51 protein-coding genes and 1 pseudogene (1 of these 52 running past the window's edge) are annotated in these 57,095 nt (G+C 62.0%); 32 read left to right on the top strand and 20 right to left on the bottom strand.

Translation table 11 applies throughout. From position 1 onward, the window contains the following. Positions 1–162, top strand: partial view of an XVIPCD domain-containing protein gene (locus G4G00_RS00260; RefSeq protein WP_164270595.1) — the final stretch only. 246 nt of this gene lie to the left of the window's left edge; 162 of the gene's 408 nt are visible here — the last part of the coding sequence; its start codon lies beyond the left edge, outside the window; it ends in the stop codon at positions 160–162. Between the two features lie 98 nt (positions 163–260). Here G4G00_RS00260 and G4G00_RS00255 read toward each other — a convergent pair whose 3' ends face one another. The 6 genes from G4G00_RS00255 to G4G00_RS00230 form a co-directional block, all read right to left on the bottom strand. Continuing rightward, entirely contained in the window at positions 261–1,274 is a 1,014-nt protein-coding gene (locus G4G00_RS00255) for an XVIPCD domain-containing protein (RefSeq protein WP_164270593.1), read from the bottom strand. Next, positions 1,274–1,912 carry a hypothetical protein gene (locus G4G00_RS00250; protein ID WP_164270591.1) on the bottom strand — a complete coding sequence of 213 codons (639 nt, stop codon included), beginning with the start codon at positions 1,910–1,912 and terminating at the stop codon, positions 1,274–1,276. Before G4G00_RS00250 ends, G4G00_RS00255 begins: the two co-directional genes overlap by 1 nt. 219 nt (positions 1,913–2,131) lie before the next feature. After that, positions 2,132–3,274 carry a YncE family protein gene (locus G4G00_RS00245; RefSeq protein WP_164270589.1) on the bottom strand — a complete coding sequence of 381 codons (1,143 nt, stop codon included), beginning with the start codon at positions 3,272–3,274 and terminating at the stop codon, positions 2,132–2,134. A gap of 161 nt (positions 3,275–3,435) precedes the next feature. Further along, complete coding sequence (locus G4G00_RS00240; protein WP_164270587.1) at positions 3,436–4,452, bottom strand: XVIPCD domain-containing protein; 1,017 nt, start codon at positions 4,450–4,452, stop codon at positions 3,436–3,438. Positions 4,453–4,454: 2 nt separating this feature from the next. Continuing rightward, on the bottom strand, positions 4,455–5,081 hold the full coding sequence (locus tag G4G00_RS00235) for a hypothetical protein (protein WP_164270586.1): 627 nt from the start codon (positions 5,079–5,081) through the stop codon (positions 4,455–4,457). Beyond that, positions 5,081–6,007 (bottom strand): XVIPCD domain-containing protein, encoded by a 927-nt coding sequence (locus tag G4G00_RS00230; RefSeq protein ID WP_108751999.1) that lies wholly within the window; start codon positions 6,005–6,007, stop codon positions 5,081–5,083. Before G4G00_RS00230 ends, G4G00_RS00235 begins: the two co-directional genes overlap by 1 nt. A 433-nt stretch (positions 6,008–6,440) precedes the next feature. On the opposite strand from G4G00_RS00230, the gene G4G00_RS00225 reads away from it, so the two are divergent. The 3 genes from G4G00_RS00225 to G4G00_RS00215 all read left to right on the top strand — a co-directional run bounded on the left by G4G00_RS00225 (position 6,441) and on the right by G4G00_RS00215 (position 9,528). After that, positions 6,441–7,193: a hypothetical protein gene (locus G4G00_RS00225; RefSeq protein WP_234414622.1), complete on the top strand. Its 753-nt coding sequence runs from the start codon at positions 6,441–6,443 to the stop codon at positions 7,191–7,193. Positions 7,194–7,360: 167 nt separating this feature from the next. Next, positions 7,361–9,025 carry a hypothetical protein gene (locus G4G00_RS00220; protein ID WP_164270584.1) on the top strand — a complete coding sequence of 555 codons (1,665 nt, stop codon included), beginning with the start codon at positions 7,361–7,363 and terminating at the stop codon, positions 9,023–9,025. 95 nt (positions 9,026–9,120) lie between these two features. Continuing rightward, on the top strand, positions 9,121–9,528 hold the full coding sequence (locus G4G00_RS00215; RefSeq protein ID WP_164270582.1) for a TonB family protein: 408 nt from the start codon (positions 9,121–9,123) through the stop codon (positions 9,526–9,528). A gap of 47 nt (positions 9,529–9,575) precedes the next feature. On the opposite strand, the gene G4G00_RS00210 is transcribed toward G4G00_RS00215, so the two are convergent. Together G4G00_RS00210 and G4G00_RS00205 are read right to left on the bottom strand one after the other, a co-directional pair. After that, positions 9,576–13,034, bottom strand: a complete 3,459-nt coding sequence (locus G4G00_RS00210) for an XVIPCD domain-containing protein (protein ID WP_164270580.1) — start codon at positions 13,032–13,034, stop codon at positions 9,576–9,578. A gap of 51 nt (positions 13,035–13,085) precedes the next feature. Beyond that, the gene (locus G4G00_RS00205; RefSeq protein ID WP_234412722.1) at positions 13,086–13,718 is read right to left on the bottom strand and encodes a DUF1629 domain-containing protein; all 633 of its coding nucleotides are present in this window, start codon (positions 13,716–13,718) and stop codon (positions 13,086–13,088) included. Between the two features lie 467 nt (positions 13,719–14,185). Here G4G00_RS00205 and G4G00_RS00200 point away from each other — a divergent pair. Continuing rightward, positions 14,186–14,401 (top strand): annotated as a pseudogene (locus tag G4G00_RS00200) (transposase); the annotation flags it as partial. Here G4G00_RS00200 and G4G00_RS00195 read toward each other — a convergent pair. From G4G00_RS00195 to G4G00_RS00165, 7 genes are all read right to left on the bottom strand, one after another. After that, positions 14,352–14,549 carry a hypothetical protein gene (locus tag G4G00_RS00195; protein ID WP_164270530.1) on the bottom strand — a complete coding sequence of 66 codons (198 nt, stop codon included), beginning with the start codon at positions 14,547–14,549 and terminating at the stop codon, positions 14,352–14,354. The pseudogene G4G00_RS00200 and the gene G4G00_RS00195 overlap by 50 nt on opposite strands. Positions 14,550–14,596: 47 nt before the next feature. Next, positions 14,597–15,226: a DUF1629 domain-containing protein gene (locus G4G00_RS00190; protein WP_164270578.1), complete on the bottom strand. Its 630-nt coding sequence runs from the start codon at positions 15,224–15,226 to the stop codon at positions 14,597–14,599. A gap of 260 nt (positions 15,227–15,486) precedes the next feature. Next, the gene (locus G4G00_RS00185; RefSeq protein ID WP_164270576.1) at positions 15,487–16,116 is read right to left on the bottom strand and encodes a DUF1629 domain-containing protein; all 630 of its coding nucleotides are present in this window, start codon (positions 16,114–16,116) and stop codon (positions 15,487–15,489) included. A 202-nt stretch (positions 16,117–16,318) separates the two neighbouring features. After that, entirely contained in the window at positions 16,319–16,951 is a 633-nt protein-coding gene (locus G4G00_RS00180; RefSeq protein ID WP_164270574.1) for a DUF1629 domain-containing protein, read from the bottom strand. Between the two features lie 249 nt (positions 16,952–17,200). Next, positions 17,201–17,842 carry a DUF1629 domain-containing protein gene (locus G4G00_RS00175; protein ID WP_164270572.1) on the bottom strand — a complete coding sequence of 214 codons (642 nt, stop codon included), beginning with the start codon at positions 17,840–17,842 and terminating at the stop codon, positions 17,201–17,203. 95 nt (positions 17,843–17,937) lie between these two features. Then, on the bottom strand, positions 17,938–18,132 hold the full coding sequence (locus tag G4G00_RS00170) for a hypothetical protein (RefSeq protein WP_164270570.1): 195 nt from the start codon (positions 18,130–18,132) through the stop codon (positions 17,938–17,940). A gap of 276 nt (positions 18,133–18,408) precedes the next feature. Further along, complete coding sequence (locus G4G00_RS00165) at positions 18,409–19,062, bottom strand: DUF1629 domain-containing protein (RefSeq protein ID WP_164270828.1); 654 nt, start codon at positions 19,060–19,062, stop codon at positions 18,409–18,411. A 196-nt stretch (positions 19,063–19,258) separates the two neighbouring features. Between G4G00_RS00165 and G4G00_RS00160 the strand changes: the two genes are divergently transcribed. After that, positions 19,259–19,864, top strand: a complete 606-nt coding sequence (locus G4G00_RS00160; RefSeq protein WP_164270568.1) for a hypothetical protein — start codon at positions 19,259–19,261, stop codon at positions 19,862–19,864. Between the two features lie 56 nt (positions 19,865–19,920). Here the strand turns inward: G4G00_RS00160 and G4G00_RS00155 are convergent, their stop codons facing one another. Together G4G00_RS00155 and G4G00_RS00150 are read right to left on the bottom strand one after the other, a co-directional pair. Beyond that, positions 19,921–20,898: a lytic enzyme gene (locus G4G00_RS00155; RefSeq protein WP_240336056.1), complete on the bottom strand. Its 978-nt coding sequence runs from the start codon at positions 20,896–20,898 to the stop codon at positions 19,921–19,923. A 15-nt stretch (positions 20,899–20,913) separates the two neighbouring features. Continuing rightward, complete coding sequence (locus tag G4G00_RS00150) at positions 20,914–21,531, bottom strand: hypothetical protein (protein ID WP_240336055.1); 618 nt, start codon at positions 21,529–21,531, stop codon at positions 20,914–20,916. Positions 21,532–21,895: 364 nt separating this feature from the next. On the opposite strand from G4G00_RS00150, the gene G4G00_RS00145 reads away from it, so the two are divergent. From G4G00_RS00145 to G4G00_RS00050, 20 genes are all read left to right on the top strand, one after another. Next, a complete protein-coding gene (locus tag G4G00_RS00145) occupies positions 21,896–22,450 on the top strand; it encodes a hypothetical protein (protein ID WP_164270567.1) in 555 nt (184 codons plus the stop codon). A gap of 198 nt (positions 22,451–22,648) precedes the next feature. Further along, on the top strand, positions 22,649–23,410 hold the full coding sequence (locus G4G00_RS00140) for a hypothetical protein (RefSeq protein ID WP_164270566.1): 762 nt from the start codon (positions 22,649–22,651) through the stop codon (positions 23,408–23,410). 50 nt (positions 23,411–23,460) lie between these two features. Continuing rightward, the gene (locus tag G4G00_RS00135; RefSeq protein ID WP_164270565.1) at positions 23,461–24,846 is read left to right on the top strand and encodes an NAD-dependent succinate-semialdehyde dehydrogenase; all 1,386 of its coding nucleotides are present in this window, start codon (positions 23,461–23,463) and stop codon (positions 24,844–24,846) included. 318 nt (positions 24,847–25,164) lie between these two features. Further along, entirely contained in the window at positions 25,165–25,662 is a 498-nt protein-coding gene (locus tag G4G00_RS00130) for a hypothetical protein (RefSeq protein ID WP_164270564.1), read from the top strand. 163 nt (positions 25,663–25,825) lie between these two features. Further along, positions 25,826–26,335, top strand: a complete 510-nt coding sequence (locus G4G00_RS00125; protein ID WP_164270563.1) for a hypothetical protein — start codon at positions 25,826–25,828, stop codon at positions 26,333–26,335. Positions 26,336–26,548: 213 nt separating this feature from the next. Further along, the gene (locus G4G00_RS00120) at positions 26,549–27,049 is read left to right on the top strand and encodes a hypothetical protein (RefSeq protein ID WP_164270562.1); all 501 of its coding nucleotides are present in this window, start codon (positions 26,549–26,551) and stop codon (positions 27,047–27,049) included. A 465-nt stretch (positions 27,050–27,514) separates the two neighbouring features. Beyond that, positions 27,515–28,015: a hypothetical protein gene (locus tag G4G00_RS00115; RefSeq protein WP_164270560.1), complete on the top strand. Its 501-nt coding sequence runs from the start codon at positions 27,515–27,517 to the stop codon at positions 28,013–28,015. A gap of 11 nt (positions 28,016–28,026) precedes the next feature. Continuing rightward, positions 28,027–31,011: an XVIPCD domain-containing protein gene (locus G4G00_RS00110; RefSeq protein ID WP_164270558.1), complete on the top strand. Its 2,985-nt coding sequence runs from the start codon at positions 28,027–28,029 to the stop codon at positions 31,009–31,011. A 36-nt stretch (positions 31,012–31,047) separates the two neighbouring features. Continuing rightward, on the top strand, positions 31,048–31,233 hold the full coding sequence (locus G4G00_RS00105) for a hypothetical protein (protein ID WP_164270557.1): 186 nt from the start codon (positions 31,048–31,050) through the stop codon (positions 31,231–31,233). A 16-nt stretch (positions 31,234–31,249) separates the two neighbouring features. Continuing rightward, positions 31,250–32,116 (top strand): hypothetical protein, encoded by an 867-nt coding sequence (locus G4G00_RS00100; protein WP_240336054.1) that lies wholly within the window; start codon positions 31,250–31,252, stop codon positions 32,114–32,116. 154 nt (positions 32,117–32,270) lie between these two features. Beyond that, positions 32,271–33,506 carry an XVIPCD domain-containing protein gene (locus G4G00_RS00095; RefSeq protein WP_343161365.1) on the top strand — a complete coding sequence of 412 codons (1,236 nt, stop codon included), beginning with the start codon at positions 32,271–32,273 and terminating at the stop codon, positions 33,504–33,506. Between the two features lie 191 nt (positions 33,507–33,697). Continuing rightward, entirely contained in the window at positions 33,698–35,377 is a 1,680-nt protein-coding gene (locus tag G4G00_RS00090) for a hypothetical protein (RefSeq protein ID WP_164270555.1), read from the top strand. Next, entirely contained in the window at positions 35,374–36,891 is a 1,518-nt protein-coding gene (locus tag G4G00_RS00085; protein WP_164270552.1) for a hypothetical protein, read from the top strand. The genes G4G00_RS00090 and G4G00_RS00085 overlap by 4 nt, the downstream gene beginning before the upstream one ends. 54 nt (positions 36,892–36,945) lie before the next feature. Beyond that, positions 36,946–39,219 (top strand): hypothetical protein, encoded by a 2,274-nt coding sequence (locus tag G4G00_RS00080; RefSeq protein WP_205515505.1) that lies wholly within the window; start codon positions 36,946–36,948, stop codon positions 39,217–39,219. 4 nt (positions 39,220–39,223) lie between these two features. After that, complete coding sequence (locus G4G00_RS00075) at positions 39,224–40,771, top strand: DUF2357 domain-containing protein (RefSeq protein WP_164270550.1); 1,548 nt, start codon at positions 39,224–39,226, stop codon at positions 40,769–40,771. Between the two features lie 630 nt (positions 40,772–41,401). Beyond that, on the top strand, positions 41,402–41,770 hold the full coding sequence (locus G4G00_RS00070) for a hypothetical protein (protein WP_164270548.1): 369 nt from the start codon (positions 41,402–41,404) through the stop codon (positions 41,768–41,770). 51 nt (positions 41,771–41,821) lie between these two features. Next, positions 41,822–42,202 carry a hypothetical protein gene (locus G4G00_RS00065; RefSeq protein WP_164270546.1) on the top strand — a complete coding sequence of 127 codons (381 nt, stop codon included), beginning with the start codon at positions 41,822–41,824 and terminating at the stop codon, positions 42,200–42,202. A 634-nt stretch (positions 42,203–42,836) separates the two neighbouring features. Beyond that, positions 42,837–44,090, top strand: coding sequence for a DNA cytosine methyltransferase (locus G4G00_RS00060; RefSeq protein WP_205515503.1), 1,254 nt, complete (start codon positions 42,837–42,839; stop codon positions 44,088–44,090). Continuing rightward, positions 44,087–46,450, top strand: coding sequence for a sensor histidine kinase (locus G4G00_RS00055; RefSeq protein WP_164270542.1), 2,364 nt, complete (start codon positions 44,087–44,089; stop codon positions 46,448–46,450). The genes G4G00_RS00060 and G4G00_RS00055 overlap by 4 nt, the downstream gene beginning before the upstream one ends. Beyond that, on the top strand, positions 46,447–47,394 hold the full coding sequence (locus tag G4G00_RS00050; RefSeq protein WP_164270540.1) for a response regulator: 948 nt from the start codon (positions 46,447–46,449) through the stop codon (positions 47,392–47,394). Before G4G00_RS00055 ends, G4G00_RS00050 begins: the two co-directional genes overlap by 4 nt. A gap of 242 nt (positions 47,395–47,636) precedes the next feature. Here the strand turns inward: G4G00_RS00050 and aceE are convergent, their stop codons facing one another. Then, positions 47,637–50,324 (bottom strand): pyruvate dehydrogenase (acetyl-transferring), homodimeric type, encoded by a 2,688-nt coding sequence (gene aceE / locus G4G00_RS00045; protein WP_108755228.1) that lies wholly within the window; start codon positions 50,322–50,324, stop codon positions 47,637–47,639. Between the two features lie 577 nt (positions 50,325–50,901). On the opposite strand from aceE, the gene G4G00_RS00040 reads away from it, so the two are divergent. The 3 genes from G4G00_RS00040 (at position 50,902) to G4G00_RS00030 (ending at position 52,859) form a co-directional block, all read left to right on the top strand. Next, the gene (locus G4G00_RS00040; RefSeq protein WP_108751974.1) at positions 50,902–51,465 is read left to right on the top strand and encodes a PadR family transcriptional regulator; all 564 of its coding nucleotides are present in this window, start codon (positions 50,902–50,904) and stop codon (positions 51,463–51,465) included. Positions 51,466–51,528: 63 nt separating this feature from the next. Further along, the gene (locus tag G4G00_RS00035; protein WP_108748281.1) at positions 51,529–52,326 is read left to right on the top strand and encodes a siderophore-interacting protein; all 798 of its coding nucleotides are present in this window, start codon (positions 51,529–51,531) and stop codon (positions 52,324–52,326) included. A gap of 131 nt (positions 52,327–52,457) precedes the next feature. Next, positions 52,458–52,859, top strand: coding sequence for a hypothetical protein (locus tag G4G00_RS00030; protein WP_164270538.1), 402 nt, complete (start codon positions 52,458–52,460; stop codon positions 52,857–52,859). Positions 52,860–53,205: 346 nt separating this feature from the next. Here G4G00_RS00030 and G4G00_RS00025 read toward each other — a convergent pair whose 3' ends face one another. Both G4G00_RS00025 and G4G00_RS00020 read right to left on the bottom strand, forming a co-directional pair. Beyond that, the gene (locus G4G00_RS00025; RefSeq protein WP_164270536.1) at positions 53,206–53,913 is read right to left on the bottom strand and encodes a YceI family protein; all 708 of its coding nucleotides are present in this window, start codon (positions 53,911–53,913) and stop codon (positions 53,206–53,208) included. An 83-nt stretch (positions 53,914–53,996) separates the two neighbouring features. After that, positions 53,997–54,587, bottom strand: a complete 591-nt coding sequence (locus tag G4G00_RS00020; protein WP_108751971.1) for a malonic semialdehyde reductase — start codon at positions 54,585–54,587, stop codon at positions 53,997–53,999. Positions 54,588–54,717: 130 nt separating this feature from the next. Here G4G00_RS00020 and G4G00_RS00015 point away from each other — a divergent pair, with 130 nt between their 5' ends. The 3 genes from G4G00_RS00015 (at position 54,718) to G4G00_RS00005 (ending at position 56,960) form a co-directional block, all read left to right on the top strand. Beyond that, entirely contained in the window at positions 54,718–55,677 is a 960-nt protein-coding gene (locus G4G00_RS00015) for a mitochondrial fission ELM1 family protein (RefSeq protein ID WP_164270534.1), read from the top strand. Between the two features lie 104 nt (positions 55,678–55,781). Further along, on the top strand, positions 55,782–56,282 hold the full coding sequence (locus G4G00_RS00010; protein ID WP_164270532.1) for a hypothetical protein: 501 nt from the start codon (positions 55,782–55,784) through the stop codon (positions 56,280–56,282). 114 nt (positions 56,283–56,396) lie between these two features. Next, entirely contained in the window at positions 56,397–56,960 is a 564-nt protein-coding gene (locus G4G00_RS00005) for a queuosine precursor transporter (RefSeq protein WP_108748275.1), read from the top strand. Positions 56,961–57,095 lie beyond the last annotated feature (135 nt).

Genomic DNA, 57,095 nt, shown 5'->3' with positions numbered 1-57,095 from the left:
CTGCGCGCCATGCTGCCCACCGCCGAAGCGGCCCAGGTGCCAGCCGAGCAATCGCTGCAGAAGCTGGGCATTGCCCCGCAGCAGCCGGCCGTGGGGCTGCAGCCGGAACAACAGGCGCGCGAGCAGGAGCAGCAGCAGAACCCGGGGCAGCGATTGGGCTGAGGCGTTGTTTACCCGGTGGCCGGAACGAGTTCCAGATTTTCGAACACCATCGGGCTACCTGGCATGGGCGAACCAGGGGCAGTTGCGCCCACGCTGCGCTACACCATGCGCGGCCCGGCCTGTTCCTGCACCTGGCGCTGCTGCAGCTCGTCCTGCGAGCGTGTCTGCGCGGCTTGCGACAGCTCCTGGGCTCGCTCGAACGACGTTTCCGCGGGCGTCTGCGCGGCTACCGCGGTTGCCATGCTCGCGCGCAGATGCGCGGGGTCACCCGGTTCGCCTTGGACGATGAAGATGTTCTGCGCGGCATCGGCTTGCGCCGTGCGGTTGCTCAACAGCACATGATCGACGTGGGTCAGGCCATTGGCCTTGGCCAGGGCGTACAAGCTGGCGCTGATGTTCTCGCTCGTGGCGTCGAACGTGCGGCCGTTCTGTGCGTCCAGCGCGGCTACGCCTTGATTGATCTGCGCCAGCATAGGATCGTTGCGATGGCTGACATCCGCGCCTGCAGCTGCCAGCGCGCGCTCGGGTGACAGCGTTGGCGCGTCGTTCTCAGAAAAGATCTTCTCGCGCCAGTTCTGCGTGGGCATCTCGTTGAAATGCTCCTTGTTCAGATCGCTGTCCGGGAACGGCGGTTTGATCATCTGGATGGGTTTGACGTTGTAAATCGGCTTGATGTCACCTTCGAAATCAATAACGCCAAGAACCTTGGAATCATGGATTCCCGCGTGCTTCAGAGAGGCCCAGACGAAGTCGGTGCAGCTGTTGGTGAACGTTTCGTACTTCATGGAGAATCCGTACTTCTCCGGGTTCTTCGCAAACTCCTGGATCCGGTCGAACTGATCTTTGCTGATCTCCATGGTCCTGGAGTAGTAGGGATCCTTGTAGTTGACAACGTCGCTATTGACGATGGTCCCTGGCACCGTTACGTCGTACCACGGGCGCTCGTAGCCCTCGGGTGCGCCGCCTGGCTGAAATCCATGGCTAAATCGCTTCAAGCCCGCGCCTACCTCCAGGTACACGTGCCCAGAAAGCGAAGGATGCTTACTGTTCTCCAGCGGTGTTCCCGGGGCTGCTACGTAGAGGGTCAATGTGTGCCGATCGTCCTTGTCCATTACTTTGATCTCCCCATGTAGGCAACATACAGTTCAGCGTTCAAGTCTTTCAGCTCTGGCCGGTCTTCGAGCAAATCAATCGAAAGTCTGTACTGGCCCGGCGTTGCGTCGGGAACGAATGCAAGACCCAGCGATGCGTAATGTAGAGCCGGGGAAACAAGCCCAGCGTCCTGCAAAGGCCAGGGCGCGGGACTGAGCACAATGGTTTGAGGCACCAGCCCCTCTGGGTCCAACTGCACGACCCGACGCGCGCTAACGTCATAGCGCTTCAACGGCACTCTGACGTCCGTCGCGCTCCCCTTTCGGAACAGCTGTACTTTCGCCATCAAATCGTAGCCGTTGAGCAACCAACGCGCCTTTTCGGCAGACTCCTCATCTCCAGCAACCCGCAGACCGATCAGTACCGCCGGAGCCAGATCTGCTCCAGCAGGCGGCAGCTCAAACTCCAGATCCACAATCTGCCCCGCCTTGTCCAACGCAATCGCGCGGGTCAGCGGAACCACCGTGCGCGCAGCGGCTTCCTCTGCGGTCAGAACTTTCGGCGGGGGCGGTGGTGGCTGGGCAGCGCAGCCAAGCAGCATGAGCAGGGCTATGGCCAGTGCGACGGTGCGCAGGGGCGGCACGGGGGCGATGTGCATCACGGCGTCCATGGGTCAGGTCGGCATTCCATCGGGGCCGTGCCAGCGTGTGGCCAGGCCGATGGCCGAATCTTCGCACAGGCTTGTGAACACGCCTGTAGGGCAAATCTGAAAGGTGACCGGGGCCACGGTTTACCGGTGGTCCGGAAAGGAAAAAGGCAGGGTCTGCACCCTGCCTTTTCTGCGGAAAGCCGCCAGGCATGGCCTGGCGCTACTGTGCTACAGCTGGATGCGGGCGACGCTTTCTTCGCTGCCCTTGGCATCCTTTTCGCCATTCTTGATGCTGACGTACAGCACGTTGTTCTTCGCATCCAGCGCCAGGCTGTTCGGGTGCGTGGGCACGTCGTACGTGGCGACCTTCTGGTAGCTGTTGCTGTCGAAGGCGGTGACCGTGCCGCCATCGCGGTTGGTCACGTACAGGCGCTTGCGCGGTGCATCCAGCAGGATGCCCAGCGGGCCGGCATCGGTGGGGATGCTGGCCAGTTCCTTGCCGGTGCTGCGGTCAAGCACCAGCACGCGCTGGCCCGGGTGCTTGCTGGTGAAGCCCTCGCTGCTCTTGGTCATGTAGTTGCGGATCATCTCCGAACCCTGGTCGGTCACGAACAGGCGCTTGCCGTCCGGGTCCACCGCGATGTTCATCGGCTGCTCGGCGGCGATCTTGTGCTCGGCCACCACCTTCTTCGAATCGGTGCCCACCACCACCAGATCGGCCAGCAGGTTGCTGGTGTACACGCGCTTGTTGGCTGCATCCAGCGCCAGGCCCGGGGCCTTGGCCTTGCCCAGGCCCGGAATGGTGTCGATCAGCTTCAGCGTGGTGGTGTCCACCACGAACAGCACGCTGCCTTCGCCGGAATGACCGGTGACGTACAGGCGGTTGGCCGCGCTGTCGACCACCAGCTCACGCAGGTCGTGGGTGTAGCCGGCCTTGCCGTCCTTGCCCACCTTCTTTTCCATCAGCTGCACGGTGCCGATGGCCTTGTTCTGCGCGGTGTCGACCACGGTCACCGAGGTATCCACGGTGTTGCCCACGTACAGGCGGTTGTGGGCGTCATCCAGCACCACACCGAAGGCCTTGCGCTCCAGCGGAATGCGGGTCTGCACGGCCAGCGTGGTCGGGTCCAGGCGCAGCACCTGCGACGGGCCGGCGTTATCGCCGAAGCCACCGGACGAAGCCACGAACACGGCCTTCTGGCTGGGGCTGTAGGCCAGCTCGTACAGGCCCTGGGCAACGGCCTGGCGCTGCACGGCGGTGGTGGTGCGGGTGGCGGCGGCGGCGTTATCGGCGAAGGCCGACGGCGCGCCCACGCTGAGCGAGATGGCCACGGCCAGTGCGGCCGAGCGGAAAAGCGACAAACGGTTCATGCGAGCATCCTTGAAAGGGCACGGGAGGGTGTCCTGGCTCGCTGGGCCGTACTGCGACGGCCCGCCCCGCATCTGTCTGCGCAGGGTGGGCTGGCTGGGTTAGCAGGCCAATGGTAGCAGGTGGGGCCGGGGCATGGGCCGCGCGCGGCGGGGCGGCGGCCTCAGGCCATGCGCGGGCCTTGCGACTGCTGCAGCTGCGGGTCCTCCTGCAAGCGCTGTGCGTCGCGCTGCGGCTGGGCCTGGGCAAGCTGTTCGACGCGCTCGAACGAAGCCGCCACCGGGGTCTGCGCCGCCACATCCGCCGGCAGGCTGGCACGCAGGTGCGCCGGATCGGCGCGATCGCCCTGCACGATGAACAGGTTGGGCGCTGCATCGCCGCGGCGCTCGCCGAGCAGCACGTCGTCCACGTGGGCGAACTGCTGCTCCTTGGAAAGTGCAAGAAGGCTGGCGCTGACGTTGGCGCTGTCGGCGCCGAAGGCATTCATCGCAACGACACGCTCGTGGATCTGATTCAGGCGAGGGTTGTCGGCGTGGCTGGGATCTGCGGGCGTACCGGTCCACGCCAAGGCACCCGCACGGGCGGGATCATTGGCATCGGTGGACCACCGCTGTATCGCGTTGGTCTGCTCGGGCATCGGCTTCCATTCTTCCCGGTCCAGCTCACTGCCTTTCACCTGCGGCCGGATGCTCTGCACCGGCCCGATGTTGTCCAACACCTTCAACGTACCTTCGTACGTCTTGAATTCCCCGAAGATGGTGTTGCCGTGAATTCCCGCGTGGTTCAAGGCACCCCAGGCGAAATCCACGCAGGAGTTGGACGCGAGGTTGTAGTTCTTTACGTCGAAGCCATGCTTGGCGGGATCCTTCGCGAACTCGACGATCTTCTCGTACTGCGCCTGCGTAATCTCGATCGTGCGTTGATAGCGAGGGTTCTCATACGCACGAAGGTCGTAATCGACAACCTTCCCGAGATCACTGTTACCGGGAATCGGCGTTCGGGTATACCCGAAGCTCTGCTGCGGCTCGTCGGAGCCAACGCGATCAATCGACAGGAACATGTGCCCGACATCGGAGGCGCCAACCTGCTTCCGCTCATTGTTCTCCAACGCCACCAAGGGCGTACCCGGTGCGGCCAGGTGAACGGTCAGGGTGATTCGTTCAGAAGAGTCGTTCTTCATGTTTACTTCCCACGTTGTTGGTAGCCAACCATCACATCAATCTGGAGTCCTTCCAGATCAGGACGATCCTCAAGCAGATCAATCCGCAGGCGATATCGGCCTCGCTCTCCTAGCCCCGCGCTGGCCCACTGCAGTTCGCCATAGCTCAGCTGCTGGGAGTACAGCCCCGCTTCGGCCAAGGTGCTCACTGCAACATCCGCGCCCCATAGCCGCTCACCCACAATGTCCGTTGCCAGCTGCACCTCGCTGCGACCGTCATCGGAAACTCTCCACAACGGAACGGGCTTGGGCGAAGGAATATCCAGCCGTTCCAGTGCTACGCGCGCCTTGAGCCCGTCGCGCTGGATGGCGGCGGTTACTGCGTGCGCCTCTGCCGGCTCCTTACCCTCGCTTCTGAGTCCGATGATCAACGTTGGGGTGGCGGACCGATCGGGCTCCGCTGCATCGAACGTCACATCCACGATCCGCCCTGCTTTATCCAACCGCACGCCGCGGGTGAACGGCACCACGGTGCGGGCGTCGGCCTCGGCGCGGGTGAGCAGCTTCGGCGCTTCCGGTGACGAACCACCGCCGCAGCCCACCAGCAAGGCAAGCGCCGCAGACGCAACAACTGCACGCACCGCCCGCATCACTGCTCCTTCAACCGCAGCGAATCAGCCACGTCGGTCTGCGCCGCCACTTCGGTGGCAATGCTGGCGCGGCGGTGCCCAGGGTCGTTGCGGTCGCCCTGCACGATGAAGATGCTGCCGGCGGCGGGGCTGTCCTGGGTGGGGCGACTGAGCAGCACGTGGTCCACGCGTGACAGGTTGTTCTGCTTGGCCAGCACCAGCAGGCTGGCGCTGATGCGCTGGCTGGTGTCATCGAAGGTGCGCCCGTGCGCGGCATCCAGCTCGGCCACTTTCTGGATCAGCTGTGCGAACAACCGATGGTCCGGGTGCGAGGGGTCCAGCAGCGTGCCGGCCACTTCAATGGGCGTGGGCGGCGGCTGATCGTCGGGCCGTACCCCCTGGCGGTGCAGTTCGGCCTCGCGCTCGGGCATCGGGTGGTGATGCTCGGCGTTCAGATCGCTGTCCGGGAACGGTGCGGCAATGCACTGGATTTCCGGCAGGTTGAACAGCACGGCGAATTCGCCCAGGTCGCTGCCACCATCCAGCGGCGCGGGCAGCGGGTGCAGGCGCGCGTAGTTCAGCGCGGCCCAGACGAAATCGCTGCAGCGGTTGATGGTGGCGGGCCGGTCCACGTCGAATTCGAACTCGGCCGGTTCCTCGGCAAAATCGCGCAGGCAGCCGTAATGCTCCTCGGTGATTTCCAGCGTGCGGCTGTAGTACGGGTCCACGTGCTCGTCGGCATCGTCGTGGCGCACCTGTGCGTACTGCACGCCGCTGGCGGTCTCGCCCGGTGGCAGGCGCGGTGGCGCGAAGCCGTAGCTGTGGGCCTCGTCACCGGCGGCCACCTGCAGGAACATCTGCCCGCGCGGCGAGCTGCCGCCGCTCTTCAGCGGGGTGCCCGGCGCGGCCAGGAATACGGTGACGGTATAGCGTGTTGCCTGCTCCATGCCTGCTTTGCCTTGTTGGGTACTGCGGTCCTGGCCGGATGATCGCACAGGTGGGTGGAGCGGCAGGTGGAGGTGGGGGTGGTGACGCGATTGGCTTGCTGAATGTGTGAACCAGCGAACACTGAGGCACGAGAAACACGTCCAGACCATCGTGCGCCAAGCGCCAGCAACTACCAGCGGCCTTGCCCTGGGCAGTGGAAAAGGATGCCGCCACCGAGCAGCTGCGTCCCTCATCCTTCCAAAACCGCTTGGAGCGTGACAGGCGTCGTGGCGCACGCTGCAGACGCTGCCATATAGTGCTGCGTACACCGCAAGGAACGGCTGCATGAACCTGCCACCGCCGGGCCGCTGGTTGGCCCTGGCCATCGCCTTGGCAAGCAGCACAGCCTGCAGCAAGGCTCCCTCCAAGGAACCGGAGCACCGGGAGACCCCCATGACCAGTACCGCACAGTCCCACACCGTGGACGGCTACACCTACACCACCGCCCCCGTGGAAGCCGCGCTGGGCCCGCACCGCTACGCCTTCCCCGCCAACCTGTACGACGACCAGATAGGTCCGGCGGTGGGCGGCGGCGTCGGCCTCACCCTGCTGTGGCCCGACCTGCAGGCGGCACCGCCGGGCACGCGCGCCTCGCGCAGCATGTCCGACCACCACCGCGCCGTCAGCCTGTCGCTGGACTACATCGACGCAGTGCCCATCACCGAGCTGCTGCCACGCAAAACCAGCACCGAAGCGACCACCGAGGACGGCTCGATCAACCGTGACGACCCGCGCCGTCGGCTTGACCTGCGCACCGCCGGCACGCCGCATTTCGGGCTCACCCCGTACGCCATCGATGAAACCCGCATGGCGCAGTTTTCCCAGGCCTATGCCGCACAGCGCGGCGCGCCGCCAGTGCGCTCGCCCGAAACCGACCAGGAGTGGTACATCGCCCGCGACGCACAGGGCGCGCTGGCAACCTTCATCACCTGCAACCCGCCGCAGGATGGGAACGAGGGCCTGACCGTGCAGGGCACCACGCTGGTGGATGACCCCGATGTGCCGGTGGCCACCTGCCTGCATACCTTCATCGACCCGCAGGATGGGTTGTCGGTGCGCGCGATCTATCCGCGCGTGCTGCTCAAGGACTGGAAGGCCGTCGAAGACGCCACGCGCGCCCTGCTGGCCCGCTACAAGCTGCGGTAACCGACCACGGTTCAGGAGGAACGGCAGCCATCCGTGGGGCGGCGAGGGCAGCGCATGCGCCCTGCACGGCCGACCCGATCAGTCCGGCAGCAGTTCGATCCGCCACTGCTCAAGCAACGTCTGGCTATCCTCGCCTGCATCTCAAGAATCTCCCGAACCCGCCGCTAATGCCGTTCAAGCGCCCGTTCGAGAACCCGATGAGCACCGAATACAGCACGCCGCCGTCCCAGGCCGCCACCGTCAACCCGATGCGTCTGCCCAACACCCTGCACCTCACCCTGGGCGCATTCGCCATGGTGATGGGCCTGGTGCTGCTGCTGGGCGTCAGTAACGCCGAACAGGTACGCGCCATGGGCCTGGGCTCGGTCGGCCGTGCCGTGACCGGCCTGACCCTGCTGCTGTTGGGCGGTGTGCATGTGGGCGTGGCCATGCGCTACTTCCGCTTCACCGTGCTGCCGGGCGAGGCCGGGCAGATTGCGGTGCCGTCGGGCACCGGCTCGGTCAGCAACCACCTGGTGGGGCTCATCAACGACGGCATCACCGTGCGCCCGCGCCCGGATGATCCGCTGCTATCCATGCTGTATGGCCTGGTGCCGCACCTGATCAACGCGCCGTCGGCCATCCGCTGGCATGCGGAAACCCAGCTGCGCCGCGCCGTGTATCTGGCCGGTGTGCTGGTCAGCTTCGCGCTGGCGTGGGTGTTCGCCCAGCCTGCGGCCTTTGCCTGGATGGCCGGCCTGTACTTCGCGCTGGCCGTGCTGCTGCTGAAGCCCTTCGCCACCCTGGCGGCCATCCGCCGCGGCGCCATGGAAGCGGCCCCCGACACCGTGCCCGCACCACGCTGGGGTGCGATGGTGGCGCTGCTGCTGGTATCCATTGCCGGCCCGCTGGCCATCACCCTGTCGCCGGTGCAGGTGCCGACGCCGCCCTTTGCCGTGGCCACCGTCGTGCTGCCCACCATCGCGGTGCTGGGCAGTGCGCTGATCGCCAGCGCGTTGTTCACCGTTTCGCTGATCGCCCAGACCGGCGGCTACAGCGCCTCGGCCGCGCGCCATCTGGTGCGCGAGGATCTGCAGATGCCCGATCTGACCAGTGGCCTGCTGGAGCGCCTGAAGACGCGCATGCCCTACTCCAGCCAGTACTACGCGCAGGACCACGATGTCAGCAGCGATGCCTTCGACGGTCACCTGCTGCTGGAAACCGAACCGCGCGTGCGCGCCGACCAGAGCGCACCGCGCCTGGCCGAGGCGTTCACTGCCGCCTGGAGTTCGGACACGCAGCGACCGCTGCTGGCGCTGGGCCTGTTCGGCCTGGTGCTGGGCCTGGTGGGCGTGGTGTTCGCCTTCCTGTACGCGCGCAGCAGTGGCGCGGCCATGATGGGTCTGATCGCGCTGGGCTTCATTTCCTCGGCGCAGTTCGCCCTGGCATCGGCACACAAGCTTTGGAACCGCGTGGACTTCCAGTCCACCGTGTACCGGGTCAGCTACCGCGGCACCTACCACCGCGCCAAGCGCGTGGCCGGCAATGCCTACGCCGGCAACGGCACGCTGGCCGAGGGCGCAGTGCGCTTCGGGCCGCTGCGGGTGGCGGTATGCGTGGCCGAAGTGACCTCGGTGGCCTTCGCACGTGGCGGCAAGCGCCACATCACCGCGCTGGACCTGCTGCCGGACGAATCGCGCGCCCTGTTCGGCGTCTTTGAGGACTACAGCCGCGACGCACAGGATCGGGCCGGCCAGTTCTACCAGCAGGAACACCAGGTGCGTGAGGTGATGAGCCAGGGCGCACGCCCGCCGGAGCTGCCGCAACGCCAGCAGACGGTGGAACAGGTGTAATGCACGGCCCCCGAGGTTCGCTTCGGGGGCCTTTCTTTGAGTGAAAGCGTGTCGCCAGGCGTTACGCTGGCTGGCACTGGAAACGGAGATTCCCGATGTCTCGATTCACTGTGATGCTGGCGCTGGCACTGGCGGCGCTCGCCTGTGGCGCGCCATTTACTGCGACCGGCGCGGAAACGCCCGCTGTTACCACCGAGGTGTTTGTAGAACCCGGTGACAACGCCGGCCTCGTACTGGAACACGCCCCCGCCACGCTGCACGCGCCGCCGCCGCGCTTGCCCGAGGGTGTCCAGGCACCGGCGTTGCCGATAGTCGTGGCGGCCGATGTGGATGCCACCGGCGTGGTGACCGATGTGATGGTGGAGCTCTCCAGCCGTCTGCGTGACGTGGATCGCGCGGCGTTCAGCACGGTCAACCAGTGGCGGTTCGAGCCGGTGGTGATTGATGGGGTTGCAGTGCCAGTGCGGTTGCGGGTGAAGGTGCGGTTCCTGGCGGAGGACTGACAGACCAGTGCCAAGCGGGAGCTGAGCGCACGCGCCGTACAGGCGGTCTAGCCCGCGCTGGCCGCACGCACCTGAATGTCCTGCTGCACGCGCTCGTCCTCCAGCTGCTGCTGTGCAAGATTGGCCGCTGCACGCTGCGCCGCCTCGTGGCTGACCGCATCGAACGCCTGCAGCGATTCCTCCACCGGTGTCTGCACCGCCTGCTCGGTGGGCATGTCGGCCCGCCGGTGGGCGGGGTCGGCCGGATCACCCTGCACCACGAACAGCCGGTGGCCAGCGGGATGCTCCGCGGTGGCGTTGCTGACCAGCACGTGGTCCACCCGCTCCAGGTCGTTGTCCTTGGCCAGCACCAGCAGGCTGGCGGCCACCCGCTCGCTGGTTGCATCGAAACTGCGGCCGTAACGGGCGTCCAGATCCTGCACGCGCTCACAGATCTGCTGGTAAAGCGGGTAGTCGGCATGGCCCGGGCGCGTGGGGTTCGTTGTGTCCTCAGGCGCGCCCTGCAGCGGCTCAACAGTGCCGGGCTGGGGCGCAGATGCGGGTGCCGCAGCTTCGGGCACTGTCTCCTCAAGCACCACCTCGGGCGCTGGCGCAGGCTTGACTGCGGTCTGCTCGCCCTCAGGCGCCACGGCGCGATCGACGGCGGGCTGTTCCGCAGTTCCCTCTGGCACAACCTGTGTCGCCTCCGGTTCGTTCTGCAGCGGCGCTGCAGGTTCCATCTGCACGTCCGGCGCAGGGGGCGGGGGCGGCGGGTCTGCGACCACAGTGCTCGCGTGGGCCATGGGCTCGCGTTCAGTGGGCTCGTCCCGCACACGCTGCGCAGTGACAGGCGCTGCCTCGGCCTGCGTTGGCAGTGACTCAGGCGTAGTGTCGTGGCTCGGCTGCAGCGACGGCTCGGCAGCCACCGGCGTGGAATGCGCGGTAGCGGGACGTTCGGCCTCTACCTGCGGCGCCGGGTGCTGCGCCGCTTCGGTGCGCCGCTCGGGCTCTGCAGTCTCCTCAACCTGCCGGGATGGCTGGGAGGTACGTGGATCATCCGTCGGCAGCAGAGCATTGGGATCGCGCTCCCGTGTTGGGCCAGCCGGCAGCACCGGTGGCGCAGCTGCAGCCGTCGGCTCAACAGGCGTGGGCGGGCGCTGCCGTTCCGCTGCGCGCTGTGCTTCGGCGACGGCGTCGCGCGCGTCGGCAGGTGCGGGATCGTCCGGCCGCGCATGCTGTGCAGCAGCCGACGCCACCTGCCCTGCATCCACCGTGGCCGCACCCTGCCGATTCGCCTCCTGCAGCGCCTGCTGGTACGCCTCTTGTTCGCGCGGCGACAGTGCGGCAATACGCAGCTCGGGCGACTCGGGTATCGGCGCCTGCTCACCAGCGCGCTCGCGCACTTCACGCCACGCCGCCTGCAGCTCTTCGGTGCTTGTCGTGGCAGCCGGCCGGGCCACGCCGTCTTCGCCCACCTGGTAATGGGTAATGGCGCGCGATTCACCCGCAACGCCGTCCACCGGGGGCGCCAATTGCTGCAGCGTGGGCCCGTTGATGCCGTGCTGGCTGCGTGTACGCTCCATTGCCAGCTCGATGGCGTCCATCCACTGCGGCGAAGGCGTGATGCCGGCCGAAGCGTATCTATGCCGCACCTCGTTGCGGTTCATCTCCGCATTCGTGGGTGCCGGCCTGGCCTCCAGTTCGGCAAGGCTGCGCTCGAGCGCATCCAGCGATGGCTGCTGGATGGTTCGGGTCAGCTCCAGCTCCAACGCCATGTTGCCCTGGGCCACTACACCCTGGTGCGACCATTGCCCAGCCGCATCGCGGTGATACAGGGTGTTGTCGGACCCAAGAATGGCATCGGGCTTGGCGCGCGCCGCGTCCACGGCGTCCGGCACCAAGGGCACGAAATCACTGGCGCGGCTTGCCGCGCGCGCTTCTAGGTAGCTGGCTGCGATTGCCGCCTTGCCATGCGCGATGTTGTCTTCAATGCGCTGCACGGCCTGCCGGTTCAACTCGGCCGCACGTTCCGGGGTGGCTATCTGGGTTTCGTACACGCCGCGATCGTTGGCCCCCACCACGTCTGTCTTGACCTGTCGGATCCATTGCTCGGTCTGCGGATCGCGCTGCCAGTTCTGGTTGTCCAGACCGTTCACATCCTGCGGGCCAGCGGGAAGGTTGAACGGGTTCTGCGGCTCGGGCGCCTTGCCCAGTGCCAACTCGACAGCGCTCGCGCTGGCCTTGGCCCCCAGCTCACGCGCCTTTTCATAGCTGGCACCCACGCTGAACTCGACAGCGTTGGGCGAACGTTCGGCGGCATCCTCCAGCTTCGCCTGGCGCTGCCAGTTCAGCCTGTCGAACTTCCAAAGCACACCCGCCGCGTCTTCCTGCTGATACACCGCACGGTTGTCGAGCAGATCGGCACCCTTGTCGAAGGCCTTGCTCATGAACAGCGCGTCGGCCGCCACCACCGCCGCCGGCACGAAGCTGGATGTGCCGATGAGCGATGCCGTGGCCATGCCGCCCAACCAGCCCCCGCCACTGCGTGCGAGTGTGTGGTTGAACTCGGACTGGGCGGCTGTGCCATTGCCCTGCTGCAGGTGCTCGGAAATGCGTTGGGTGGTCAGGATGGCGTCCACGCCGGAGGCGAGGAGACCGCCGGAGCGGACGAGCTGACTGGCGGAGGCTTCGCCTATGAGGACGTCGAGGGTTACGAAGCCGCGTTGCGAGACGGGTTTGTATGCATGGGTCGCTGTATGGGTAAGATCATAGAGGTCTGCCCGAGCTCTACCGATGCCGGGAAGGTCGTCCACCAAGGTCTGCTGAACGCGAGCACGCGTCGCTTCGGAAAGCGCCAAACGGCCAGACTGCTCCGCATCCGATACCGCAAGCCGCATTTCCATTCGCCCAGCGACTTCACGCGCCAACGCATCACGCTCGCCAGGACCTGCCACAAGATTCTGAGGTTTGGCAAGAACCTCATCGAGCAAGCGCCCAACCCGCGAGTCCGACCGGACCATTGCCGCCCACTCTGACTCAACGGGACGCATGCGATTGAGCTCATTCAACTGAACAGCGTGATCAATCCTATACTGCGCTCTGGCACCAATCGTGCGAAGGTTGACCTCGTCGGTTTCACGCGATGTCATGAAGTTCGGCGTGGTAGCGAATAGGTCACCATTGATCAACGCCACCTTCAACGTGTCACGCAGCTCTTCGACCCGAGAGGCGACGCGCTTCAGTGCAGCTAGATCGTCGTTCAGGGCGGCGATACCGTCTCCAGATCTACCGATCGCGTTGATGGCATTGGTCACACCTGACGTATACGAGCTGCGCGTACGGCCCCGGTGCGGCGATGCTTCAAGATCTTCAGCGAGCCCACCGTTTACCGCAAGGTACAGGCGGTTGGCCGACGAGTCTGGATCAATCAAACCCCGCTCAACCAGCTTATCGAGCAGTTCGTTGTTTACGAACAGGCTCTTCTCAAGAACATGGTGGCTTTGCAGGATCACTCCATTGGACTGCATTCTCGCGATCTCCTTCGCAATGACTCTCGTGCGGAATTGCTCGCTGGGCGATCAAAGGCTGGCGGCATCCATCAGCCACACTCCACGCGTGAGGGGAGTGTTTCCAAATCCAGACTCAATCATCGCGTCACGCATGACGCGATCGCAGTACACATCTGCAGTGAACGGAGTCCTGAACACATGGGATCCAGCTACGACGTCCTTGCGAAAGGCGAGATTGGCGCCACCGGCTATGTCATAGAACTTGCCATTTGGATATCCATCCACGAGCACTTCCACGTTGGATGCTGCCTGATCAATTGCATCCAAGGTGCGAACGACTTCACACAGAAAGTATGAATTGTCCGCAGAGAAATCCGCAGATACAAACGCGCACTTCTTGAACTCGAACCCCTCCGGATCAACTCTTTCAAGTACATTCTTGAAAGCCTCGGAGACTAGCCAATAGCCTTTGAATCCTCCCTCGAGATCACGGGGCATTTCCCCAATCGAACTGTCATAGCGAAGGCACGGGACATCCCTCAGGCCCGAGAGCCCCCCGCTTCCGGGCGGCAGACTGAGGTGGCGTGCCAGCGGGATGTCCTGTTTGTTCTCCAACACTAATCCTCGTCCGCGGCCACCACCCCTGGTATCCGGCGTTACGAGGTAGAACTCGCCACTCCTCGGCGCGTTGACTTCTTTCACTCTGATCTCCCGATTCGAAGCATTCTCTGCCGTACACACGCCTTGGTGCCCCGGCCTCATCCGCCGCCGATTTCTCCGCCTTCTCGCATACAATTCCGTGCCAAGGCAAATCGCGTGCGCCGGCAATCAACGGCAGCTATGTTTGGACGGCTTCATCCACGATGGCCGGCAACGGCCCCTTTTTACTCGGGGCTGGGCCTTCGGGCAATCGGAATGCAATGAAACCCCATATGGAACGGACCTGCGTCACACCCTGCGCCCGCCCTCACGGCGAGGAACCCATCGCCGGGCCAGGTCTCCAAGGCACCGGGCTGAGAACTCGAATACAGCCGTGCCCAGCGCAGGGAGGTACTCTGGCCTTGCGGGTGGGGACCATAGCCCCCGGCAAAGGCCAGGACCCTCAAGGAGTTCAACATGCAAGGAAGACAGCTGATCTTGGCAGCTACGCTCGCGCTGTTCAGCGGAACATTGAGCTGCACGTGGTGAAGCTGCAGGAAGCGAAGAAGGGTTTTGTGCTTCTACCGCGTCGCTCCGTGGTCGAAAGCAGCTTCGGTTGGGTCAACCGCTTCAGGCGTCTGGCCCGGGACTACGAGCGCCTACCTGAGACATTGGCTGGGCTCCACTTGGTCGTCTTCAGTATCCTGCTGCTGGGAAATGCCGCCAGCCTTCTTCAAAGTCCATAACACTCGCTTGGTCCCCATCCCTTGGCTGATAGATTCTGTTAGCGGATTCGTGCTTCTCAATGAATCCCTCCTGCGCCAATAGTTGCAGGAGAGGATGACTGTCAAACTCAGCCTGCTCAAAAACATGGTGGCTTTGCAGAATTGTCATTGAGATCGCTCCTTCCTTGGCAGCAGAAACCAATCTATCGACAGAGATCAGTAGTCAGCTGCATCCTCCAACCAGACCCCGCGCGGATGCTCGCACCCACCAAACCCGCTCTCCACAAGGGCATCCCTCATGACTCTGTCGCAGACGATTCGTCGAGAATGAAGATCCATGAAGAGATGCGATCCACGGGTAACATCCTTATGGAACGCAAGACGCGCCCCGCCTGCAAGGCTGTAGTACTTGCCGCCAGGGTACCCGGTGCGCACGTTGACCACTGACGCAGCTTCATCAATGGCGTCGAGCGTCCTCACCACCTCGCAGAGAAAGCGCGCCTCTCCCTCCTGATCACTATCCTGGACGTACTCGCAGCGAGCGAAGGAAACCGCGTCCGGATCTACAGATTCAAGCACCCGCTTCAACGAATCAGATACCAGCCAATAGCCTTTGAACCCGCCTTGCAGGTCAAGAGGCAGTTCGCCCTTGCTGACGTCGAAGCGCAATTGTGGGATGACCGCCAGCGCTTTGAGCCCACCACTACCCGCAGGCAAGCTCAGAGCCTCAGCGAGTGGAACATCATCGGCATTGCTCAGCGTGATCCCGTGACCGCGCCCCCCTCCCCGGGTGTCTGGGTCGATCAGATAGAACTCGCCCTTCTTGGGCGCATGCTGATTGGTCATTGTCTGTCTCCCACGTTCTCCACCGCAGTTACAATCCGTATCGTCTCTGAAATGAGCTGTCGCCGCTAGCGCTCCGCGAGCCCCTGCCCCCCCATTGGACCTCGCTCCCTCAAGTCTTGTCACAACGACTTCCGTGCGCTTGCGAACCGACCAATGAGAGACCGATGGCGTCCATCAGCCAAGCGCCACGCTTGAATGGACTGACGCCAAATACAGATTCGATCAGGGAACTCCTTTCCAACTGGAAAGTCTGTCTGGCGCTAGTAGTCCGCAGCGTCTTCAATCCAGATACCGCGCGAATTCACTGCCGTCCCAAATCCGTGCTCAACCAAGCAGTCGCGCAACACCCTATCGCAGTACACCCGGCTACCTGAGTGGATGTCCATGAACACATGTACCGCACCCACCTCAGCCACTTTGAATGACAACTTTGCTCCACCGGAGAGGCTGTAGTACTTACCATTCGGGTAGCCTTCAAGGACCTTCACGCTGGATGCCTCTTCATCAACGGCGTCCAGAATCCGTCTGATTTCGCATAGGTAATGTGGCTCATCTTCCGAGCCATCCTCAAGCTTGAAAGTGCACCTCGCGAAAGAAAAGCCTTCTGCGTCCGCTTGCTCCAAAACATCCTTGAGCGCCTGCGATACCAGCCAGTAGCCTTTGAAGCCGCCATGCAGATCCGAAGGCATGTCGCCGATCTGGCTATCGTAGCGAAGCCTGGGAACCGCCTTCAGCGAAGCCAGTCCACCGATTCCAGCCGGATCGCTCATGAATGCAGGCCAGGGGATCTCATCCTCATTGTCCAACTCAACCCCGTGCCCCCGACCAGGCGCGCCGATATCGGGGCTGAGCACATAGAACATGCCTTTAGGCGGGTCAACCTTACTCATGTCTACCTCTTTCATCCTCGAGCTACTTTGCTGGGACAAACGCGAGCCAAATCCCGCCTGTGCGCGTGAAATGCTGGCAGCGCCGTTCTGTAGAACACCTTGGCGACCACAGGGCAACTACTACATTTCCGCCGGCTGGCTTTCGTTCCGATGCTCGCTGGGGCAACAGCCGTGCGTTCGCTGCCCAACGAACCCTCCAATCTCAGCCGGTCACCACGTCATGGAACCAGACCCCGTTTGAAGAGCTCTTGGTGACTATTCCGGCGGCTTCCACCGCCTCCTTGAAGACGCGATCACAGAACACACCTTCGTAATACGGGAGGCGGAACACGTGTGCATCGCCAATGACCTCCCGTTTGAACGCCAAGCGCACAGTGCCGGTAAGTCCATAGTACTTACCCTCCTCATAGTCATCACTGACGATGATTCTCAACTGAGATGACTCTTCGTCCAACGCGTCCAACGTTCGTACGACGTCACATAGAAAGTACGATTCTCCGCTTGCTCCGTCGGAGAAGCGGTAGTCGGTTTCGTTGAACGCAAATGCCGCGGGATCCACCGTTTCCATGACATGTCGAAGCCGTGCTGATACAAGCCAATACCCACTCATGCCTGGCTCAAGATCCTCGGGTGGCCATCCTTCCTTCTCGTAGTACACGAGACGGGGAACTTCGCGGAGAGCTGGGAAGCCACCGCTATCCGGACGCAGCAGAAAGTGTGGAGGCGTCTTGAGCTCCGATTCATTCACGAAGATCACGCCGTGCCCCTTGCCGCGACGCCTTGCATCTGGCCGCAACTCGAAGTGCTCGCCCTTCTTCGGAATATTCGATGTCATGAGGGGCTGTCCTAGCGAATGATCGAGAGCTCGCAGTCATCGACTGCAGAGGACAAGGCTGCCAGATTTCCAGGCGAGCGCCTAAGCAGAAGCGTGCGCAGGCCTGGGAGGTTCTCAAACACCACACCCTTTCGCCTTCCCGGTCGGGTGGCATCCGGCATCAGGAGGACGAACTCGCACCACTCGGGATGACTCATGCGCGAAGGCTCTATTTCATGCAGATCATCTTTCATTCCCGCTCCACGATGATCAGATGCGTGCTGCATCGATGAAGGAGATCCCGCTCAGCCTTGTGGCCTTGGGAATCCCCGCCGCCCGGATGGCGTCGACGAAGCGGCGGTCGGCGATGACAAACGTACTGAACGGCGTAAGGAACACGTGAGCGCCACTCAGGGCGCTCCTGTTGAAAGCCAGGCTCGCCCCACCGGTGATCGAGTAGAACTTTCCATTCACGAAGTCGTCGTCCACCTCTATGTCCAGCCGGGATCTGTCCTCATCGAGTGCGTCCAACTCACGCACGACATCGCATAGGAAGTAACGCGGCCCCCGCGCGCCGTTCTGCATGCGGATCTCACACTCCACAAATGCAAACGCTTCCGGGTCGACCGCGCACATGGCATTGTGTAGACGCTCGGAGACAAGCCAATAGCCATCGAAGCCACCCTCCAGATCGCGCGGCGTGGGCCCTAGAGATGCATCAAAGATGATGCGCGGCGTCTCGCGCAACTCGGGAAAGCCACCACCCTCCGGACGCAGGATGAGTCGGGGCGGCGTAAGCAGCGCCTGCACATTGTCGAAGACGGCACCTCGAAAAGGATGATTCGTCTCCAGATCAGGCGCGAAGAGGAAGTACTCTCCCGTCTCGGCCAGGCCATCGTCTGTGGGCTCCATCGCGTGCCTCCTGGGCATCCCTGTAGCGCTGCAATTCGCTTCTATACGACCAGCACCAGATCCCCATTGATCAGCGCGACTTTCACAACGTCCTGCTAGTCCCGCACAGCGCCCGCTGCCCGTGCAACCGCGGCCGCCTCGGCAGGCAGGTAGAGCCGGTTCTGTGAGGCATTCGTATCGAATGCTCCGGCCTCGTTCAGACACCGAAGCAGTGGGCTGCCGGCAACGATGGTCGGCCCAATGATCAGCTGCAGATCGAACCGCCCTTCCTGTTCATCACTATTGGACATGCTTCTCCCTTCCAATGGGCACCCGGCAAGATGGCTAGCAACGGCCTCTTTTTACTCGGGGCTGGGCCTTCGGGCAATCGGAATGCAATGAAATCCCATATGGAACGGACCTGCGTCACACCCCGCGCCCGCCACGGTGGGGAACCCATCACCGGGCCAGGTCTCCAAGGCACCGGCCTATGAACTCGAACACAGCCGTGCCCGGCACAGGGAGGTGCTCGGGCCTTGCGGCTGGGGCCATCGCCTCCGGCGGAGGCCAGAGTTCTTCTTGCAGCTTCAGATATCTGTTGCGTCCGTAAACCACAGCCCTCGGGATATTTCCCCGCCACCGATTCCAGCGGCCAGAATCGCAATCCGCAGTGCGCTGTCGCAGAACACCAGATTTCCAGAGTAAGGCGTCCGGAAAATATGCGAGGCTCCAATCACATCCTTGCGGAACGCCAAGGAGCTTCCTCCTCGAAGGTCGTAGAACTTGCCTTCTGGATAGCTTTCGTCTCGAACAACACGAAACGTTGAAGCGTCTTCGTCGACCGCGTCCAGGACGCGAGTAACATCACATAGGAAGTAGCTTGGCCCCTTGGAGCCATCAGCTAGCCTGTAGTCGCACGCCACAAATTCAAATGCATCCGGGTCGAACGAGACGAACACGTCACGCAGGCGGGCCGAGACCAGCCAGTAGCCACTCATTCCCCCCTCGAGGTCCTCCGGAGGTTCACCCTTCTTGGGCGAGTAGACGAGTAGCGGTTTCTCGATCAACGGAGGAAATCCCCCTCCCTCAGGACGGAGAACAAGCCGTGGAGGAACCCTAAGGTTTTTGACATTCTCGAACACCACGCCATGCCCCCTCCCGCCACGAGTTGTGTCAGGCATCAGCAGGAAAAACTCCCCACGCTTAGGCAGGTTTAACTTCGACGGCTCTATACTTCTCATCCCCCCCTGAATACCGGCTTCCAGCCTAATTGCAGCTGGAAGTTGCTGGAAGAGGTATTCATATCGAACACTCCCCCTGTTCAAGGCACCGGCCTGAGAACTCGAACACAACCCTGTCCAGCGCCGGAAGGTACTCTGGCCTTGCGGATGGGGGCCATAGCCCCCGGCAAAGGCCAGGGATCTCAAGGAGTTCAATATGCAAGGAAGACAACTGATATGGGCCACTACGCTCGCGCTGTTCTGCGGAACAACCCATGCCCAGACCTCCGCTGCCGCTGCCGCTGCAGATTTGGACGCGGAAATGGAAATCGTTACCCGCAACTACATCACTGAAAACCCCAGCGTTTCGATCGATGACGCCATCACACGGCTCGCCATCCAGGGCGAACTCAATCCCACGTTCGAAGCGCTCAGGGACGAGTTCGCGGACCGCCTGTCCTCCCTTTCATTCCGGCATGCACCCGATCAGCACATCTTCGTGGAACTGACCGGAACCGAGCCGGTGCCCAACCGGGTAGTGAAGACCGAAAGCGGAAGCACGCGCGTGGTGTTCGAGACCGGGAACGTGCACACGGAAGCGGAGTTCGATCGGATACTGGAACGGAACAACCCGCTGATCTTCAGCTCGATTCCAGGGTTGACAGGCATCTCGGGCTTTCCGGGCGAGAACCGCGTGCTGATCATGATCGAGGGCGATGCGGAGATGGCCAGAAGCCTGGACCCGCAGGTGAGGCAGCTGGTGCGCGCCATGGGGCTCAAGGTCGACATTGAGCCCAACCACCGCAGATCACGCAATCTCTAAACTGGACCTGAAAGTTGAGAACCTCACGACCAAGCCTCGCCAGCCTTCCAGTTCGCTCACCCCATGCGCATGCCTCCCGCCGTTTGCGCGGCAGCATCACGCTGCTGGCTCTCCTGCTGACGTTGCTCAGCCAATCGCGCGTCGATCTGCTGGCTGCGATTCACTTCGTCGGCAAGCGTCTGCTGCGGCTGGTTCAGATCGACCATCGCCCGATATCCGGGTGTCGTGCCCAAGACAAAAATCTTCCCCTCGTGAAGCACCGCCTCACGCAACTGCTCTGGTTTCTGTATGCCGGCCTCCCTTGCCGCATTGACAGCAGAAAGCACCTGCCCATCACTAACAGTGGTCGCCAGCTCTGAACGCATGCGGTCATACAGTTGTTGCGAGTCCTTCGAGAGTGCAGCTCGCTCAGGAGGCTGCGACCCTTCTACCTCGGTCAACAACTTTTGCAAGCGCGTTGGCTTCTTCGGAAGCGGATTTTCCTCAAGCGTGTTGAGCGTGCTATTGGGGAATGGCTTGGGAATGCTCTTCAGCGCATCCAGATTTGGCAGCACCTTCATCGTCCCATCGAAGTCCCGGTCCGGACTATCGAGCTTCGGCCGAAGCCCCGCTTGACGCAGGCCCGTCCATACGAAGTCGACGCAGCTGTTCGATGCTCCGTTGTAGTACAGGCCAAACTGCTTTTCGTTTCTATCGACACCAGCCTCGCCGTACGCCTTCAACTTTTCGTACTGTTCCTCGGTGATCTCCAGCCGATAGGTGTAGCGCGGGTTCTGATACGTCTTGTACTCGTCCTTTACCACCTGGCCGGGACCCATGACGCCGGTACTAATGGGACAGAACCCATAGCCATCCTTGTCTTTCGAGTTGGATACCATGAAGTACGCGTGGCCAGCGGAGGAGGAATGGAGCGATCCGCCCTGGTTGACCACCGTGGTGCCCGGCGCTGCCAGATACACAGTCACGGTATAGGGGCCCTTGCCCTCTCCAGCGTGTGCCACGCCACCTGTACCAGCCTGGGATGAGTTCTGCATTTGACTCTCCATGTCTTACTTCACGTTGTAGTTGGCAACAAGAAGCTCAACCTTCAGATGTGCGATGCGCGGATTCTCCTGCAGGTTGGTCACCTGCAAACGGTATCGTCCAGGCGACAAGCTCTCGGCTGTCGCACTGGCCACCTCGAATTGGCGATAGGCCATGGACATGTCGTATTTACCGACCTTCACCAAGCTGTTTGAATCGGCCCCGGTCGGCGAGCGCTGCGGAAAAACGTCGCTGCTTGCTTGAATGAAGACGGGGCTGCCGGACACGGTCGAGGGGTTGAGCCGATGCAGGACCACCGGCGTCTCATCGCTCCCATCCACCCTCCACAACTGCACTCGCAAGGGCAGCTCCGCCTTTTCCAGGAAATCCGCATCGCCGGGCTTCATGTCTGGGCGCCCCGGTGGGCCGCCCGTGCGGAAGCCAATCAGGAATGTCCGAGGCCGGGGGTCATCTTCCCAAGGCGGCGGCAGCTCGAACCGCGCCTGCGCTACGGCGCCTGCGTGAACAAGATCCATCGGCTTGGCGACCGGGAAACCATCGCCATAGACAGGAGGTTGGTTGCCACCGCACGCGGCCAGCAGCAGCGGCAAGGGCAGCATCCATTGCTTGAACAGGTTCCTCATCCTCACCTCAGACCGTGGAGATACATCGCGAACAGAACGCGCGGCTTGTTTATACACCCCCATTGCCGTGGGCGCCTGAAGGATGCCTCCGAACGCCAAAGACTGAGCGGTGCGTCTCTGTTACTGGTACGCGAAGGGTATCTCTGCACTGGAACGTGTCGACGGATCGACCTGATCCGTGCCAATTGCGACTCGTGAGAAGCGTGAGCGAGGGGAGGAGACCTGTTCGTATCCGTATAGTGGCTCCATCGCTGGAATGGACCTGATGATGGGCACTGTCATGCCGTTCAACTTCGATGCCCGAGAAAGTCCACCGTAGTAGGACGGAGCGGAATCTCCATCTTCCACCTCAGGACGCTTCCAGATGCTCAGTTGGGTGGCGGCGATAGTCGCCAGCACCGCACCAACGACCATGAAGGATCAAAACATGCCAAGTACGTTCTATCCAGATGCGAAATCAGAAGCCGAGATGCGGAACGCGGTAAGGGTCAGCCTTTCCCGCCTGCAGGGCGGCGGGCCATCACCTGCAGAATATTGGTTTGTGTTCTTCCGCAACGACGAGCGCGTAGCTGTCGCGGGGGCGGAAGGAGGACTTGATTGGCCCTTCAGCGAAGAGGGGCGTCGGGAGACAATTTACTCGCTCGATTTCACACATCCGCAGTCATTGAAATGCTTGCTCAGCAAGAAATCAGCACTAGGTAGCACCGAGGACGATTTTTCGTTTCTGCGCAGGATCGTTCATGCGCTGCTAGCGGCTGCTGGCTCCGGCGTCAGCTCACCGATCACCGTTCGCTACGTCGCCTTGACCACCCACGATGCCTTGACCGGCGCGGGGGTGCCCGCGAACGCGCATCACGTGCTGGATTCGCTGGACAGCTACCTGCTTCTCGCCAGCCTGGAGATTCCGCCAAGGGATTGAGGACGAAACGCCTCAAGGGCCCTGCAAGGCGCCCTTGGTAGGCGTCGATGAAAAGGGGGCGAACCCCAAAGCGCCCCGCCGCTCCTGACATCCCCATCACCCGCTTTCACGCCGCTGGAATCGCGGCCTGCGCACGATCAGTCACACCCCCAAGCAGACCCAAGCGATGGCCCCCCAAAGCCTCGCTACCTGATCCTGATGCAGCAACTCGCCCCCGATTTCTGGAACCTGCGCGGCACCTTCAAGGTCGCCGGGCTGCTCGACGTAGGTACGCAGCTTTCCGTACTCCGCCGCAGCAATGGCCGCTTCGTGGTGCTGGACAGCTACAGCCCCAGTGACGCCCAGCGCCAGGCCCTGCTCGGCCTTACCGCCGGCGGCACTTTGGTGGACGCGATCATCAACGTGCATCCGTTCCATACCCTGCACTGCGAGCCCCTGCACCGGCTGTTGCCCGCTGCCCGCCTGATCGGCACCCGCCGCCATCTGCAGCGGGCGCCGCACCTGCCGTGGGATCCACACGTGATCGAGGACGTGGCCACCCAGGCTGACTTTGCCGACGACTTGGATTTCTCCATTCCCGCGGGCGTGGATCTGGTGCCGGCCAATGACAGCGTGCACGCCGGTTCGGTGCTGGTCCGCCATCGCCACAGCGGCATTGTCCATGTGGATGACACGCTGAACGTGTTGGCAGCGCCCGGCATGCTGGGCAGGTGGCTGCCGCAGTCGCGCCTGAAGTTCCATCCCACGCTGCCGCGTGCGCTGCAGGCCCGCGCCGGTGCCGCTGATGCGTTTGATCGCTGGGCCCGCGCATTGGCCGCGCGCTGGGCCGGCACCCCGTTCGTCTGCGCCGCCCATTCGGCGGTGCGCAGGCTGCCCGCCCACGGCTGGCGCGACGAGCTGCTGAAGGCCCTGCACAACCTGCAGGGCGCGCTGCACCGCCATCGCCGTCGCTACGGCTGACGCCGCTCCTACCCACGCCCTCCCTTCCCCAAGACAAGGTGGACCTGACCATGACCAAGCAGCAGCTCACGACCATCAACCCGCTTACCGAACAGGTGCTGGATACATACGCCTACATGTCCGACGCGCAGGCAGCGGACACCGTGAAGGCGTGCCACGAGGCTTTTCTGCAGTGGCGCCTGCGCAGTCTGGAAGAGCGCGCTGCGGTGGTGGCCGCCATTGCCCGCAAGCTGGAAGAGAAGAAGGAAGCCTTCGCCCAGCTGATGACCAACGAAGTAGGCAAGCTGATCGGTGACAGCCGCAGCGAGGTGGATCTGTGCGTGGCCATCTGCAAGTACACCGCCGAGCAGGGCCCGACGGTGCTGGCTGATGAAGAGCGCCCCTCGGCCAATGGCGTGGGCATAGTGACCCATTCGCCCATCGGCGTGGTGTACGGCATCCAGCCGTGGAACTTCCCGGCCTACCAGGCGGTGCGCTACTCCATCGCCAGCCTGATGGCCGGCAACGGCGTGCTGCTGAAGCATGCCGAAAGCTGCACCGGCAGCGGCCTGTTCCTGCGCGACCTGTACGAGGAAGCCGGCCTGCCCAAGGGGCTGTTCGGCGTGCTGCTGATCAGCCATGACCAGTCCGATGCCATCATCGACCACGACCTGGTGCGCGCGGTAACGCTTACCGGTAGTGAAAAGGCCGGGCGCACCGTGGCCGAAAAGGCCGGCAAGGCACTGAAGAAGACCATGCTCGAACTCGGCTCAAACGATGCCTATCTGGTGCTGGACGATGCCGACCTGGAACTGGCGGTAAAGACCTGCGTGAAGGGGCGCCTGTTCAACAACGGCCAGACCTGCGTCAATGCCAAGCGCTTCATCGTGACCGAGAAGAACTACGACGCGTTTGTTGAGGCGTACGCAAAGCAGTTCGAGCAGATCCGCATGGGCGACCCGAATGACGGCAAGACCCAGCTCGGCCCGATGGTGTCCAAGGCCCAGCGTGACACCCTGCACGAGCAGGTCAGCAAGAGCGTTGCCCAGGGCGCGCGGCTGGTGGTGGGTGGCGAAGTGCCGGCCAAGACCGGATGGTTCTACCCGGCCACGGTGCTGGCCGATGTTGCGCCGGGCCAGGTGGCGTATGAGGACGAGCTGTTTGGGCCCGCTGCGGCCATCATCAAGGCCAAGGACGATGATGACGCCATGCGTATTGCCAACGACAGCCGCTACGGGCTGGGCGGCGGCATCTTCAGCCGCGATGTGAAGCGCGCGCGCGAGCTGGCCACCACGTACTTCGATACCGGCATGGTCTGCATCAATGGCTTCAACGTGGCCGGCCCCACCCTGCCCTTCGGCGGGGTGAAGGCATCGGGCTACGGCCGTGAGCATGGGCCGGAGGGGCTGAAGGAATTCGTCAACATCAAGTCGATTACGCTGCCGGCAGGGGCGTGATGCGGGGGCGCTGTCTGCCGGGTCACGAGGCAGGACGACCTCCATTCAGGTGAGCGAATCGTTGATGGAATTGTGAACTCGAGAGCACTTCTGATCATGGTAAGACAGCGCTGCTCAGGCTGCACGCCATATAGTGGCCAGACCGCTGCAATGGATGTGCTGATGATCAGGAGTTCTCTACGAGCGTTGGGCGCTCGAACCGCCACATGTGGGCTTGTGGCTCTCTTGGCGCTCGGAGTGGGTTGCGCGCGAACACCTGGTGCGTCCAGCGCCGGCGAGCGGAGCTCAGGACCTGAAGCACAGCCGTCCAGCATTCCGATGGCCGAGCTGCAGGCGCGCATCCTCACTTACGCAGATTCACTCAGGTCGCGCGCGGACATCAGTCCAGAGAAGTTCGGTGAGGCGATTGGATTCACCCTATTGCCCGTCCAAGGAAACAGCATCAAGACCCAGGCAAGAAGTCTTGGCGTGGCGGAGGGCTACAACTACAGCGCGTCCTATTTCTCTGTCGAAGCGCCGGATGACTATCCCATGCACTCGATCATCTTCTATCAGGCGGGAAAGCCATCTGTCACCGAATCGCCCGACGGCGTCTGCTACTGGGACGCAGACAAAGCGGGGCGCGAGCTGGAACGGCTGGGGTACTCCGGGGGAGAGGAATCTCCATTCCAGAGAGGTGGTATCAGGAACTACTGGCGTGCAGGTAGTGAGGGGAAACAAACGCTGAGGACCAGTCTACTCACCTACGCGAATGGGACGAGCCCACGTGCAGCAAGGTGCGTCTATGAAGTGCGGTTCGGAGGAGCTGACCAGTGACGATAGGACGACCTGAAGTCGGACAAGCAGCTGCCGATGGGTAGAGATGGATGTGCGGCGCGTGATGCTCTGCTTTCAGGACGCAAGCCTTTGGAGAGACGTGGACGCTGAGCGTACGATCAGAGCACACTGGCCAATGGGTTGAGTAGGAACGACTATGCCAATGGACTTCAAGCCACTCGGTAGTTCTGCGATTGACGCCAGCAGCGGCGTATCCATCCCGCAGCCTCGCATGCTACCCGCAACTCTGCCAGAAGGCGGAACAGGCATCGAGCTCCAGTACGCATTCCGTCGCAATGGCGATCGAGTGGGCGGTTTAGGGATCTTCGGAATCGAGACTGCATTGGTGATCAATGGTCACCGCGAGTGGCTGTACAAGCTCGAGATCACGCACCATTCGGCCTTCGATTCGATTTTTAGACTGAAGCGAAAGATTGGAAACACGGATGATGATTTCATCTTTCTGTCCGCCATTGCCGAGGGTCTTGGAGCTGTATTTGTAGGCAGCGCCGATAGTACCGAGCCACAGAGAAATGTGGTTGTGACTTCTCTCAACGCCCTCAGTCAGCATGGAGTTGCGCTGCCCCAGCACATTCCATACTCAGCGAATGGCGAGATTGTCTTGGCAGAGGCATGCGTTCCCGACAGCCAATCGCAGGCGGTGGACCCGTAAGCAGATGCGTGTTCAGTTACTTTTCCGCACAACCGTGGGTGGAGCGACCAACAGAGCGAAGGACAGTCCGCTATCGCCTCATCAGGTGGAGCGAGTTCCCGGCTACATCGATGCGTTCGAACGTCATGCCCCTCCTTTCAGTCGCCCTCCCCTCCGACCCAGCTTTTCCCAAGAACGGGTCCCGATAGCACAGCAGCTATGGTAACCACTGTCATGCCTTTCAATTTTGAACCTAGAGAGGCGTCTGCCGTAGATGAACTGAGCGGAATCTCCATCCTGCGACCCAGGATGCTCCCAGATGCTCAGCTGGATGGCAGCGTAGGCATTGAATACCAGTACACCTTTAACCGCGACAGCAAGACTGTGTGGGCCACTGGCTTCTTTGGCAAGCAGGCACTCATCAGCACGAACGGCGGTCGCGAACGCCGTTACACACTGGATCTTGGCCCTGATTGGGTACTCAATGACATGCTCAAGTTCAAGGACTCACTCGGCAGTTTAGATGAGCCATTTGCGTTCATTCAGAGCCTTGCACAGGGTCTTGTGATTTCGTTCGCTGTACAGGTCGGCAACCTGCAGAACCTGCGCTTTGTAGCTTTCACCCGCGCCGACGCACTGACACGAGCTGGGGTACCGGTCCCGGAGGGAACTCCAATCTGCGATGACGGCTCCATCATCCTCGCCAGCGTCTTCATCCGCGCTCACCAAGTCTGAGGAGGACCTTCATGGCCAGCTCAACCTTCGATGACTACGCCAGGACAACGTTCTCTGTAGCGACAAACGTAGCCGACGACACCACCATCAGTTCCCAGCAGATGGACGACGTGATCGACTGTCTGACGTCAGCTGGATCTGGCCCGGGTCGCGCGGCGAGTGCTGCGGAATAGGTGGAGGGAAGGCTGCAGAGCCTCCTCGACTCGTGAGGCATCACACTGCTTGTGGTTGGGGCCGCAGGAGCATTCCAGGGAATTGTCTGGAATGAAGGTTGGTTCGCGGGCAACTGAAGGCGGGGCGGGTGACGCAATTGGCTTGCTGAATGTGTGAACCAGCGAGCAGTACGGAGGGCCTTAGGAACTGGCCCATAGAGCAGCCAGAATGAGGGGCGTATAGTCCGCAAGAAGACGCGATGGGATCATTGATTCCCATCGCCTGCAACCGGACTCCATTGAAGGATCAACCATGCCGCTGGAATTTGAGCGTCAGCCAGGCTCCGCAGTCGATCGCCGCACCGGCGTGATCATCACCGCACCGCGCATCTTGCCGGCGAGCCCCCCCGAAGATCCGAGCCACACCGAGTATCAGTATCTCTTCTATCTCAATGGCCAGAGAGTTGACGGACTGGGGCTCTTTGGAAGCGATGAGATGGTTGAGACAGAGAGTGGCCGCGAACGCGTGTTTGCTCTGGATCTGGGTCGCGACTGGGTTCTGAAGTCTATCCTCGGCTTCAAGCAGACGTTGAACAATCAGGACAGCAACTTCGCCTTCCTATGCTCAGTTGCGCAGGGGCTGGTGCTGGCGAACATGGACCACAGCAGCCCAAAGTATGGCGTGCGATACGTTGCGATCACCACGGCCGAAGCACTTGCTCGCAACGATATTCCTACAGTCGGCTTGGCGCCCGCTCACCATGGAGGCGTCATTATCTTGGCTGAAGCAGTCAATCCCATCCGTGCGGATTGAGGCTGACCGTCATGTCAAAATTCACATTCGACGATTTCGCTCTCGCCACATTGGGCGGAGCTAAGAACACTTCTGACGGCAGCCCGCTTTCAATGCAACAGAAGCAAGAGGTGATCTCCTATCTGAGATCACCGCAATCGGGGCCTGATGGCGTTACGAGCTTCGCTGACTACGTCGCTACGAAGATGCAGGCACATCCTCCTGAGCTTCCCGCAGGCACCGACTATCTGGGTTTCTCGGCTACTGATCGCAGTGGGAAACTGAATTTTGATCATGCCAAGAACTATGCAAAGGACGTAAACGGCAGCGCCGGCATCATTGGTGACACGCCTTGGGGACGCTTCATTGACGAGATGAGGACGGACCCTCTGAAACACCCGGAGTTCCAGATCATGGAGCGAGGGCTTGAGCGCTTCATGAATGCGCAGGGGACGGAGCCTTGGGGCGGCAATCATAGAGGAGCGCTGCAGGACGTCATGTGGAACGCTGGCAGTCCGACGTACTTCGAGAACGCCATCGCCACAAACAGGCCCTTAGTGGCATTCGTCGATGGCGCAATGCCGGGACGTGGCTTCGACAAGTTTGAGCTAGCCACCGCCCTCGATCACCCCACCGTCCGCATCAACGGCTACCCCATAAGCGCATTCGGTCCGGACCCGCTCACCTTCGCCAGCCAGTCAGCCGCCGAGTACCAAACCCTCGAGCGCACCCTGGCCCAGCACGCCACCACCAACACTGGCCAAGCGGTCGACGTCGCCCAGGTACGCCTGCACCTGAAGCCTATCGATGGCTATGACGCCATGGGCAAGACCCTCTTCGAAAAGCCCCTGCACGATTACAGCGCCCTAAGCCTGCACGAGATGTCCACCACCCGCGCGGAATGGGTCGCTGCTCGCTCGGCGCTGTCTACGGGCCCGCGCTTGTTCGCCGATCTTCCCGAGCCACTGCCCCATTCGCCAATGCAGCCAGGCGCACCGCGCGGGCCTCCGGGCGTGGCAGTAGCCGAGGCAGTGCCCCACGGGGTGAACCCCGGCATGAAGGCACTTGGCGTGGCCGGCGTCGCCCTTATGGCGCACGACTTCGCCACTTCCGGCCACAAGTGGGTTGAACTGAACTCGCAAGGCAACACCGCAGGGGCCGATTCCACTTCGGCGCACTTCGTCGGTCGCAACCTGGGCGGTGCGCTGGGCGGCTTCGCCGCAGGTGCGGGCATTGGCCTCGTATCCGGTTCGTGGTCGGGCCCCGGCGCTGTTGTTGCGGGCATCGCTGGCGGCGCGCTTGGCGCCCACCTGGGTGAGCAGTGGGCCGCACAGAAAGACATCGAGCGGGTCTATATCCAGCAGGACCCGTTGCACCGCACCTGGACGCGTAGCCCGGCAGACCCGGAGGGCCGCTGGCTGCGCAGCGCCGAGCAACAGCAGGTGCAGAGCGCCGATCTGGGGACTGGCGTGGAAGTTCGGCCCGTGCAGACGGCACAGGGCGCCGATGTCACCTTCAAAGCCGACTATGTGGCCACCGGCACGCTGGAGCGCCAATTGAACTGGCAGGCCGCCCGTGCCTCTTACGAGCTGGGCCTGGCCAACCTGCCACCGCCGCAGAATCCCTATCGACTCAATGCCAGTGGCTTGAAAGAGCCGCCACCCAGCGCCTTCGAGACCGGACGGGAGTTCGTACGCGATACCGTCTCGCGGCAATGGGAGCTGGAGATACGGGAAGTCGTTGACGGGCGCACGCCCATCACCCGGCGCGAGTCCGTTCCGCCGGAACGCGAACCGGCCCTGGATGAGCAATCGCGCACCGTCATCGCGCAGAACGCGGCCAACACCCCCGCGTCGGTGGCGTCGCGCTACATGGTGGCCCACGAGCAGGGCCGCTGGAGTGATTTCGGCGACGCGCAGAACCCGTCCGTTCCGCAGGCAATCCGCAAGGCGCAGGACGGCGCCGATACCCTGCGTGCAAGCGACGGCCGCAGCTACAGCCGCCACTCGGATGGCCAGTGGGTCCACGACGGCGTTGCCTACGACACCCAGGCCAATCGCAATATCGGCGATGAGCTGGAGATCACCTGGCAGAGCCAGAACGCCGGCATTGCAGACATGGGCAGGATGGCCGAGCAGATCAAGGCCACCGTACACATCGCGCCTGAGGGCGTGCGCGGCCAGGTGGAAACGCTGTACGCAAAGCATGGCATTCCGCGCACCGAGGAGCAGCTTGCCGCCACTACGGCTGCGGTTGAACAGAAGCTGGCCGACGTTGGACGGCAGACCGACATCACGCTGGAACTGATGCCGGACCCGCGCACGCACGCGCCCAGCGCGGACAGCGCCATCGCCTCCTTCGGCACCGCCCCGGGCAACCGCATGGAGCTGACTTCCACCACCACCGTGGAGGACATGGTGCGCATGCAATCGGCCCATGGGGCCCCGTCCCCTGCCCTGCCGCAGATGGATGGGCAGCAACGCGAACGCCCATTCGTTCCCGCCGTGGGACAGGAACCGGAACGCCCCGCCCACGCAGTGCACGGCCACGCCGGCAAGCCCGTGGAGGAACCCCAGACCGCAGGCAGCCCGCTGCTGCCGGGCCACCCCGACTACCCACTCTACGAGCAGATTCGCGACGGCGTTTCGGCCCTGGATGCCAAGCATGGGCGCAGCTTCGATGCGATCAGCGAGCGCATGAGCGCGAGCCTGCTGGTGCTGGCCAAAGACAGCGATCTGTCACGCGTGGACCACGTAGTGCTGAGCAATGCGACTGCGCAGACCCCTGCGGGGCACACGGTGTTTCTGGTGCAGGGCGAGCTGAACGACCCCTCGCATCTGCGCTCCTCAATGCCCACAGGGCAGGCCGTGCAGACGCCCGTAGAGCAATCGCTGCAGCGGTATGAAAGCGTGAGCCAGGAAGCGCAGCAGCGTGCGATGGGTCGTGAGCTTGAGCAGCAGTCGCAGGAAGAGCGGATGCAGCAGGAGGTGAGAGGGCGTGCGGCGAGTATGGGGTGATCCCCCCCCCGGTACCCATGAATACCCTCTTGGACCATGACCGTGCTGCCGATCGATCCCGCATGGCTGGCCGCCTTCGATGCCGAGCTTCTCTACCTGTTCGCCATCGACCACCAGGATGCTGGCATGGATGCCTCCCTGCTGGGCTGCTACGCCGATCTGCCGCCGCGCGAAGTGGTCGACGCGCCAACCGCACGGCACGTATATTTCTCAGCTAGATGAGCAATGGATTGACTCCATGAAGATTGCTGCTTTCAGCTTCCGCTGTGCTGTCACGGCAGTGCTGGCACTGGGCGCCGGCGGATGTATGAATTCCTCATCCATGGAATCGCAAAGCAAGGAGGCTGAAATGAGTGAAGATCCCAGCGTGCGCCGCACGATCAAAGGGCACACGTACACCACTGAACCTGTGGAGGCCAGGATCGGCCCGCACCGATTCATGTTCCCCGCCAATTACTACGACAACCAGATCGGCCCGTACTTCGATGGCAGCGTTGGGCTGACCGTTCTGTGGCCCGACCTGGGCCCCGCCCCACCGGGCACCCGCCCGGATCGTTCGATGGAAGACTTCCAGCGCTCTGTGGTCATTGGCCTGCAGCATATTGATCGCACCCCTATCAGAGGCTTGTTGGAGCGCTATGCCAGCACGGAGCAGACCTCGACGCCGACATCGGTACTGCGCAACGACCCAACCGAACGGCTTGACCTGCGGATACCCCAGCCAGAGCGCTTCGGCCTGGTGCCCTATGCAATCAACGAAGCATTGATGCCTGCGTTCCAGAAGGCACTGGAGCAGGAATCGAAGATGCCCCAGCCCCGGAATCTTCGCATGGAGAAAGATTGGTACGTCGCTCGAAATGGCGATGGCGAACTTACAACCTTCATCAAGTGCGAGAGCGAAGCTCACTTCCCCGACGGCCTCACCATCTCCGGTGATCGACTGGCCGACACGGAAGACAGCCGGGTAGCCGGCTGCATTCACTACTTCGTGGATGTTGAGGACAGCATCTCGATCACTGCAACCTATCCGCGGGTCATCCTGAAAGACTGGAAGCACATCGAGTCTGCTGTGCGCACCGCCCTTGCCAAGTACAAGAGGTCCTGACAATGGCCGCTCAAGGAAGAACTGACGCCCCCGGCCTGAGCCAACGCGATATTGATGTTCTGACCGCCTACGCAAAGCTGGAAATCGCGAGCTCTACTGGAATTACCTGGCACAGCATGATGGGTCAGACGGCTACGGAAAGCTGGCCTTGGGTGTGGTGCGCAACGACAACATGCCCGGCGCCACCGCCAACAGCTATGCCCAGGAGTTTGCAGCGGACCAGCATGGCAAGGGCAGCGGCTTCGCTGACCGCGTTCTGAGCGAAAGGCAGTGGGACGACTTCGGTCAAACGCTGTTGTTGAGGGACCTGGAACAGCGTCAGAAGATGATGGAGGAGAACCGCCCTGACCTCGCCCTCAATCTGCCAGTAGCACGCGTGCAGCAAGCGCATGACGATGCGTTCAAGGATCACAAGCTCGACCCAAACTGCTGGACACCCCGGCTTCTGCTTGAGGCCGCCTATGCAAAGGGTGGCACGGAGGCGACACAGGCCATCTGGAAGAGCATGCTGGACAACTCTACGTATGGCGTCATCCGCGGTAAGGACACCGTGGTCAACGTCGCTCAGTACATGGAGCCTGCAGACGCTGCGGCCTACAGTGCTAGTCTGCTGAGGGCAGGCGCGTTGGCCAGCATCAGCGAAGCGAGCGTCGACCCGAATCACATCGGCAACAAGATCCGGATGCATGAATACTCGCCGGAACAGGACCACTGGCGGGTGGGCGCGGGTGAAGCCGTAAAGGCAAGCAGCCCCGTCGCCCGTGCATTGGGGCAGATCACGATTGAGGAAACCGATCGACAGACCATTGATCGGCTCAATGAAACACGGGAACTCCGCCTCGAGCGTCAGCAGAAGTCGCACGCGTTCCATCCCGACGATCCGCACCGGACGATCATGAAGAGCCCGGTGACTTTGGCTTCCGAACAGGTCCCCCTGCGCGAGGGCTCCTTGGCAAGCGCCCAAGGCCTGCCGGCAGGACACGAGAACGCCGCACTACATCAGCAGATCAAGCAGCACGTTGCCGAAATCGACGCCGGGCTGGGCCGCCCCTTCGATGAAGCCAGCGAAAGGCTGGCGGCGAGCCTGACCGTGACGGCCGTCGAGGCGGGCATGCATCGGGTGGACCACGTCGCCCTCAGCAATGCCACTCACCAGGCCCCCGCTGGCCACACGGTCTTCGCCATCCAGGGCGACCCGGCTGACCCGACCCATCTTCGCGCGGCCATGCCCACAGCGCTGGCGGTACAGACGCCGGTCGAGCAGTCCATGCAGCAGCTTGAGGGGCTTCGTGTTGACGGCCAGGAACGTGCGCTGGCGATGCAGAAGGAGCAGCAGAGCCAAGATGCACGCGCCCTGGAGGCCCCATCGTATTCCATGCGGATGGGCTGATCGCCCACTGTCAGCAAACCCCGGCCGCAGCCTGATGGATGTCAGGCTAATCCCGACACCACATCAGACAAATCTGATGTTCTAAAGATGAGCAACACGTCACACTCTTGACGGGGCCAGGCCGGGTCCTGCTCTCCCTGCTCGGATGAGCGCCCCTGCCAGGTAGATCATCTGTCGCAACAGGGGCTTATATGGGCAACATCAACGTATTCCTTCGCGAACGCCTTGTGGAGATCTCCGCGAAGCGGATTTACATCGCACCGAACATCGAAGAGAAGAAGCTCAACAACGCCATCGGCGCCTTTGACTACGCAGGAAAACCGGGAAATGTGGTCGCGGTCTACGACGACACCCTGCTCGGCAGCGCAAAGGAAGGCCTCTTGTTCACCGGCGAACAAGTCATCTACCGCCCACTGTTGGGCAAGCCCCAGCGGTTCCCCTACTCCGACCTGCTGAGCGCGCAGTATCTCGAGGTCCCCATTGAAGGCAAGGCTGGGAAGGTGGATAAGCTGGTCCGCCTTTCGCAGATCAATGGCGCCAGTATCGATATCCGCGGCGCCTACCTGAATCTGCCGCCGCTTGCCGATATTCTCCAGCAAGCCATCAGCAACTTCGAGAACCACCAGGAAGAGGCCCAGTCCATTCCCATTGAGGACATGGCAGAGTCGCTGAAGGTGGCATACCTCAAGATTGCAGTGAACGCGGCCTACGAGAACCGGCAGGAGCTCGGCCACAAAGTGTTCGCTGAGCTAATGCTGCTGATGACGCGTCTGAATCTCAGCGAAGAATCGCGCATGGCTGTACGCGTGTACATCGCTGCAAGCGACCAGCGCGAGCTCGTCGAGAAACTGGTTGCAGACCTCGAGCACGCCTGCCCGGATGGCCAGATTCACCTGGTCCATGTTTCGTTGGTGAAGGAGCTCATCAACCTTAATCACTGCATGACCGGGCGCTATCGAGATCAGTTCGCCTTCCTCGACCTACACCAGCAGCTGTTCCGCGTCTCCGCGGCAGACATTGAACTGGTTGTACTCGCGATCAAAAGCGAGCACGACATGCTGAAGGAGGATGTCACCGACGATCAGCTGACAGAAACCATGAAGCTTCTGTCAGCCAAGGCCGCCGCGGTCGGCACGCCCTTGGCTGCTGTGTATCTGTCCGGATCGGTCATTGGCATGTCTGCAGCTGGCATGACGTCCGGGCTGGCCACGCTGGGCTTGGGCGGCATCCTTGGCCTTTCCAGCATGGCCACCGGCATTGGCGTGGCTGTACTCATTGGCGTCGGGACGTACGCAGGTATCCGCAAGCTGACCGGGGCCAATGAACTGACCCGATTCAAGCGAAGGGGCCTGATGCTTGCGGAAGTCATCAAGCAGACCCAGCTGACCCTTTCGCTGCTCGTATCGGACATCAACAGCGTCACGCTTCGGCTGAATGACCAGATCAAAATGCACGGCGCGCAAAGCGACAAGATCGAGAAGCTGATGCGGCTGATGACCCAGCTTACAGGCGCAGGCAAAGTGCTTAACGAGCGCTCTGAGGCCGCACAGAGCAGCGCAACAAAGCTTAGTTGCGCCCGCTATCTTGATGAGGAACGGGTTCGCAGCCTCACACGCGACCCCACCCGACAGGAGCTGGGGGAATGGATCATCAGCCACTATGAGCCCCGCATGGTGCAGGAGACCAAGGACGAGACCACCGTCGAGGTGGAACGACTTGTATTGAAGGCAGATTACGGCGTTCGGGAGCTGGAGGATCTCGCCCAGTCGTTCCAGGCGATTGGTTACTTCAGTGTGTCCGATGTGGTTGCAGGCAAGGTGACAGATCTTGCCAGCAAGGCCACCCGGGGCATTTCCAACCTGTGGTCATGACTCCAGACGACGAGCTGGATGCGCACGGCAATCGCGTGCGTGTCCAGCTACACCAGGTCGCCGCAATCGAAGCACAGCTCGGCAACATCTCGTCCGTGCTGGATACCATGGCGTTGGCCCAGGTCGAGCAGGACGTTCTGCTGGACGACGCCATTGCGCTGGCAGAAGCAATGCTTGCCAGTGCCGATGCCTCTGTGCTTTTCCCCGGGCAAGATACAGAGCTCGTACTCAACATTCATGCCGAGTTGCATTGCGAACCCGATGCCCAGCCCGGAGCAATAGCGCCGCTCTCGCTGATCGATGGCATTTTGATCTCTGCCGATACTTCGGACGAGGAGTACGAGGCGCAGTTGATTGCCTATGCGGCACGAAACAGGATCGACCTAAAAGAAGATCCGTTCGCAAACCTGATGACACCCAGTCAACGCGTGGCATTCGAGAAGATGGTGCTCGAGGACTTCTCGTTGAAGGCCGCGGACTGTGATAAGTACGACTACATGCTGGCAGGTGCTTGCGGCGTAATCGGCGGCCTTGTCGATGTGCTTTTTGTGGGTGCGGCAAGCGCGACAGGAGGCGAGGATGCCAGCCCACTGGGCAAAGCAGCTGACTCCTTTGTTGACAGGGCGGTACGGCAGTTTGCCCGCCTGATGGGCTGGAAGGGCCCCGCCGAAGGCAGCGATCCTACACGAAGCGCGATAGGCTGGCTTGAGCGGACCTTTGGTATCAACTATGACCACCGCCATGGTGGCGATGTTGGCGGTCTGTTCAAGATGAGCACCCGCAACCACCACATCAAGAGCCTTGGTCACTCGCCTGACCTGGTCGGCCTGTTCTTCTCCATCCTTGATCAGTTCTGCAGCACCGCGCACTTCGTTGCCGATGGGAAGTTGGTCTCGGTGGATACGGAGACCTTCGAGCTGAAAGGCCGAACGCTGTCGGCAAAGATCTTCGCCGGTTTCGTCAACTGGATCGGCCACTTGTTCTCTGATGTTGCCGGGTCATCTGGGGCGCAGGGGCGCGGGTCCGGCATTCCGATGCCGTTCTATTCTCTGCTTCAGTTTGTGAATGTAGGAAGCTTCGGTAAAGACAGGCAGACCTTCGCCACCATTGCGGTCAGGGTTTTCGAGCAAGGCTATGATTTCCGCCACGGCCTGGCGATGGCAATACCGGTGATGCTGACCGAAGTTCTAACCCGCATTACCTGGGTGGTTAAGCAGTGGGCGGTGCATAACCGCCCGCTGTCGCAGTGCATGCCATTTGGCAGCATTCCCGAGCTTCGGAGAATGCTGCTCGTCAGCCATGGCAGCCTGTGCCTGGTGGATGTCGGCGACGCAGCACTACGCTCTGGCGGCGACATCATTGGCTTCCTGCTTAGAGGAAACATGGTGGCATGGGTGCGCTTCGGGTGCGTGTCGTTGACTGAAACGAAGGCACTCATCACCGCCGGCAGCCTTGATCACGACGCCGTTGATGAGTACCTCGATGCCGAGTACGCACGCCTGCTGCGGGCATGACCGCGCACGGGCTTTCTTGTAACTTTTGTTCGATCTGCCAAGGGGATGGCTGCAATGGCCTTTGATCTGATTAATGACGCCGGACTGCGAGAAGCGAGCGCAAGAGCGCTGGAGCTACACCGGAATGGGCACAGCCTGGATAGCTGGATCTCGCGCGTAGCCGAATGGCTTGTTCATGTGGAAGCCGCTGACCACGACACGTTCGTCGGGCGCGACTTCCAACACCAACTCTGGGAAGTCCAGACCATCGCGGCTACCGGCCAGGGTCACATTGATGTGTCTGCCGTCATTGCCAACAAGGAAATCGCCGAGAAGCTCTGGTCACTCAAGCAAGCCAAGCTACCCGACTCCTTCAGCGAACGGGTGGCCTGGCTGGGCGCGGCGTGGGAAGAAGTAAGCGCGCTGGTCGTTGCCCTGACTGACCGCAAGCCCAGGCTGAAGCAGTACCGTGTTTTCGCCTCGCTGTGGCCGCAGGACTTCACCACTGTTGCGCACTATCAGAAGCTGAAAAGCCTGGCCAGAGCGTTGGGACTGAGCATTGGCTCCGACCACCGCACCGAGCTGCATCAACGTATCCTGCAGCGGCTGGATAGCGCTGGCATCGTATTCCGCAGCCGCGAGGAACGCATGACCCTTCCGTGGGTCCTGTACGTGCACTACGTTCAGGAGAATGGAAGCGAGGCGACCGAGCTTCCCAGCGAGTCTGCCGGTGACCTTCGGCTCAACCCACTACCCGCTGGACGCCGCCGGCGGGGCATGCTGGCCATCAACGGATCGGTTGCCAGCGTGCTGGCGATGCTGGAGTTTGCCAAGGGAGGGCGCAAGCGTGCGGACTTCCTTGAACATATCCGCTCGGTGAATCCAAAGCTGGCGACCAACTCGCTGGGTACCAACTTGAACGCGTTGATCGCCGAATGGGGCGCACTGCGCTCGTCTGGCGACGATCTGTTCCTGACACCGCGAGGCGAGGCCTTCCTGGAATCGGGCGAAACAGAGGAGGTCTCTGACTGGCTGCTCACCCAGATCCTGGGCTTCGACAATCTCCTTTACATGCTCAACCAGGCCCCCCTTCCGCAGAAGCAGGCGATCAGCCGTCTGCAGAAGGTCAATCCCGGCTGGACCAGCAACTTCGCCCCGACCGTGCTCATCAACTGGATCAAGGGGATGGAACTGGCCGAGCTGGATGCCGGGAAGGTCCTGCACCTGACCCAGCGGGGTCGTGCGTGGGCGTCCCGTATCCATTGGACACCGGGCGAGCTGTCCCCCGTAGTGAAGGATGCCGACGAGGTACGGACGGATTCGCCAGTTGATGAAGTTGAGGACCTCTGGTCGAACCTGCCCTCGCTTAGCGAGATCACCGCATCGTTCCCCGCCGATCTGGCTTTCGACCCCAGTCTGATTGCGCAGTTGCACGCCGGGCTGTGGAACCGCAGACACCCGCGCCGCCACTTCGCCGTACTGACCGGGTTGAGCGGCGCCGGCAAGACTCAACTTGCTCTCGGCTATGCCAAGGCACTGTGGGCTGGCGTGGCTGAGGCCGATCCAGGGCAGCGTGGGTACCATATTGTTGCCGTACAACCGGGGTGGCATGACCCGAGCAGCCTGCTTGGCTATGTCAATCCGATCGACACCGATGTGTACATGCGCACCGGCTTCCTGGAATTCCTGCTGCGTGCGATTGCAGATCCAGACCGTCCCTACGTTGTGCTGTTGGATGAGATGAATCTCTCCCATCCCGAGCAGTACCTGGCGCCCCTGCTGTCGGCCATGGAGAGCGGCGATGCGGTTGAGCTGCATGCGCTTGGGGATGAAGTTGGCGATGTACCCGGACACATCGACTATCCGTCCAACCTGGTCATCATCGGCACGGTGAACATGGACGAGACCACCCACGGGCTGAGCGACAAGGTGCTGGACCGCAGTGCCGTGATCGAGTTCTGGGACATACCGGTGAACGACTACCCCGGCTGGACCTCTTCGGCGCTGGGCGCAGAAGCACTGGCACAGGTAAAGGCTGTACTGAACGCACTGATGACGCCCCTGCGTGCCGTTCGACTGCACTTCGGCTGGCGCACGATTGCCGATGTGCTGGGGTACGTGGAAGCGGGCGTGGAAGGGGGCGCTCTCACCGCGGCCCAAGCCTTGGATCACTCTGTGTATGCCAAGATCCTGCCCAAGCTGCGTGGTGAAGACACCAAGCGGCTACGCGATGCCTTTGATGCGGTCGCAGGCGTGCTGGAAAGCCATGGGTTGAACAAGTCTGCCGGCAAGGCGCGCGAACTCTGTGCGGATCTGCGCGAGCAGGGAAGCGCGCGGTTCTGGCGCTAATGCGATGACAGCACTGATCTGCCTTGACCAGTCGGGCGTCGAATTCCACCTGGTACCTGGCGCCGTCTGCGGCGGCTTTCGTGAGCGGGGGGTCTACCAATTCCCGGCAGTTCCGGCAAACGCCTTGCTCTATATTGACGAGGCGCTGCTGGATACGGTGAGTACCAGCAGCGGACCGATGCTGCAGTGGTGCCCCGGCTTCTATGCAGGCCAGGTGTCTGTCGAGCTTGTGGATAGGGCCGGCCACCGGCTGGCCACGTACCACCTGGATGTGGCACCTGACGAAGGAAAGCTGGGGTCCGACGTGTTCCAAGGCATGTTGGACGACCTTTACGCGTTCGATCCTGCACTGGTTCTTGGCACCGAGGCCGCCCAGTCTGCGATCGGCGTGACCGGCGATCTGACAACGGTGTTGCTGCAGTACGCGCGATTGAGGCGCCATGCTGATGCCGCACTTGCCGCCTTCACAGCAGTAGCCGAGCGCCCTCTTACCCGGCTACGGCACGAGCGCCGGCGGATCCCTTTTCATCAGGTGAAGCGCATCGATCCCACATCAGCGCGAAGGATGATGCGTCATCCAGATGCTGGCGCCGTTCTCCGACGGCAGCCAGGGTTGGATGCGTGCCCACCTCCGATGGAGGTGATGCACTCCTACGAGCACCTGGACAACCCCGCGAACCGTGCGCTGGCGCGTTCGTTGGCCGCGTTGCGTCTGCGCTGCAGCAATGTAGAAGAAGCCCTTCGGCGGATAGCACAGCAAGAGGACGCCGAAGGCGCTCGCACGCCGCTGGCCAGTCGTATCGGTAGAAAGTTGATGTTTCTGAATGCCTTCTCTGCACGACTGCGCAGCCTGGCAACGCGCGACCCGTATGCTGCAGTCGCGCGCGCAGAGATCGACGCATCGGGACTGACTGCAATCTCCGCCAACCCCACCTATGCCAGAGCGTACCGCCTGGGATGGGCAGCGCTTCGCCCGGGCGTGGATGGACCGGATCGAGACGAATCGCTATGGATGAGTCCTACCTGGGAGATCTATGAACGATGGTGCTTCGTGCAGGTCGTTCAGGCAGTTCGCGCCCTCTTCCCCGGGCTGACATGGACGTGCAAGCGCAGCGCGACGGTAGATATCGTCCGGCACGTGGGCACATGCGAGGGGACTCGCGTAGAAGTCTTGTTGCAGCGAACTTTCTCCACAGCGGAGCAGAGCACATCGGGTATGAGCAGCGTTTCGCTGCAGCTGAAGCCTGACATCGTGGTAACCACCGAGATTGCAGCAGACAAGAGGATGCTGGTGCTGGATGCCAAGTACCGCACCTCGCGGAAGAACGTACTGCACGCCATGCGTTCCGCGCACGTCTACCAGGATGCTCTGCGTTGGAATGGGCAGCGCCCCGACTGCTCACTACTGTTGGTGCCACGTGCCGGTGGAGCCCCGTGGCTGGAGGACGTGGCATTCCACGCCAGCCATCGAACTGGCGTGCATGTACTGTCGCCTGATCAGGGCCCTGACGAGCTCCAGGAGATGCTGCGAAGGTGGGTAGGGCCGGCTTAGGTTTTCTGGCGCGGCCCCCTCACGCCAGCTCGTACCGACCGGCCGCGCCTGTGTTTCCTGCTGCTACGCCGACCTAACGCCGTGCGGGGCGGCGTTGGGTTTGCGCTCTGGCCACGCCCTGGGTTGGGCGTCAGTGTTAAGTAGGTGACGCAATCGGCCCATTTTGATCGCGGGCGCTGGATTAGGGTGTGTCGCAATTGAGCAACTCGCCTGGCGAGAAGTGCGCTGCACGTTCGACCTGGCGGTGGCAGCTTAACTTTCGCCGCGAGCGCTGTGCTGCAAGGGGATTGGCGGCTTTCCTTCCGTGCCACAATGCTGCAAGCGTCAACACTTGCAGCCCTGCAGGGCAACAGTTTCTTGGCTTCTCGCAGCCGTGCGAGTACACCTTGGCATCGCCACCTGACACGAGGTGGCGCGGGCGTCGAAAACCCGTTTAACAACCATGTGTTTGCGCTTGCCAGCCGGCGTCACCTTTCCGTGGCGTCGGCTGGCAATCCGTTCGCGTTCAATGGCGGGCGGTGCGTGGGGGTCTTCGGACCCGCCGGCTTGGTTGTTAACCGGTTTTCGAGCCACGCACCGTCCGCCGCCCTACGGGGTGGCGCTGCCGTCTGTCCTGTACGGAGCACTGCCATGAACGCATCGGAATTCCGCCCCCTGCACGCTGCCACCGACCCGGCCAATGCCGAGCCCGAATTGGACAGCGGTGCAGACCCTACTGCCTTCCTCAGCACACTGCGGCACATCCAGAGCGGTGCCGCCGCCGATGGCCAGCCCTGGCCGGAGCGATTGGCCGCACCAGGTCGGCGCATAGCCTTGGCCGATGCAGACTGCGCCCTCGCCGGCCTGCGCGTGGTGCAGGAGATGCTGTTGGCCGGAGAGCGCGCGCGACAGAACGGAGAACCCGCGCAGCACCTGGGCGACCGCACGATGGAAGGGCTGATGCTGGCGTGCGTGGCGCTAACGGCGCAGGCCAGCGCCTGCCTGCAGGTGCGTGGTTAGTCCTGCGATGTGGGTCTGGTGCGCTGCGGCTGGGGTGCCGCAGCGCGGCCCATGAGGGTGCCGCCCGTTGTTGTCACCAGCACGCTGATGGTGATGGGCTTGGTGATCTCGGACTACTTCCTTCCCCAGACGGCGCTGGAGGTGAAGGCCTACCGCAGGCTGTCGGATTACTCCTTCCGACTCATGCGGGAAGAGGCTGAGGCGTTTGCGCGGGAGCGGGGTGGCGTCCGGTTGGAGGAGAGCCCGAGGGATGGGAGTGAGCGGTACTTCGTACTGCTCGCCGACGGGCAGCCGGTGATGCTGGTGGACAACTCTTCGATGCAACTGGTTGTGATGGTTGCCGGAGATGCGGGGGAGCGGGCTTCGGATCTATTGGACCTGCAGCAGGAGTGGCGGGTGCGAACGCGGCCGGATTGGGATCGGTGGCGCTAACTAGGTTCCCGCCCACTCACGACCTTAGAGTCTGAGCCCAGGCCGTCACCCCTGATGCATTCAGGTCAATTCATCAGTACCCATGTTCGCTCGGCGATCCTCAGGCATCTGGCATGCGGCTGCTTCTTGCTAAAGCCTCGCGCCGTCTGCTCCAGCATTCAACGGCTCTGTGGCACCGCAACGCTGTGGGCTTACTAACAGTGCTTCATATGCCGCGTGCAGGGCATCCTAGACGCGTCGCGTGTCACGCTCTCAGCTCTACAAACACGTCTTTCATTCCCAACTCTCCCCCCTCCGCAGGCTCAGATCGAACCGCCGACGCCCATCCACGACCTTCGTTCAGTCCTGAATCTTTCTCCAACGACTGTCCGGACTTGCACTGTGTAAACCAGCGCTTGGCTTCCTCTCTTATCGTCCCGCCCGCGACGCGCGCATCGGAGACAAATAGCAGCTGAGCAAAGAGCCAGCAGATCCTCACTTGAGCTATGAGCGACTTAGGTGACCCGCTACGCATGGAGCGCTGGAGACCTGGCGGACCACACCGGCCCCAATGACGTATAGACTGCGTGAAAAAATTTCTGCATGCTTCCATTGCGCGGCCGGAAAGGCATCATTGAGCATGGGGAAAGCAGTAATGAGGGACGAGACGCAACTAACGTTTGTCGACGTATTTGCTGGTTGCGGCGGGCTATCCCTCGGATTGATGAAATCTGGATGGCGCGGCCAGTTCGCGATCGAGAAGAATCCTGACGCTTTCGCGACCTTGAGCGCAAATCTAATAGCGAGCCCGAGAAAAAAAGATCAATTCCTGTGGCCTGAATGGCTACCCAAGCAGGCATGGGACATATCTCAAGTGCTGTCCAATTATGAGAAGAACGTCTCCGAACTTTGCGGGTCAATCGATCTACTGGCGGGAGGCCCACCCTGCCAGGGTTTCTCCCTAGCCGGCCGCAGAAACAACAATGACCCTAGAAATCGATTGACCGAAGAGTACATTCGACTAGTAAAATTGGCCAAGCCGCGAATTCTCTTAATCGAGAACGTTCGCGGCTTTAATATGGCATTTAAGAAAACATCTGACGACAGCTACGAAGTAGCATATTCCGAGAAAGTCTCTCAACAACTGAAAGACTGCGGATATCGAGTATTTTCGTCTCTCGTCGACCTCAGCAGGTATGGCGTCCCACAGAAGCGACGTAGGTTCATCCTCATCGCTATCAAGGAGCATGACGTAGCTCTCACCCGGCTCGGAGACGCAAGCCCCTTCGACGTGCTTGAGCGAGAGCGGAGGCGATTCCTTTCTGACAAGGGACTAGCATTTGATCGATCCGTTACTGCCCGGGAAGCAATTGGGGATCTCGAGGTAGATGGATCAGAACTGATCGACTGCAACGACTCATCCGTTTCAGGATTTCGGCAGATCGCCTACGCTCCGCGATACACCAGTCCGTACATAAAGCTAATGCGAAGGCAGGGAAACTCATCGCCAGACAGCCTGCGCCTCCCTAGGCATTCGGAATCAACTCGTGCAACATTTGCGCTAGTGATGAACACCTGCGACAAGGGCAAGACCATATCTGCGGACGACAGAGCTCGCTTAGGCATTAAGAAGCAAGCACTGACTCCACTACGCGACGACGCCCCCTCCGCGACTATCACTACACTTCCCGACGATATCATTCACTACTCAGAAGCCCGCGTCCTTACCGCGCGCGAAAATGCCCGCCTTCAGTCGTTTCCGGACAATTACAGGTTCGTTGGAAAGTACACCACCGGCGGAAAGAATAGGCGCATTGACTGCCCTCGCTACACTCAAATCGGAAACGCCGTTCCGCCTCTTTTCGCCGAAGCAGTGGGACGAATGCTCAAGGGACTGATCAAATCATGACTCACACCAATTACAGTTTTAAAACAAACACACTACTAAAGAACCTGGTTGGCAAGGATCTGATCAACGACGATAGCATTGCGATCGTCGAGCTAGTCAAAAACTCTTACGACGCGGCGTCTCCCGAAGTTCGGGTGGAATTCACAGATTTTGGTCATGATGGGCTAACGACACCAACCTCTAGAATACTGATCTCCGATCGCGGCGGAGGCATGACGCTAAGGGACCTGGAGGACAAGTGGCTTAACATCGCCTACTCTGAGAAGAAGAATGTAATACAGGGGAATGGAACTTTCTACGCAGGAAATAAAGGCGTTGGCCGATTCTCTTGCGACCGTCTTGGATCACGCCTGGACCTCGTCACCAGAAAGAGTGGCGGCGATATAGTGCATCTCCCCATAAACTGGACGGATTTTGAGATCGAGGGAGACAAAGATCTAGTTATTCAAAGCATCCCGCTGTTCCCCACAGTGATAGCGCAGTCTGAGGCGGACAAACTGTGCGGAGGAAGAGTTTTTCCGGCGACGGGAACAACGCTCGTTATTTCCTCACTGCGAAGCAGATGGTCGTCCGATCGCCTTCTCGACCTGAAAAGAGCGCTTGAGAAATTCCTTAATCCAAATCAGCTCTTCGAAAGCGACAGGTTCACCATCGAGCTGGTTGCCGATGACTTACTGAAACGTGATGCCGGAAAGACTTATCACGAAGCCGTTAATGGCGTCGTCCAAAACAAAGTGTTTGAAAAGCTGAAGTTCAATGCAACTTTTATTAGCTGCAGCATCTCTCAAAGCAAGGGAACGATCACCACAGAACTTCTCCATGAGGGCGAACCTGTCTTTCGACTAGTCGAATCCTCCTCATCTTATCCCGAGATCGACGACGCAAGTATCGTCATTTATTATCTCAATCCTTACAAGAAAGCATACTTCACTCGACAGACCGGCACTCGATCGATCGAGTTCGGCTCAATATTTTTGTTCCTGAACGGTTTCCGAGTGGCACCATACGGTGATCGCGGAGACGACTGGCTTGGCCTGGATGTTCGAAAAGCCCAGGGCACGGCTCGCTACCTTTCCAGCCGAGACGTGGTCGGTAGAATTGAGATAACGGACTTCCGCGATGCCTTCCAACCAGTATCCAGCAGAGAGGGCTTGAAGAACACGACCGAGTTCAAGAAGCTCAGAGAGGGTCTCTTTCTCGATGTTCTTAGGCGACTCGAGAGATTTGTGGTGGATGGACTCGACTGGGACAGCGTTCCGCAAGACCTTCGGGAAGAGCTGCGGTCTTCCGAGGGTCTGGATTGGCAGAGCACGTCCGAGACATATCAAGAGTCCTGGGAGAAGAAACAGCAGCGAATTGCTCTATCAATACTTAGCTTAATCGGGACCAACCCCAGCCGAACCCGGAACTTTTGGTTCAACCCTAAGCTCCTTGAATCTGTCTATGAGAGCCGGAGCGAAGACGTCCGCCGCCTCCTCGATGATATTGAAAGCTCTGATCCAAACAGGGTTGATTCGCAGCTTAGGGGTGACCTTTCAAGAATTAGGAAGCTGATTCAGGCGAAAGACGATGCCGCCATCTCGGCAAAACGGGAGTCTGCCACGCTTCGCGCAGAAGTTGCGCAGAAGCAGGATGAGGTCGAGAAGCTTAGCAAGCAAACTGAGACGTATAGAGCGCAGACGATTTTCCTGCAATCTGTGGCTCCAAAGGAGGTTAAAGATCTTCTCACGTTCCACCACCAGATCAGCCAGGATTCTGTAATTCTCGGCAACAACTTGACCAAGGCGATGAAGGCCCTGAGGCAATCCGAGTCACCTGAAAAGGTTGCACGATTCATTGAGAAGGCCATGCTCGCGAATAAGCGCATGGCTGCGGTCGCTCAGTTTGCCAGCAAGGCTAATTTCAGGTCAGGAATAAAGAAGGAACCTACAGACATCCCCGCGTTTGTTGAGCAGTATCTCCTGAACGTGGCGAAGGACTTTACGGCGCCCAACCTGACACTTAATGTAATAAATGAAGCCGGCGAAAAATTTGAAGTTAAAGCAAGCAAGATTGAGCTTTCGATCCTTATTGACAACATAATTTCAAACTGCGAGAAAAACGGCGCAAAACGTCTCGAAGTTAGCATTCAAAAAACGGGCCCGAATAGACTCTTAGTCGGCTTCAAGGATAACGGGGACGGCCTCTCCAATGAGATATCGGATATCGATTCAATTTTTGAGATGGGCATTACTACCACATCAGGATCGGGCCTTGGCCTTTATCACGCAAGGCAAATTGCCGAGGCCATGGGCGGCCGGATAACTGCCTCGACTGTTTCCCCTCGTGGTCTAGAGATAAATTTGGAACTAATGCGATGAAGCTTACTTACCGAGTTCTCTGGTTTGATGACAACGAACTATTTTTTGACTCTCTGGACATAGATCTACTGCAGAAACGTGTAAGCGACTGGGGATTCTTGCTTGATTGCAAACTTGTTACCAGCGCGGAGGAGTTCACCAAAGAAGCCCCTTACAGCCAGTACGACCTCCTTGTCGTAGATTACCGACTAGAAGGCATTGGCGAAGGCCAGGATTTTATTCGGGAAGTCCGGGATCAGCAGGTATTCACGGAGATTATCTTCTACTCTTCCAATGCAACCGATGAGCTGTGGAACAAGATTCGCGAGAAGAAGCTCGAGGGCGTTTTCGTGGCGAACCGGAGAAATATTGAAGACAGAGTAATCAGCGTTGGGCACCAATCTCTTCGCAAGGTCCTCGATTTGGACAATATGCGGGGCATAGTGATGGCCGAGGTAGGCGACCTCGATCAATCTTTGATGCGCGTGATTAGGAGTGCATTCCCGCATATCGAGACTGGCAAGAGATTGGAATTGTTTGATAGATTCCACTCCAAGACCACGGAATTTCAGAACGCTGGCGCTCGCAAGCTCGAATCGTTCCGCGAGAATCCATCAATCGACGGCCTACTCGAACTATGTGATAGCAGTAAACTCTGGCAGAACTTTAATCGAGCAAAGAAGCAAATCGGGGCGCTGCAGATAATTGCTATTGGAAACTATGAAGATGAAATTCTAACCCCCCGAAATCACCTGGCACATGGCGTAGCCAGCACGGACGGAAGCGGAGACGTGCGATTCAGCCATCGGAATAATGACTATATATTCAACGAAGCCGTGGGCACGGAACTGCGAAAGAAAATAATTGAGTACAAAGGGGCGTTTCGAGCTATTGAAACGGCCTTGCAGGCTCTCGAGGTCCCGGCTTCACCCAACACGTCATCGGATGAGCCCGCATCCGCGTAGCGGCTATAGGATGTGGAAGCCCCATCCTTCCATATCCCATACTGTTTTGCAGTAGAAGTAGTAAAACCCATGGCGTAGAAGCAAAAGATCTTCGCTAGCCAGCATCTGCCAAGCTGCAGTCACATGCATTCTCGCCGATCGGTGCAATTATGCGATCCACGTAAAATCCGTCAGTCGCTCCGCGGAAAAAAGGCCGAGTAGAAAATATCTACCCGGCCTTCTTTAATCCTCAACTGAAGGAATCAAACCCCAACAGGGTTAGCCTTCTCCGGATCAATCTTGTACTGCTTGATCGCCCGCGCCACATCCTTCGCCGTCATCTTCCCGTCCTTAGCCAGCGCCGCAATCGCGGCATGCGCGATGTAGTACCGGTCAACCTCGAAGAAGCGACGCAGGTTCGCACGGGTATCCGAACGACCGAAGCCATCGGTACCCAGCACCGTATAAGACATCGGCACGAACGCACGAATCTGGTCCGCATACGCACGCACGTAGTCGGTGGCGGCAATCGCCGGGCCCTGGCGGCCGTCCAGCAGCTCGGTCACGTAGGCCTTGCGCTGCTCACCTTCCGGGTGCAGGCGGTTGGCACGTTCCACGTCGAAACCATCGCGACGCAGTTCGTTGAAGCTCGGGCAGCTCCAGATATCGGCGGTCACGCCGAAGTCCTTGTCCAGCAGCTCGGCGGCGGCAATCACTTCACGCAGGATCGTGCCCGAACCCAGCAGCTGCACGCGCAGGTCGCCCTTCTTCGGCTTGCCGGCGTCGGTCAGCAGGTACATGCCCTTCACGATGCCCTCGGCTGCACCTTCCGGCATTTCCGGGTGGGTGTAGTTTTCGTTCATCAGGGTCAGGTAGTAGTACTCGTCTACCTGGTCTTCCATCATGGCCTTGGTGCCGTGCTGCAGGATCACCGTCACTTCGAAGCCGAAGGTCGGGTCGTAGCTGCGCACGTTCGGAATGCCACCGGCCACCAGATGGCTGAAGCCATCTTCGTGCTGCAGGCCTTCACCGTTCAGCGTGGTGCGGCCGGCGGTGCCGCCCAGCAGGAAGCCGCGGGTACGCATGTCGGCGGCCTGCCAGGCAATGTCGCCCACGCGCTGGAAGCCGAACATGCTGTAGTAGATGTAGAACGGCAGCATCGGCACGTTGCTGACCGAGTAGCTGGTACCGGCGGCCATCCACGAGCTGATCGCGCCCGGCTCGCTGATACCCTGCTGCAGCACCTGGCCGCTCTGGTCTTCGCGGTAGAACATCAGCTGGTCGGCGTCGACCGGCTTGTACTTCTGGCCGAACGGCGCGTAGATGCCGATCTGGCGGAACAGGCCTTCCATACCGAAGGTACGGGCTTCGTCGGCCACGATCGGCACGATGTGCGGGCCCAGTTCCTTGTCACGCAGGGTGATGTTCAGGCTCTGCACGAAGGCCATGGTGGTGGAATAGCTGCGCTCGCCGCTGCTCTTCAGCAGGCGCTCGTAGGTTTCCAGCTTCGGTGCGTTGAAGCTCTTTTCGGCCTTGCGGCGGCGCTGCGGCAGGTAGCCACCCAGGGCGGCACGGCGTTCCTGCAGGTACTGCACTTCCGGCGAATCCGGGCCCGGGTGGTAGAACGGCACCTGGCCGTCGGCCAGCTGCGCGTCGGTCACCGGAATGTTGAAGCGGTCGCGGAAGTGGCGCACCGCTTCGTCGTCCAGCTTCTTGGTCTGGTGGGTCGGGTTCAGCGCTTCACCGGCGCTGCCCATGCCGTAACCCTTCACGGTCTTGGCCAGGATGACGGTCGGCATGCCCTTGGTGTTCACGGCCTGGTGGTAGGCGGCGTACACCTTGTGCGGGTCGTGGCCACCACGGTTCAGGCGCCAGATGTCGTCGTCGGAAAGACCGGCCACCATGGCGGCGGTTTCCGGGTACTTGCCGAAGAAGTGTTCGCGGGTATACGCGCCACCGAAGGCCTTGCAGTTCTGGTATTCGCCGTCGACGGTTTCCATCATCAGCTTCTTCAGAACACCGTCGGTGTCCTTGGCCAGCAGGGCATCCCAGTAACCGCCCCACAGCAGCTTGATCACGTTCCAGCCGCCGCCACGGAACACGCCTTCCAGTTCCTGGATGATCTTGCCGTTGCCGCGCACCGGGCCGTCCAGGCGCTGCAGGTTGCAGTTCACCACGAAGATCAGGTTGTCCAGGCCTTCACGGCCGGCCAGCGCGATGGCGCCCAGGGTTTCCGGTTCGTCGCTCTCGCCGTCGCCGATGAAGCACCACACCTTGCGGTCGCTCTTTTCGATCAGGCCACGGTTTTCCAGGTAGCGCATGAACTGCGCCTGGTAGATGGCGGCCAGCGGGCCCAGGCCCATCGACACGGTGGGGGTCTGCCAGTAATCGGGCATCAGCCACGGGTGCGGGTACGACGACAGACCGCCGCCGTCCACTTCCATGCGGAACTTGTCCAGCTGCTCTTCGCTGATGCGGCCTTCCAGGAAGGAACGCGCGTAGATGCCCGGGGCGCTGTGGCCCTGGATGAACAGCAGGTCGCCCGGGTGGCTGTCGCTGGGGGCGCGCCAGAAGTGGTTGAAGCCCACGTCGTACAGGGTGGCACCGGAAGCGAACGAGGCGATGTGGCCGCCCAGGTCACCCGGCTTGCGGTTGGCGCGCACCACGGTGGCCATCGCATTCCAGCGGATGATGGAACGGATGCGCCATTCCAGCTCGGCATTGCCGGGGCTCTTGGCCTCCAGCTGCGGCTCGATGGTGTTCACGTATTCGGTAGTGGGAGAGAACGGCAGGTACGCACCCGAACGACGGGTCAGTTCCACCATGCCTTCCAGCAGCTGATGCGCGCGCTCGGGGCCCTCGACATCAATGACGGCCTTCAACGACTCGATCCACTCCTGGGTTTCAACAGGATTGGTGTCGTTGTTCAGCACTTCGTTCAACCAGTTCATTAGCGCTCCCATTACCGCACGCACGCGCGCGACTGTTGTATAGATTTCTAGACCGCAAAGTGTAGCGCACCAAGGGCTTTCGTCACTTCGCTACGCTGCCGTATGGAGGCGTTTGGCCTGTGTCCGCAAGGCCTGTCCCGGGCTGTCCCGGCGCCGGACAGTCTGGTTTTTCAGGCACCTGCGGGCGGCAGGCCCCCTGCCCCGGTGTCGCTTCTGCACCGCTGGGCGCATCGGCAGGACGCAGTGTTACCGCTGGCGATGACCGTTGTAGGGCAAGGCCTGCGCCGTTGTAGGGGCGTTCTGGCGGCTGGCGATGAACCGCCGCCAACATGTCGCGCCTGCCTCTGGATTGGCCTTGGGCCGGGCGGGAAGCTGCACCGCGCAGGCAGCCCCTTCCCCTGCGGCGCCCGCCACCTGGCGCCGTAGCTGCTTCGCCCAGAACCCACCGCAGCTTTGCGGTGGGTTCTCTCGTTGGGGCCGCCGTGGCCTGAATGCAGCATGGGTTTGGCCCGAATCTGGACTTGTCCGGTCCGGCTTATCGATATATCGTTTGCGCACTCGTTACCGATATATCGAAATGAGCCGATCCGCTACCCTGCGGGCCCGCCCGGCCCCGTCCCCCGAAGTGCCCCGCCGCAATGGCCAGCCGCGCGTGTTGAGCCGCGGCGACCTGCGCCTGCTGGTGCTGGCCCTGATTGGCGAACAGCCGCGCCACGGCTACGAACTGATCCAGCACATCAGCGGCCTGTTCATGCAGGCCTACACGCCCAGCGCCGGCACCATGTACCCGCTGCTGGCCAGCTTCGAGCAGGCCGGCTGGGTGGAATCGCACGAAGAAGACGGCCGCCGCGTGTTCCGCATCACCGCCGCCGGCGAATTCGAACTCAAGGTGCAGCGGCCGCAGGTGCGGCTGGCCCAGCGTCGCGCGTTCGACCGCGCCCGCGAAATCACCAAGGCCTCGCTGCCGGCGCCGCTGGCCGCGGCCCTGCGCGAGTTCAAGCAGGCGCTGGTGCGCCACCACGGCCGCTGGCGCGAAGGCGAGGCCGAACAGGTGGCCGCCCACCTGCAGCACGCCGCCGCGTTGTTGAACGGATCGCTGGGCGATGGACCGCTGCCGATCACCCCGACCGAGCCAGACTGACGCCCGCCAGGTCTTCCCCCTTTGCCGCGCGCCCCGCGCGACCTTACCGCTACAGGTACTGACATGACCGACCATGAAAACAAGCGACTGCGCCTGGATGTGCGCTTCCGCCAGCTGACCGTGCTGCGCACCGAAACCGTAACCCCGCACATGCGCCGCGTGGTGCTGGGCGGTGCCGACCTGGCCGGCTTCGATTCGCCCGGCGCCGACGACCACATCAAGCTGTTCTTCCCCAACAGCAGTGGCGAGATGGTGCTGCCCACCATGACCGCCGAGGGCCCGCGCTACCCCGAGGGCAAGGAACATTCGCCGGCGCGCGATTACACCCCGCGCTGGTGGGACCACGAAACCGGCGAACTGGCCATCGACTTCGTGCTGCACGACCAGGGCATTGCCGGGCCGTGGGCACAGCGCGCGCAGCCGGGCGACACCCTGGCCATCGGCGGCCCGCGCGGCTCGTTCGTGGTGGCCGACACCTACGATGCCTACGTGCTGATTGGCGATGAAACCGCGCTGCCGGCCATTGCCCGCTGGCTGGACGTGCTGCCCGAACACGCGCAAGTGCAGGCGTGGATTGAAGTGAGCGACGAAGACGAGCGCCAGGACCTGCCGCAGTACGAGAACGTGCGCATCCACTGGCTGGAGCGCAACGGCTTCCCGGCCGCCACCAGCACCCTGCTGGAAGACCAGTTCACCGATTTCGAAGCCCCCGACGGTGACACCTTCTACTGGATCGCCACCGAATCGCGCCGCGCGCGCATGATGCGCAAGTTCCTGGAAGGCCACCTGGGCGTACCCCGCGACTGGATTCGTTCCACCGGCTACTGGAAGGCCCACCCGGACGAAACCGACGGCGATTGATCGCCGTTCTGTAGAGTCGAGCCATGCTCGACTGCTGTTCGACGGAGTCGAGCACGGCTCGACTCTACAGAAACGCATCGCCACGATCTCTGCCACAATCGCGCTCCTTTCCCGCACCTGTGAGGCCCACCATGGGCAAACTGACCCTGGCCGGCATCGACAAGCTGCGTACCCGTTTCGCCGATGACGCCGCCTGCGATACCGCCCTGGCCGCCTTCGCCGACGCCGCCGCCCTGCGCGCGCCGCTGCGCGAACTGCTGGACGCCGAGCACCGCTACCTGCAGGCCGAATTCGAAGTGGCCCAGGTGGCCGATGTACTGCGCCGCGACCAGAAGTACGCACCGGTGGGCCGCCCGTCGGTGCACATCGTGCAGCTGCGCAAGCAGCAGGCCGCCACCAAGCAGGCCGCCCTGATCGCCCGCCAGGTGGTGGCGCAGGCCGCGCAGACCTTCGTGCGGGTAAGCGGAATGGCCGTGAAAGCCAAGCAGAGCCCCAGCGACGCATGCGCCGCATGGTTGATCGCGCAGCGGTGATCGCAGGGGTACGGCGGCCATGACCCGGTAGGGGCCAACCTTGGTTGGCCCACGGGATTACCGGCGTGCCAACCAAGGTTGGCACCTACCAAAGCGAATTCCGGCGGCCATGACCCGGTAGGGGCCAACCTTGGTTGGCCCGCGGGATTATCGGCGTGCCAACCAAGGTTGGCACCTACCAAAGCGGTTTCCGGCGGCCATGACCCGGTAGTGGCCAACCTTGGTTGGCCCACGGGATTATCGGCGTGCCAACCAAGGTTGGCACCTACCAAAGCGGTTCCCCCAAAAAAGAAGGCCCGCTTTTCAGCGGGCCTTCTGCCTTCTCACGACGAGTGAGCGGGTTACATCAAGCGGCCGGCTTTTCGCCGGTGGCTTCGGTGGTGATGCGGATCTTCACTTCATCGCTCACGTTCGGGGCGTACGCGCCCACGCCGAAGTCGCTGCGCTTCAGGGTGGTGGTGGCGTCGAAGCCCGCCGCCGGCACCTTGGCCATCGGGTGCTCGCCACCGCCGTTGATGGTCACGTCCAGGGTGACCGGCTTGGTGATGCCCTTGATGGTCAGGTCGCCGGTAACGGTCAGCTTGTTGGTGCCGGCCGCTTCAACCTTGGTGCTCTTGAAGGTGGCATCGGCGAACTTGGCGGCGTCGAAGAAATCGGCGCTCTTCAGGTGTTCGTCGAACTTGGCGGTGAAGCTGTTCAGGCCGCTCAGCGGCAGCTTCACTTCCACGGTGCTCTTGGTCACGTCGGCGGCGTCGTACACCAGGGTGCCTTCCACGTTGCCGAAGTGGGCGCTGGGGTTGGAGAAGCCGAAGTGGCTCCACTGGGCCAGCACGTCGGTGTGGCTCGGGTCCAGCTTGTAGGTGCCCGAGGCGATCTGGATCGCTTCGGCCGCCGGGGCAGCAGCAGCGGCGTCGGCAGCCGGGGTGGCGGCCTGTTCGGTGGTGGCCGGGGCGGCGGCATCGGCGACCGGGGCAGCGGTGTCGGCCGGCTTCGAGCAGGCGGCAATGGCCAGGGTCAGGGCCAGCGGCAGCAGCAGTTTACGGGTGGCGCTCATCAGGAAACTCTCCGGATCGTAGGGTGGGTACACGGTGCAGCAGGGGCCCGCCAAGGTGGCTGGGCCGAAACCGAGACAGCGACTTACGCGATGCGCGCCGCTTCGTCGAACGACAGACGCGGCAGACGGGGGAACAGGCCCGAGGGGTCACCGTAACCCAGGTTGACCAGGAAATTCGACTTGATGCTGGTGCCGGCGAAGAACGCTTCGTCCACCTTGGCATTGTCGAAGCCGGACATCGGGCCGGCATCCAGGCCCAGCGCGCGCGCGGCCAGGATCAGGTACGCACCCTGCAGGCTGCCGTTGCGGAACGCGCCTTCGTGGCGGCCTTCACGCGGGCCGTCGAACCAGGCCTTGGCATCGGTGTGCGGGAACAGGTACGGCAGCTTTTCGTGGAAATCTTCGTCGAAGGCCACGATGACGGTGACCGGCGCGGCCAGGGTCTTGTCATGGTTGCCTTCGGACAGCGCCGGGGCCAGCTTGGCCTTGGCTTCGGCCGACTTCACGAAGACGAAACGCGCCGGGCTGCCGTTGGCGGCGGTGGGGCCCCACTTCAGCAGTTCGTACAGCGCGTGCAGCTGGCTGTCGTCCACCGGCTTGTCGGTGAATGCGTTCTGGGTGCGGGCGGTGCGGAACAGCTGGTCCAGTGCAGCAGCGTCAAGCGCGTGGGACATCGTGGATCTCCAGGGCAGCAACAGGGAAAAGGGCGAAGCAGCGCAGGGGCTGCGGCGCGAAACAATGAGCCGCAGTGTAGAGTGTCGCGACTGTTGCAACACCCAGCAGGGCTGAAACGAATTAATGCCAATGGTGAAACGATCGAGCGCGCCGTGGACGATCACGGACGGCCGTGCAGGCAATGTGCGCCAGGCCGTGGCGCTGGCTTCGGCGCTGCGCCTGGGCACCCACCGCCCGCTGGTATTGCAGCCGCGCGCACCGTGGCGCTGGCTGTCGCCGCGCCGCCTGCCCGGGGATGTGCGCGGCTACGGTGAGGCGTTGGCGATACTGGCTGCCGAGCCGCCGCCGCTGGCGATCGGCTGTGGCCGCCAGGCCGCCGGCGCGCTGCGTGTGCTGCGTGCACGTGGCAGCAAGGTGGTGCAGATCCTGGACCCGCGCATTGCCGCCCGCCATTGGGACCTGCTGGTGGTACCCGAACACGATGCCCTGCGCGGCGGCAATGTGCTGACCCTGCTGGGCAGCCTGAATCCGGTGGACGATGACTGGCTGAGCCTGGGCCGCGCCGCCTTCGCCGATTTCCATGCCCTGCCCGGCCCACGCACCGCCTTGCTGGTGGGCGGGCCGACGCCGCTGGCGCCGTGGGACGAAGCCGGCATGGTGCGCGTGTTCCAGGCCCTGGCCGAACAGCTGCGCAGCGAAGGCGGCAGCCTGCTGGCCACCACCTCGCGGCGCACGCCGCCGGCGCTGGCCGAGACCCTGCGTGCCATCTTCGCCGACCTGCCGCATGTGATCTGGGGCGACGGCGGCGATGGCGTGAACCCCTACGCCGGGCTGCTGGGCTGGGCACAGCGGGTGGTGGTGTCGCCCGATTCGGTGAACCTGCTGTCCGAGGCCTGCGCCACGCGGCTGCCGGTGGCGGTGGCGCTGGCCGATACCGCGCTGGGCCGGTTGGCGCGCTTCCAGCAGCAGCTGCGCGAACGCGGGCGGCTGCAACCGCGCTGGCTGGACTGGCAGTGCGCGGCTATCGATCCGCTGCGCGAAACCGCGCGGGTGGCGGCCGAAGTGAAGGCCCGGCTGGGGCTGGGCTGACGCCAGGCGCGCCCGTGCCGGCCGCACAACGCCGCCACGGGCATTGGGTATGATCGGCCACGCGGGGCCGCCCCGCGCCCGCTCGCTCCATGGAGGAACAGACGATGCGTACCCTGCCCTGCACTGCCGCCGCCCTGGCACTGGCCATGGGCCTGCTGGCCACCGCCCCTGCCGATGCGCGGCGCGTTTATCACATCGTGGAAAACACGCCGGAGCCGGTACGCCTGGATGTGTCCCCCGGCTTGGTGGCCAGCATGGCCGCCGCCGACGAAGCCGCACGCAACCCGCCGCCGGGCCAGGCGCCCACGGCACCGTCCAACGGTGCGCCGCCGCCGATGCAGGTGGTGTCCATCGGCACCAACGTGGATGGCGAACGCGAGGTGCTGCTGCAGCAGCCGGGGCAGCCGGGTAATACCGCTGCGGTGCGCTGGCCGAACCAGGCAGGTGACCCGTCGGTGCTGTTCCATGTGGGGCAGCAGGTGCAGTTCGACCACACCCCGTCCGAAGGCCGCAAGGGGCTGATGGCGCGTGATGCGCAGGGCCGCCCGCTGACCCATATTCCCGAACCGGCGCCGGCATCGCAGGGCTGGAACACGCAGTATTGAGCACCCAGTACTAAGCCCGCAGTACTGAGGCTGCCGCGCCGCCTGAACGGCGGTTTTTGGCGTTGCGTGGGTACGGGGGGATAATGGCCGATTCCTTTTTCCTTCCCGCCCGCCATGTCCGTGCGTCCTGCCCCCGTGTTTGCTCCCCTGACCCCGCGCGCCCTGGTGCTGGCCGTGCTGGCCATGGGCGCGGTGGTGCTGCTGTCCAACGTACTGGTGCAGTACCCCATCAATGACTGGCTGACCTGGGGTGCCTTCAGCTACCCGGTGGCGTTCCTGGTCAGCAACCTGATCAACCGCCGCTTCGGCCCGGGCCCGGCGCGCCGCGTGGCGTGGATCGGTTTCCTGGTGGCGGTGGTGCTGTCGGTGTGGGTGGCCACCCCGCGCATTGCCATTGCCTCGTGCTCGGCGTTCATCGTGGCGCAGCTGCTGGACATCACCGTGTTCGACCGCCTGCGCCGTGGCAGCTGGTGGCGCGCACCGATGGTGGCCACCACCTGCAGCGCCACGGTGGACACCACCATTTTCTGGTCGATCGCTTTTGCCGGTTCCACCCTGCCGTGGGTGAGCTGGGCCGCCGGCGACCTGGCCGTGAAGCTGGCCATCGGCGTCTGCCTGCTGGCCCCGTTCCGCGCGTTGCTGTGGAAGATGGCCCCGCTGCGCAGCGAACTGCGCTGAGCGCGGGTTCCCGGCCGGCCGCATGACCCGGTAGTGGCCAACCTTGGTTGGCCTGCGCGGTCTCTGCGTGCCAACCAAGGTTGGCACCTACCAAATGCGCATTCCCGGCCGGCCACATGACCCGGTAGTGGCCAA

Source organism: Stenotrophomonas sp. B1-1 (assembly GCF_010894375.1).
In the GTDB taxonomy this organism is placed as follows: domain Bacteria; phylum Pseudomonadota; class Gammaproteobacteria; order Xanthomonadales; family Xanthomonadaceae; genus Stenotrophomonas.
The sequence above is the reverse complement of the archived record's forward strand: the minus strand, read 5'-3'. Positions and strand labels throughout refer to the sequence as shown.

Coding starts and splice junctions, on each gene's coding strand:
- G4G00_RS00255 (WP_164270593.1), bottom strand. CDS start 1,274: ATGGACAAGGACGATCGGCACACATTGACCCTCTACGTAGCAGCCCCG.
- G4G00_RS00250 (WP_164270591.1), bottom strand. CDS start 1,912: ATGCACATCGCCCCCGTGCCGCCCCTGCGCACCGTCGCACTGGCCATA.
- G4G00_RS00245 (WP_164270589.1), bottom strand. CDS start 3,274: ATGAACCGTTTGTCGCTTTTCCGCTCGGCCGCACTGGCCGTGGCCATC.
- G4G00_RS00240 (WP_164270587.1), bottom strand. CDS start 4,452: ATGAAGAACGACTCTTCTGAACGAATCACCCTGACCGTTCACCTGGCC.
- G4G00_RS00235 (WP_164270586.1), bottom strand. CDS start 5,081: ATGCGGGCGGTGCGTGCAGTTGTTGCGTCTGCGGCGCTTGCCTTGCTG.
- G4G00_RS00230 (WP_108751999.1), bottom strand. CDS start 6,007: ATGGAGCAGGCAACACGCTATACCGTCACCGTATTCCTGGCCGCGCCG.
- G4G00_RS00225 (WP_234414622.1), top strand. CDS start 6,441: ATGACCAGTACCGCACAGTCCCACACCGTGGACGGCTACACCTACACC.
- G4G00_RS00220 (WP_164270584.1), top strand. CDS start 7,361: ATGCCGTTCAAGCGCCCGTTCGAGAACCCGATGAGCACCGAATACAGC.
- G4G00_RS00215 (WP_164270582.1), top strand. CDS start 9,121: ATGTCTCGATTCACTGTGATGCTGGCGCTGGCACTGGCGGCGCTCGCC.
- G4G00_RS00210 (WP_164270580.1), bottom strand. CDS start 13,034: ATGCAGTCCAATGGAGTGATCCTGCAAAGCCACCATGTTCTTGAGAAG.
- G4G00_RS00195 (WP_164270530.1), bottom strand. CDS start 14,549: ATGACAATTCTGCAAAGCCACCATGTTTTTGAGCAGGCTGAGTTTGAC.
- G4G00_RS00190 (WP_164270578.1), bottom strand. CDS start 15,226: ATGACCAATCAGCATGCGCCCAAGAAGGGCGAGTTCTATCTGATCGAC.
- G4G00_RS00185 (WP_164270576.1), bottom strand. CDS start 16,116: ATGAGTAAGGTTGACCCGCCTAAAGGCATGTTCTATGTGCTCAGCCCC.
- G4G00_RS00180 (WP_164270574.1), bottom strand. CDS start 16,951: ATGACATCGAATATTCCGAAGAAGGGCGAGCACTTCGAGTTGCGGCCA.
- G4G00_RS00175 (WP_164270572.1), bottom strand. CDS start 17,842: ATGGAGCCCACAGACGATGGCCTGGCCGAGACGGGAGAGTACTTCCTC.
- G4G00_RS00170 (WP_164270570.1), bottom strand. CDS start 18,132: ATGTCCAATAGTGATGAACAGGAAGGGCGGTTCGATCTGCAGCTGATC.
- G4G00_RS00165 (WP_164270828.1), bottom strand. CDS start 19,062: ATGAGAAGTATAGAGCCGTCGAAGTTAAACCTGCCTAAGCGTGGGGAG.
- G4G00_RS00160 (WP_164270568.1), top strand. CDS start 19,259: ATGCAAGGAAGACAACTGATATGGGCCACTACGCTCGCGCTGTTCTGC.
- G4G00_RS00155 (WP_240336056.1), bottom strand. CDS start 20,898: ATGCAGAACTCATCCCAGGCTGGTACAGGTGGCGTGGCACACGCTGGA.
- G4G00_RS00150 (WP_240336055.1), bottom strand. CDS start 21,531: ATGAGGAACCTGTTCAAGCAATGGATGCTGCCCTTGCCGCTGCTGCTG.
- G4G00_RS00145 (WP_164270567.1), top strand. CDS start 21,896: ATGCTCAGTTGGGTGGCGGCGATAGTCGCCAGCACCGCACCAACGACC.
- G4G00_RS00140 (WP_164270566.1), top strand. CDS start 22,649: ATGCAGCAACTCGCCCCCGATTTCTGGAACCTGCGCGGCACCTTCAAG.
- G4G00_RS00135 (WP_164270565.1), top strand. CDS start 23,461: ATGACCAAGCAGCAGCTCACGACCATCAACCCGCTTACCGAACAGGTG.
- G4G00_RS00130 (WP_164270564.1), top strand. CDS start 25,165: ATGGCCGAGCTGCAGGCGCGCATCCTCACTTACGCAGATTCACTCAGG.
- G4G00_RS00125 (WP_164270563.1), top strand. CDS start 25,826: ATGGACTTCAAGCCACTCGGTAGTTCTGCGATTGACGCCAGCAGCGGC.
- G4G00_RS00120 (WP_164270562.1), top strand. CDS start 26,549: ATGCCTTTCAATTTTGAACCTAGAGAGGCGTCTGCCGTAGATGAACTG.
- G4G00_RS00115 (WP_164270560.1), top strand. CDS start 27,515: ATGCCGCTGGAATTTGAGCGTCAGCCAGGCTCCGCAGTCGATCGCCGC.
- G4G00_RS00110 (WP_164270558.1), top strand. CDS start 28,027: ATGTCAAAATTCACATTCGACGATTTCGCTCTCGCCACATTGGGCGGA.
- G4G00_RS00105 (WP_164270557.1), top strand. CDS start 31,048: ATGACCGTGCTGCCGATCGATCCCGCATGGCTGGCCGCCTTCGATGCC.
- G4G00_RS00100 (WP_240336054.1), top strand. CDS start 31,250: ATGAAGATTGCTGCTTTCAGCTTCCGCTGTGCTGTCACGGCAGTGCTG.
- G4G00_RS00090 (WP_164270555.1), top strand. CDS start 33,698: ATGGGCAACATCAACGTATTCCTTCGCGAACGCCTTGTGGAGATCTCC.
- G4G00_RS00085 (WP_164270552.1), top strand. CDS start 35,374: ATGACTCCAGACGACGAGCTGGATGCGCACGGCAATCGCGTGCGTGTC.
- G4G00_RS00080 (WP_205515505.1), top strand. CDS start 36,946: ATGGCCTTTGATCTGATTAATGACGCCGGACTGCGAGAAGCGAGCGCA.
- G4G00_RS00075 (WP_164270550.1), top strand. CDS start 39,224: ATGACAGCACTGATCTGCCTTGACCAGTCGGGCGTCGAATTCCACCTG.
- G4G00_RS00070 (WP_164270548.1), top strand. CDS start 41,402: ATGAACGCATCGGAATTCCGCCCCCTGCACGCTGCCACCGACCCGGCC.
- G4G00_RS00065 (WP_164270546.1), top strand. CDS start 41,822: ATGAGGGTGCCGCCCGTTGTTGTCACCAGCACGCTGATGGTGATGGGC.
- G4G00_RS00060 (WP_205515503.1), top strand. CDS start 42,837: ATGAGGGACGAGACGCAACTAACGTTTGTCGACGTATTTGCTGGTTGC.
- G4G00_RS00055 (WP_164270542.1), top strand. CDS start 44,087: ATGACTCACACCAATTACAGTTTTAAAACAAACACACTACTAAAGAAC.
- G4G00_RS00050 (WP_164270540.1), top strand. CDS start 46,447: ATGAAGCTTACTTACCGAGTTCTCTGGTTTGATGACAACGAACTATTT.
- aceE (WP_108755228.1), bottom strand. CDS start 50,324: ATGAACTGGTTGAACGAAGTGCTGAACAACGACACCAATCCTGTTGAA.
- G4G00_RS00040 (WP_108751974.1), top strand. CDS start 50,902: ATGAGCCGATCCGCTACCCTGCGGGCCCGCCCGGCCCCGTCCCCCGAA.
- G4G00_RS00035 (WP_108748281.1), top strand. CDS start 51,529: ATGACCGACCATGAAAACAAGCGACTGCGCCTGGATGTGCGCTTCCGC.
- G4G00_RS00030 (WP_164270538.1), top strand. CDS start 52,458: ATGGGCAAACTGACCCTGGCCGGCATCGACAAGCTGCGTACCCGTTTC.
- G4G00_RS00025 (WP_164270536.1), bottom strand. CDS start 53,913: ATGAGCGCCACCCGTAAACTGCTGCTGCCGCTGGCCCTGACCCTGGCC.
- G4G00_RS00020 (WP_108751971.1), bottom strand. CDS start 54,587: ATGTCCCACGCGCTTGACGCTGCTGCACTGGACCAGCTGTTCCGCACC.
- G4G00_RS00015 (WP_164270534.1), top strand. CDS start 54,718: ATGGTGAAACGATCGAGCGCGCCGTGGACGATCACGGACGGCCGTGCA.
- G4G00_RS00010 (WP_164270532.1), top strand. CDS start 55,782: ATGCGTACCCTGCCCTGCACTGCCGCCGCCCTGGCACTGGCCATGGGC.
- G4G00_RS00005 (WP_108748275.1), top strand. CDS start 56,397: ATGTCCGTGCGTCCTGCCCCCGTGTTTGCTCCCCTGACCCCGCGCGCC.